Source organism: Blautia sp. Marseille-P2398 (assembly GCF_964240315.1).
In the GTDB taxonomy this organism is placed as follows: Bacteria; Bacillota; Clostridia; order Lachnospirales; family Lachnospiraceae; genus Blautia_A; species Blautia_A wexlerae.
The window spans coordinates 230,686-275,078 of the sequence record NZ_CAXSTD010000004.1; the positions used below are offsets into that span (position 1 = coordinate 230,686).

Annotated in this window: 47 protein-coding genes and 8 pseudogenes (1 of these 55 running past the window's edge); 47 read left to right on the forward strand and 8 right to left on the reverse strand. The window is 43.6% G+C overall.

The annotated features are described in order from the left end of the window. The 11 genes and pseudogenes from clpX to ACESZG_RS06880 form a co-directional block, all read left to right on the forward strand. Window positions 1–878 carry the 3' portion of an ATP-dependent Clp protease ATP-binding subunit ClpX gene (gene clpX / locus ACESZG_RS06830; RefSeq protein ID WP_055058351.1) on the forward strand. The gene continues 439 nt to the left of window position 1, outside the view, so only the last 878 of its 1,317 coding nucleotides appear in the window; its start codon lies off the left edge, out of view; the stop codon is at window positions 876–878. Window positions 879–898: 20 nt separating this feature from the next. After that, entirely contained in the window at window positions 899–3,211 is a 2,313-nt protein-coding gene (gene lon, locus ACESZG_RS06835) for an endopeptidase La (RefSeq protein WP_008705987.1), read from the forward strand. 57 nt (window positions 3,212–3,268) lie between these two features. Next, complete coding sequence (yihA, locus tag ACESZG_RS06840) at window positions 3,269–3,874, forward strand: ribosome biogenesis GTP-binding protein YihA/YsxC (RefSeq protein ID WP_118521322.1); 606 nt, start codon at window positions 3,269–3,271, stop codon at window positions 3,872–3,874. Between the two features lie 87 nt (window positions 3,875–3,961). Further along, window positions 3,962–4,807: an energy-coupling factor transporter ATPase gene (locus ACESZG_RS06845; RefSeq protein ID WP_025580712.1), complete on the forward strand. Its 846-nt coding sequence runs from the start codon at window positions 3,962–3,964 to the stop codon at window positions 4,805–4,807. Beyond that, window positions 4,798–5,643, forward strand: a pseudogene (locus tag ACESZG_RS06850) (energy-coupling factor transporter ATPase); the annotation flags it as partial. The gene ACESZG_RS06845 and the pseudogene ACESZG_RS06850, both read left to right, overlap by 10 nt. Before the next feature lie 227 nt (window positions 5,644–5,870). Continuing rightward, a complete protein-coding gene (locus ACESZG_RS06855; protein WP_008705979.1) occupies window positions 5,871–6,674 on the forward strand; it encodes an energy-coupling factor transporter transmembrane protein EcfT in 804 nt (267 codons plus the stop codon). Window positions 6,675–6,792: 118 nt separating this feature from the next. Continuing rightward, a complete protein-coding gene (truA, locus tag ACESZG_RS06860; protein WP_055058354.1) occupies window positions 6,793–7,533 on the forward strand; it encodes a tRNA pseudouridine(38-40) synthase TruA in 741 nt (246 codons plus the stop codon). Window positions 7,534–7,859: 326 nt separating this feature from the next. After that, window positions 7,860–8,288: a 50S ribosomal protein L13 gene (gene rplM / locus ACESZG_RS06865; RefSeq protein ID WP_008705976.1), complete on the forward strand. Its 429-nt coding sequence runs from the start codon at window positions 7,860–7,862 to the stop codon at window positions 8,286–8,288. A 17-nt stretch (window positions 8,289–8,305) separates the two neighbouring features. Beyond that, window positions 8,306–8,698: a 30S ribosomal protein S9 gene (rpsI, locus tag ACESZG_RS06870; protein ID WP_008705974.1), complete on the forward strand. Its 393-nt coding sequence runs from the start codon at window positions 8,306–8,308 to the stop codon at window positions 8,696–8,698. 221 nt (window positions 8,699–8,919) lie between these two features. Next, window positions 8,920–9,069 (forward strand): annotated as a pseudogene (locus ACESZG_RS06875) (ParA family protein); the annotation flags it as partial. 18 nt (window positions 9,070–9,087) lie between these two features. Further along, window positions 9,088–9,363 (forward strand): CD1845 family protein, encoded by a 276-nt coding sequence (locus tag ACESZG_RS06880; RefSeq protein ID WP_373217836.1) that lies wholly within the window; start codon window positions 9,088–9,090, stop codon window positions 9,361–9,363. Window positions 9,364–9,436: 73 nt separating this feature from the next. Here ACESZG_RS06880 and ACESZG_RS06885 read toward each other — a convergent pair. Together ACESZG_RS06885 and ACESZG_RS06890 are read right to left on the reverse strand one after the other, a co-directional pair. Further along, a pseudogene (locus ACESZG_RS06885) lies at window positions 9,437–9,892 on the reverse strand (ATP-binding protein); the annotation flags it as partial. 195 nt (window positions 9,893–10,087) lie between these two features. After that, the gene (locus ACESZG_RS06890; protein WP_055153203.1) at window positions 10,088–10,444 is read right to left on the reverse strand and encodes a helix-turn-helix domain-containing protein; all 357 of its coding nucleotides are present in this window, start codon (window positions 10,442–10,444) and stop codon (window positions 10,088–10,090) included. A gap of 164 nt (window positions 10,445–10,608) precedes the next feature. On the opposite strand from ACESZG_RS06890, the gene ACESZG_RS06895 reads away from it, so the two are divergent. The 5 genes from ACESZG_RS06895 (at window position 10,609) to ACESZG_RS06915 (ending at window position 15,645) form a co-directional block, all read left to right on the forward strand. Further along, window positions 10,609–10,797 (forward strand): helix-turn-helix domain-containing protein, encoded by a 189-nt coding sequence (locus ACESZG_RS06895; RefSeq protein ID WP_025581218.1) that lies wholly within the window; start codon window positions 10,609–10,611, stop codon window positions 10,795–10,797. Continuing rightward, window positions 10,790–11,476, forward strand: coding sequence for a response regulator transcription factor (locus ACESZG_RS06900; RefSeq protein ID WP_008705965.1), 687 nt, complete (start codon window positions 10,790–10,792; stop codon window positions 11,474–11,476). Before ACESZG_RS06895 ends, ACESZG_RS06900 begins: the two co-directional genes overlap by 8 nt. Before the next feature lie 8 nt (window positions 11,477–11,484). Next, complete coding sequence (locus tag ACESZG_RS06905) at window positions 11,485–12,522, forward strand: sensor histidine kinase (RefSeq protein WP_368200000.1); 1,038 nt, start codon at window positions 11,485–11,487, stop codon at window positions 12,520–12,522. A 109-nt stretch (window positions 12,523–12,631) separates the two neighbouring features. Then, complete coding sequence (locus ACESZG_RS06910; RefSeq protein ID WP_055066049.1) at window positions 12,632–13,315, forward strand: ABC transporter ATP-binding protein; 684 nt, start codon at window positions 12,632–12,634, stop codon at window positions 13,313–13,315. Further along, on the forward strand, window positions 13,312–15,645 hold the full coding sequence (locus ACESZG_RS06915) for an ABC transporter permease (protein WP_144136804.1): 2,334 nt from the start codon (window positions 13,312–13,314) through the stop codon (window positions 15,643–15,645). Before ACESZG_RS06910 ends, ACESZG_RS06915 begins: the two co-directional genes overlap by 4 nt. A gap of 9 nt (window positions 15,646–15,654) precedes the next feature. On the opposite strand, the gene ACESZG_RS06920 is transcribed toward ACESZG_RS06915, so the two are convergent. Beyond that, a complete protein-coding gene (locus ACESZG_RS06920; RefSeq protein ID WP_373217824.1) occupies window positions 15,655–15,876 on the reverse strand; it encodes a hypothetical protein in 222 nt (73 codons plus the stop codon). A gap of 218 nt (window positions 15,877–16,094) precedes the next feature. Here ACESZG_RS06920 and ACESZG_RS06925 point away from each other — a divergent pair. Then, window positions 16,095–16,508: pseudogene (locus ACESZG_RS06925) on the forward strand (sigma-70 family RNA polymerase sigma factor). 439 nt (window positions 16,509–16,947) lie between these two features. On the opposite strand, the pseudogene ACESZG_RS06930 reads toward ACESZG_RS06925, so the two are convergent. Continuing rightward, window positions 16,948–17,121 (reverse strand): annotated as a pseudogene (locus ACESZG_RS06930) (multiprotein-bridging factor 1 family protein); the annotation flags it as partial. A 135-nt stretch (window positions 17,122–17,256) separates the two neighbouring features. Then, window positions 17,257–17,784: a PadR family transcriptional regulator gene (locus tag ACESZG_RS06935; protein ID WP_118633967.1), complete on the reverse strand. Its 528-nt coding sequence runs from the start codon at window positions 17,782–17,784 to the stop codon at window positions 17,257–17,259. 214 nt (window positions 17,785–17,998) lie between these two features. On the opposite strand from ACESZG_RS06935, the gene ACESZG_RS06940 reads away from it, so the two are divergent. The 16 genes and pseudogenes from ACESZG_RS06940 to ACESZG_RS07015 all read left to right on the forward strand — a co-directional run bounded on the left by ACESZG_RS06940 (window position 17,999) and on the right by ACESZG_RS07015 (window position 34,456). Further along, window positions 17,999–19,375, forward strand: a complete 1,377-nt coding sequence (locus ACESZG_RS06940) for an MATE family efflux transporter (RefSeq protein WP_118617630.1) — start codon at window positions 17,999–18,001, stop codon at window positions 19,373–19,375. Window positions 19,376–19,444: 69 nt separating this feature from the next. Then, window positions 19,445–19,969, forward strand: a complete 525-nt coding sequence (locus ACESZG_RS06945) for a PadR family transcriptional regulator (RefSeq protein WP_055201204.1) — start codon at window positions 19,445–19,447, stop codon at window positions 19,967–19,969. Next, window positions 19,966–20,388 (forward strand): YjdF family protein, encoded by a 423-nt coding sequence (locus tag ACESZG_RS06950; protein ID WP_117996885.1) that lies wholly within the window; start codon window positions 19,966–19,968, stop codon window positions 20,386–20,388. The genes ACESZG_RS06945 and ACESZG_RS06950 overlap by 4 nt, the downstream gene beginning before the upstream one ends. A gap of 1 nt (window position 20,389) precedes the next feature. Then, window positions 20,390–20,575 (forward strand): cysteine-rich KTR domain-containing protein, encoded by a 186-nt coding sequence (locus ACESZG_RS06955; RefSeq protein WP_177591996.1) that lies wholly within the window; start codon window positions 20,390–20,392, stop codon window positions 20,573–20,575. 518 nt (window positions 20,576–21,093) lie between these two features. Next, window positions 21,094–21,504 (forward strand): annotated as a pseudogene (locus ACESZG_RS06960) (sigma-70 family RNA polymerase sigma factor); the annotation flags it as partial. A 125-nt stretch (window positions 21,505–21,629) separates the two neighbouring features. Next, complete coding sequence (locus ACESZG_RS06965; protein WP_055201202.1) at window positions 21,630–21,815, forward strand: helix-turn-helix domain-containing protein; 186 nt, start codon at window positions 21,630–21,632, stop codon at window positions 21,813–21,815. Then, entirely contained in the window at window positions 21,812–22,483 is a 672-nt protein-coding gene (locus ACESZG_RS06970) for a response regulator transcription factor (protein ID WP_055201200.1), read from the forward strand. The genes ACESZG_RS06965 and ACESZG_RS06970 overlap by 4 nt, the downstream gene beginning before the upstream one ends. Next, on the forward strand, window positions 22,480–23,493 hold the full coding sequence (locus ACESZG_RS06975; RefSeq protein WP_035393645.1) for a HAMP domain-containing sensor histidine kinase: 1,014 nt from the start codon (window positions 22,480–22,482) through the stop codon (window positions 23,491–23,493). The genes ACESZG_RS06970 and ACESZG_RS06975 overlap by 4 nt, the downstream gene beginning before the upstream one ends. A gap of 101 nt (window positions 23,494–23,594) precedes the next feature. Next, window positions 23,595–24,362, forward strand: coding sequence for an ABC transporter ATP-binding protein (locus ACESZG_RS06980; RefSeq protein ID WP_005930862.1), 768 nt, complete (start codon window positions 23,595–23,597; stop codon window positions 24,360–24,362). Then, window positions 24,349–26,589: an FtsX-like permease family protein gene (locus ACESZG_RS06985; protein ID WP_347048868.1), complete on the forward strand. Its 2,241-nt coding sequence runs from the start codon at window positions 24,349–24,351 to the stop codon at window positions 26,587–26,589. Before ACESZG_RS06980 ends, ACESZG_RS06985 begins: the two co-directional genes overlap by 14 nt. Window positions 26,590–26,716: 127 nt before the next feature. After that, window positions 26,717–27,052, forward strand: coding sequence for a sigma-70 family RNA polymerase sigma factor (locus ACESZG_RS06990; protein WP_082433250.1), 336 nt, complete (start codon window positions 26,717–26,719; stop codon window positions 27,050–27,052). Between the two features lie 286 nt (window positions 27,053–27,338). Beyond that, window positions 27,339–28,031: a response regulator transcription factor gene (locus ACESZG_RS06995; protein ID WP_281218288.1), complete on the forward strand. Its 693-nt coding sequence runs from the start codon at window positions 27,339–27,341 to the stop codon at window positions 28,029–28,031. Further along, complete coding sequence (locus tag ACESZG_RS07000) at window positions 28,028–29,059, forward strand: sensor histidine kinase KdpD (protein ID WP_281218287.1); 1,032 nt, start codon at window positions 28,028–28,030, stop codon at window positions 29,057–29,059. Before ACESZG_RS06995 ends, ACESZG_RS07000 begins: the two co-directional genes overlap by 4 nt. 165 nt (window positions 29,060–29,224) lie before the next feature. Further along, entirely contained in the window at window positions 29,225–31,258 is a 2,034-nt protein-coding gene (locus ACESZG_RS07005; protein WP_055201191.1) for an ABC transporter permease, read from the forward strand. 139 nt (window positions 31,259–31,397) lie between these two features. Further along, window positions 31,398–32,063, forward strand: a complete 666-nt coding sequence (locus ACESZG_RS07010; RefSeq protein WP_055201188.1) for an ABC transporter ATP-binding protein — start codon at window positions 31,398–31,400, stop codon at window positions 32,061–32,063. A gap of 14 nt (window positions 32,064–32,077) precedes the next feature. Then, a complete protein-coding gene (locus tag ACESZG_RS07015; RefSeq protein WP_055201186.1) occupies window positions 32,078–34,456 on the forward strand; it encodes an FtsX-like permease family protein in 2,379 nt (792 codons plus the stop codon). Between the two features lie 388 nt (window positions 34,457–34,844). On the opposite strand, the gene ACESZG_RS07020 is transcribed toward ACESZG_RS07015, so the two are convergent. Then, the gene (locus ACESZG_RS07020; RefSeq protein WP_119246147.1) at window positions 34,845–35,030 is read right to left on the reverse strand and encodes a hypothetical protein; all 186 of its coding nucleotides are present in this window, start codon (window positions 35,028–35,030) and stop codon (window positions 34,845–34,847) included. Between the two features lie 45 nt (window positions 35,031–35,075). On the opposite strand from ACESZG_RS07020, the gene ACESZG_RS07025 reads away from it, so the two are divergent. After that, window positions 35,076–35,489 (forward strand): sigma-70 family RNA polymerase sigma factor, encoded by a 414-nt coding sequence (locus ACESZG_RS07025; RefSeq protein WP_256280568.1) that lies wholly within the window; start codon window positions 35,076–35,078, stop codon window positions 35,487–35,489. 103 nt (window positions 35,490–35,592) lie between these two features. Here the strand turns inward: ACESZG_RS07025 and ACESZG_RS07030 are convergent. Together ACESZG_RS07030 and ACESZG_RS07035 are read right to left on the reverse strand one after the other, a co-directional pair. Beyond that, window positions 35,593–35,700 (reverse strand): annotated as a pseudogene (locus tag ACESZG_RS07030) (ATP-binding cassette domain-containing protein); the annotation flags it as partial. Next, window positions 35,688–35,762, reverse strand: a pseudogene (locus ACESZG_RS07035) (transcriptional regulator); the annotation flags it as partial. The pseudogenes ACESZG_RS07030 and ACESZG_RS07035, both read right to left, overlap by 13 nt. Before the next feature lie 163 nt (window positions 35,763–35,925). Here ACESZG_RS07035 and ACESZG_RS07040 point away from each other — a divergent pair. The 13 genes from ACESZG_RS07040 (at window position 35,926) to ACESZG_RS07100 (ending at window position 44,207) form a co-directional block, all read left to right on the forward strand. Continuing rightward, window positions 35,926–36,303, forward strand: coding sequence for a GntR family transcriptional regulator (locus ACESZG_RS07040; RefSeq protein WP_118595615.1), 378 nt, complete (start codon window positions 35,926–35,928; stop codon window positions 36,301–36,303). 2 nt (window positions 36,304–36,305) lie between these two features. Continuing rightward, window positions 36,306–37,166 (forward strand): ABC transporter ATP-binding protein, encoded by an 861-nt coding sequence (locus ACESZG_RS07045; protein WP_256280569.1) that lies wholly within the window; start codon window positions 36,306–36,308, stop codon window positions 37,164–37,166. Next, on the forward strand, window positions 37,163–37,810 hold the full coding sequence (locus ACESZG_RS07050) for an ABC-2 transporter permease (RefSeq protein ID WP_118633940.1): 648 nt from the start codon (window positions 37,163–37,165) through the stop codon (window positions 37,808–37,810). The genes ACESZG_RS07045 and ACESZG_RS07050 overlap by 4 nt, the downstream gene beginning before the upstream one ends. A 28-nt stretch (window positions 37,811–37,838) precedes the next feature. Further along, complete coding sequence (locus ACESZG_RS07055; RefSeq protein ID WP_172509773.1) at window positions 37,839–38,006, forward strand: DUF6440 family protein; 168 nt, start codon at window positions 37,839–37,841, stop codon at window positions 38,004–38,006. Between the two features lie 24 nt (window positions 38,007–38,030). Further along, a complete protein-coding gene (locus ACESZG_RS07060) occupies window positions 38,031–38,219 on the forward strand; it encodes a cysteine-rich KTR domain-containing protein (protein ID WP_118595612.1) in 189 nt (62 codons plus the stop codon). 193 nt (window positions 38,220–38,412) lie between these two features. Beyond that, complete coding sequence (locus ACESZG_RS07065; protein WP_002596317.1) at window positions 38,413–38,601, forward strand: helix-turn-helix domain-containing protein; 189 nt, start codon at window positions 38,413–38,415, stop codon at window positions 38,599–38,601. After that, window positions 38,594–39,286, forward strand: coding sequence for a response regulator transcription factor (locus ACESZG_RS07070; protein WP_008705950.1), 693 nt, complete (start codon window positions 38,594–38,596; stop codon window positions 39,284–39,286). Before ACESZG_RS07065 ends, ACESZG_RS07070 begins: the two co-directional genes overlap by 8 nt. Window positions 39,287–39,291: 5 nt before the next feature. Next, window positions 39,292–40,209: a sensor histidine kinase KdpD gene (locus ACESZG_RS07075; protein WP_118633939.1), complete on the forward strand. Its 918-nt coding sequence runs from the start codon at window positions 39,292–39,294 to the stop codon at window positions 40,207–40,209. A gap of 134 nt (window positions 40,210–40,343) precedes the next feature. Then, window positions 40,344–41,270, forward strand: coding sequence for an ABC transporter ATP-binding protein (locus ACESZG_RS07080; RefSeq protein WP_055058906.1), 927 nt, complete (start codon window positions 40,344–40,346; stop codon window positions 41,268–41,270). Further along, a complete protein-coding gene (locus tag ACESZG_RS07085; RefSeq protein ID WP_055058907.1) occupies window positions 41,263–42,057 on the forward strand; it encodes an ABC transporter permease in 795 nt (264 codons plus the stop codon). Before ACESZG_RS07080 ends, ACESZG_RS07085 begins: the two co-directional genes overlap by 8 nt. A 12-nt stretch (window positions 42,058–42,069) precedes the next feature. After that, window positions 42,070–42,885 (forward strand): ABC transporter permease, encoded by an 816-nt coding sequence (locus ACESZG_RS07090; protein ID WP_020993466.1) that lies wholly within the window; start codon window positions 42,070–42,072, stop codon window positions 42,883–42,885. Between the two features lie 5 nt (window positions 42,886–42,890). Then, window positions 42,891–43,352 carry a hypothetical protein gene (locus ACESZG_RS07095; protein WP_118633938.1) on the forward strand — a complete coding sequence of 154 codons (462 nt, stop codon included), beginning with the start codon at window positions 42,891–42,893 and terminating at the stop codon, window positions 43,350–43,352. Window positions 43,353–43,793: 441 nt separating this feature from the next. Continuing rightward, on the forward strand, window positions 43,794–44,207 hold the full coding sequence (locus tag ACESZG_RS07100) for a sigma-70 family RNA polymerase sigma factor (protein ID WP_173700196.1): 414 nt from the start codon (window positions 43,794–43,796) through the stop codon (window positions 44,205–44,207). Window positions 44,208–44,393: the final 186 nt, after the last annotated feature.

The following is a 44,393-nucleotide window of genomic DNA, read 5'->3' on the forward strand; positions in this document are numbered from 1 at the left end:
CACTGACAGAAGCCGGATATGTAGGAGAGGATGTTGAGAATATTCTTCTCAAGATCATTCAGGCAGCAGATTATGATATTGAACGTGCACAGTACGGAATTATCTATATTGATGAGATTGATAAGATCACAAGAAAATCTGAGAATCCATCCATAACCCGCGATGTTTCCGGTGAAGGTGTGCAGCAGGCACTTCTGAAGATTCTGGAAGGTACAGTGGCAAGTGTTCCGCCTCAGGGCGGCCGCAAGCATCCTCATCAGGAGTTTCTTCAGATTGATACAACAAATATTCTGTTTATCTGTGGCGGTGCTTTTGACGGAATCGAGAAGATCATTGAGTCCAGACAGGATACCAAGTCCATCGGTTTCGGTGCAGAGGTTTCTGTTAAGGAAGACAGAAATGTGGGTGAGATCCTGAAGGATGTAATGCCGGAAGACTTTATCAAATTCGGTCTGATTCCTGAGTTTATCGGTCGTGTGCCGGTAGTTGTAACTCTGGATGCGCTAGATGAGAATGCGCTGATCAGTATTCTGAAAGAGCCGAAGAACTCACTTACCAAACAGTATCACAGATTATTTGAACTGGATGGTGTTGAACTTGATTTTGAAGATGATGCACTTGAACTGGTCGCAAAGAAATCTCTGGAACGTAAGACAGGAGCCAGAGGTTTGCGTGCGATCATGGAAGGTTCACTGATGGATCTGATGTATAAGATTCCGTCAGATGACACGATCCGCAAGTGTACAATTACCAAAGATGTAGTAGATGGCACCGGTGAGCCGGAGATCGTCCGCGGAGAAGCTTCTGCACAGGCGAAGACAGCCGGAAGCAGAAGAACGTCCCGGACACACAAGAAGGATAAACCGGAAACAGCCTGATGAAAGGGACTGAACAATAAATGACAAATCAGAATATAGTGCTGCCTGCGATCGCTCTCAGGGGGACTACCATCCTTCCCGGGATGATCGTTCATTTTGATGTGAGCAGGGAGCGTTCTGTCAAGGCGATTGAAGCTGCCATGCTTCATGACCAGAAGATTTTTCTGGTTACTCAGATTGATCCTGAGGTGGAATCACCGGATCTGGCAGGTGTATATCATGTAGGAACCATTGCCTATATCAAACAGGTTGTGAAACTTCCGCAGAACCTTTTGCGGGTACTTGTAGAGGGAACGGGAAGAGCCACACTTGTGAAATTTGAGCAGGAGTTTCCGTTTATCAGAAGTGAGATCACACCTGTTGATGAAGAAGAAATGCAGATGCCGGAACCAGTGATGGAAGCCATGCACAGAAGCCTTAAGGAATTATTCCACAGATACTGCATGGAAAATGGAAAAGTCAGCAAAGAGCTGGTAGCACAGATTTTAAATATAGATAATGTTGAGGAACTGGTTGAGCAGATTGCCGTAAATATTCCTTTATCTTATCAGAATAAGCAGAAGATTCTGGAGGCACTTACACTGGAGGAACGTTATGAAGTTCTGGGTGCAATCCTTGGAAATGAGATTGAGATCATGCAGATTGGCAGAGATCTCCAGAAAAAAGTGAAGGCCAGAATTGATAAGAATCAGAGAGAATATATTCTCAGAGAGCAGCTGAAACTGATACGTGAGGAACTGGGTGAGGATAATACTGCGGATGACGCAGAGGAGTTTAAGAAAAAACTCCAGGAACTTCAGGCCGGCGATGAGGTAAAAGAGAAGATCAGCAAAGAAATCGAGAGATTTAAGAATACCAACAGCAATGTATCCGAGAATGCAGTACTGCGTGGTTATATTGAAACCATGCTGGCACTTCCGTGGGAGAAGAAATCCACAGATTCTGATGATCTGAAAGAAGCATGGAAAGTACTTCAGGAAGGTCATTACGGTCTGAAAGATGTGAAGGAGCGTGTGATGGAGTTCCTTTCCGTCCGCAAACTGACACATAAGGGAAAAAGTCCGATCCTTTGTCTGGTAGGACCTCCCGGAACAGGTAAAACCTCCATTGCCCGATCGATTGCAGAAGCAATGCATAAGAAATATGTACGTATCTGTCTGGGCGGTGTGAGAGATGAGGCTGAGATCCGGGGCCACAGAAAGACTTATGTAGGAGCAATGCCGGGAAGGATCACTGCAGCATTACAGCAGGCAGGAGTGAGCAATCCTCTGATGCTTCTGGATGAGATTGACAAGACCAGCAGTGATTATAAAGGAGATACTTCTGCGGCACTTCTTGAGGTGCTTGATCCGGAACAGAACAGCAGATTTATGGATCATTATATAGAGGTTCCACAGGATCTTTCAGAAGTACTGTTTATTGCAACTGCAAACGATGTTCAGGGCATTCCGAGACCACTTCTTGACCGTATGGAACTGATCGAGATCGCAGGTTATACTGAGAATGAGAAGGAACATATTGCAAAGGAACATCTGATTCCGAAGCAGATGGAAGAGAACGGTATCGAGAAAGGTAAACTGACAATCCAGTCAGCGGCTCTTAAGAAGATCATCAACAATTATACAAAAGAAGCCGGAGTTCGAAACCTGGAGAGAACCATCGGACAGATATGCAGAAAAACTGCACGTCTGATCATGGAAGAAGATAAAAAGAAAGTTACAGTGACTTCAAAGAATCTGTCAGATTTTCTTGGAAAAGAGCATTTTAACTATCTTATGGCAAATAAGAAAGATGAGATTGGTATTTCCCGCGGGCTTGCCTGGACACAGGTGGGCGGCGATACACTGCAGATTGAAGTCAATGTAATGCCCGGAAAAGGTGAGCTGATGCTTACCGGACAGTTGGGAGATGTTATGAAAGAGTCTGCACAGGCAGGTATTACTTACATTCGTTCCATTGCTTCTGACTATAAAGTTGAGCCGGAATTTTTCCAGGAAAACGATATTCATGTGCATATTCCGGAAGGGGCAGTACCAAAAGACGGACCATCCGCAGGTATTACCATGGCAACTGCAATTCTTTCCGCAATTATTAAGAAGCCGGTAAGGGCAGACCTTGCAATGACTGGTGAGATCACACTGAGAGGAAGAGTTCTTCCGATCGGCGGTTTGAAAGAAAAACTTCTTGCGGCAAAATATGCTAAGATCAAAGAGGTGTTAGTGCCGGCAGAAAACAAACCGGATATTCAGGAATTAGATAAGGAAATCACAGACGGACTTACCATTACCTTTGTAAGTTCGATGAAGGAAGTGCTTAATAAGGCACTGGTATAAAATAAATGGTCAGTCAGTAAAGATTGACCATTTGTTGTGAAAAAAGAGAGGAAATCAATGGTTATTAAGAATGTATCATTAGATATCGTATGCGGTATTACCAGCAAACTCCCGGACACCAACAGACCGGAGGTTGCATTTGCAGGAAAATCAAATGTGGGAAAATCATCGCTGATCAACGGGCTGATGAACCGGAAATCTCTTGCCAGAACAAGTGCACAGCCGGGAAAAACACAGACCATTAACTTTTATAATATCAATGAAGCCATGTATCTGGTAGACCTCCCTGGTTACGGATACGCAAAGGTTTCACAGTCTGAGAAGGAAAAATGGGGCAAGATGATCGAAAGATATCTTCATACATCCAAAAACCTGAAGGCGGTTTTCCTTCTTATTGATATCCGTCATGATCCGTCTGCAAATGACAAGATGATGTATGACTGGATTCTGAACAATGGCTATGAGCCGATCATTATTGCAACGAAGCTTGACAAGCTCAAACGAAGCCAGATTCAGAAAAATATCAAAGCAATTAAAGAAGGGCTGAAGCTGAGCAAAGATGGCATTATTATTCCTTTCTCTGCTGAGACGAAGCAGGGAAGAGATGAGATCTGGGCTCTGATTGACGAGTTGACCGGACTGGCAGCTACTGAAGAAGCCTGAAAAAATAAATATTCGCTGTTTACTGACGGGATTCTTTTCCTGTGAAAATAAGCAGCAGACAGACAAAATACGAGGACAAAAAATATTATGGGAATTATCAAGGCATTCAAGCTGGGATTTGACTATCTCAAGTATGATGAAGATGGTAACGTGCAGGATACGCAGCGTGCTGTCAATGATGTAAACCTGGACATTGAAGCCGGACAATTCGTGGCTGTTCTGGGACATAATGGTTCCGGAAAATCTACTCTTGCAAAGCACCTGAATGCGCTGTTGCTTCCGACGGAAGGAACTTTGTGGGTAGATGGGATTGACACGTCTAAAGAGCCGGAATTATGGAAAGTCCGACAGAAAGCGGGCATGGTTTTTCAGAATCCTGACAATCAGATCATAGGAACTGTAGTAGAAGAAGACGTAGGATTCGGACCGGAGAATATGGGTGTGCCCACAGAGAAAATCTGGGAGCGTGTAGATGAGAGCCTGAAAAAAACAGGAATGACATCCTATCGTTATCATTCTCCGAATAAACTTTCCGGCGGACAGAAGCAGAGGGTTGCAATTGCCGGTGTCATGGCAATGCGTCCGAAATGCATCATTTTGGATGAGCCAACTGCAATGCTGGATCCGAATGGACGAAAGGAAGTTCTTGAGGCAGTCAGTGACCTTAACAGACGGGAAGGAGTGACAGTCATTCTGATCACCCACTATATGGAAGAAGTTGTTCATGCGGACAAGGTATATGTTATGGACAACGGAGAAGTGGTGATGCAGGGAACACCCAGAGAGATTTTCTCACAGGTGGAAACTCTGAAAGAATACAGACTGGATGTGCCACAGGTAACACTTCTGGCACACGAACTTCATAAAGCCGGAGTGGATGTTCCGGAGGGAATACTGACTACAGAGGAGCTGGTGAATGCCTTATGTCAATAGAATTAAAAAATGTAACTTATACCTACAGTCCGGGAACTGCCTATGAGATCCATGCGCTGAAAGATATCAATCTTTCTATTCCGGACGGACAGTTTATCGGAATTATCGGACATACAGGAAGTGGAAAATCTACACTGATCCAGCATTTCAATGCTCTGATCCGTCCGACTTCCGGTACCATTACTTACAATGGAGAGGATATCTGGGGAGAGAAATATGACCGACGTACCCTGCGAAGCGAGGTAGGACTGGTATTCCAGTATCCGGAGCATCAGCTTTTCGAGAATGATGTACTTTCTGATGTCTGCTTTGGTCCTATGAATCAGGGATTATCCAGGGAAGAGGCAGAGGTAGAAGCGAAGAAAGCACTGCAGCATGTAGGCTTTAAGGAGAAAAATTACAGCAAATCTCCTTTTGAACTTTCGGGCGGACAGAAGAAAAGAGTTGCTATTGCCGGTGTACTGGCAATGAATCCGAAAATTCTGATCTTGGATGAGCCAACTGCCGGCCTGGATCCAAAAGGTCGGGATGACATCCTTGACCAGATCGCAGAGCTTCATAAAGTAAGAGGGATTACCATTATCCTTGTATCTCACAGTATGGAGGATATTGCAAAATATGCAGAGAGACTGATTGTAGTCAATGACGGAGAAATCGCATATGACGATGCTCCCAAAGCAGTATTTGCTCATTACAGAGAGCTGGAAGCCATGGGACTTGCAGCACCGCAGATTACTTATATCATGCATGCGTTGAAGGAAAAAGGCCTGGATGTAGATGTAACTGCTACAACGGTGGATGAGGCAAAAGAGAATATCCTTGCAGTTTTAAGAAAATGTAATCCCGGGAAATTGTCCGGTGACAAACAATCTGTTTCAGACAGTCAGTCGAAAAAAGAAAATGCCAAAGCAGAAACCTTAATTAGTGAGATGGAAGCTGATCTGACTGAGGATGGGACGAAAGAGTCTCATTCAGATGCGCCTGATGAAGATTTAAGCGTTCAGAAGGAAACAATGGATAAAAAGTCTGCAGAACAAGAAGAGAATGAGGGAGGGCAGGAAGTATGATCCGAGACATTACAATAGGACAGTATTATCCTGCAGATTCCGTTCTGCACAAAATGGATCCGAGAGCAAAGCTGGTGGGTACGCTGGTGTTCATCATCTCTGTCTTTGTATTCCATACATTTCCGGGATATGCAGTGGCAACTATATTTCTGGCAGCGATGATCATTCTTTCCAAAGTTCCTGTGAAATTTATGTTCAAGGGACTGAAGGCAATCGTGATGCTTCTTATGATCACAGTGGTATTTAATATATTTCTGACACCCGGAAAGGTTCTCTGGCAGTGGGGAATCCTGCATGTGACAGAGGAGGGCCTGAAGCTGGCCGGAAGAATGGCCATCCGCCTGACGTATCTGGTGATCGGTTCTTCTCTTATGACGCTGACTACCACACCCAATCAACTTACAGATGGTCTGGAACGACTTCTCAGGCCGTTAAATAAACTTCATGTGCCAATCCATGAGATTGCCATGATGATGTCTATTGCGCTGCGTTTTATCCCAATCCTTATGGAGGAAACCGATAAGATCATGAAAGCACAGATTGCACGTGGCGCAGATTTTGAAACCGGAAATATAATTCAGAAGGCAAAAAATATGATTCCGCTTCTGGTTCCGCTGTTTATTTCTGCGTTCAGAAGAGCAAATGATCTGGCCATGGCCATGGAAGCAAGGTGCTATCATGGAGGGGATAACAGAACCCAGATGAAGCCATTGCGTTATGAGTCCAGAGACTACATTTCCTATGTGGTGATGTGGGCTTATCTGGGAATCGCCATTGTTTTCAGAATTGTGGGAATCTGAGAAAGTACTGATATAATTTATAAAGATATTTTATATGCTGTAATCCGGTAGGAAAGGATTACAGCATATTGTTTATTTTGTTATAACAAAAGTTTTCAATTTTTATGGAGGAAAACAGATGAAAAGAATTGGTCTTGTAGTTGCATATGACGGCACAAACTATTGCGGCTGGCAGACACAGCCAAACGGGATTACCGTGCAGGGGGTTTTAAATGAAACACTGTCCGAGCTTCTTGGCGAGAAGATAGAAACGATCGGTGCAAGCCGTACAGACGCAGGGGTTCATGCCATGGGAAATGTGGCAGTATTTGACACCAACACACGCATTCCCGGAGAAAAGATTTCCTATGCACTGAACCAGCGTCTTCCGGAAGATATCCGCATTCAGCTTTCTGAAGAAGTAGAACCGGATTTCCATCCCCGTTACTGCGACAGCGAGAAAACATACGAATACCGCATCCTGAATCGCAAATTTCCGGTTCCGACAGAGCGCTTATACACCTATTTCTACCACTACAAACTGGATGTAGATAAGATGAAAGCAGCAACCTCATACCTGATCGGACAGCATGATTTTGCTTCTTTCTGCGGTGCAAAAGCGCAGGTAAAAACAACTATCCGTACAGTGACAGGAATTGATGTATGGCGTGACGGAGATATCGTAACCATACGTGTAACAGGAACAGGATTCCTCTACAACATGGTACGAATCATCTCCGGAACTCTGATCGAAGTAGGAAACGGACAGTATCCGCCTGAGAGAGTAAAGACAATTCTGGAAGCCTGCAACCGCGAAATGGCAGGCCCGACTGCTCCGGCACAGGGACTGACACTGATGGGGATTGAATTTTTTGATTGATAGTCAGGAGGAGAAAATCATCCGTTTCGATAATTGCCGGTGGGATAACTGATCAACAGTTTTTTTGATGAAAAACAAAAAACGGGGGAGTAACGAAAAAAGTTGAAAAAACGACACAAAACCTATTGACAGAACAGAACCCTTATAATATAATAACCAAATGTGACGTAGTGCGAGATGCTTAAGCCAAATAGCCCAGGCGAAAGTATTTATCAGCGGTTTCGGACATTTCCGCATTTTTAGCACCGGCGTTTCCAATAACTTATATTCGCGGGAAATTCCGCGGTTAATTAAACTATCGTTGATAAATAACAGGAGGTAAAACCATGCAGACTTATATGGCTAATCCAGATAAAATCGAAAGAAAATGGTATGTAGTTGACGCTGATGGATGTACTCTTGGCCGTCTGGCATCCGGAGTAGCAAGCGTTTTAAGAGGAAAAAATAAACCACAGTTTACACCACACGTAGACACAGGTGATTATGTAATCATCGTAAACGCTGACAAGATCAAAGTTACAGGTAAGAAATTAGAGCAGAAAATCTACTACAATCACTCCGATTATGTAGGTGGAATGAGAGAAACCACATTAAAAGAAATGTTAGCAAAGAAACCTGAGAGAGTTATCGAGCTCGCAGTTAAAGGTATGCTTCCAAAAGGACCTTTAGGAAGAAGCATGTACACAAAACTTTTCGTATATGCAGGACCGGAACACAAACATGAAGCTCAGAAACCAGAAGCTTTAACATTTTAATTAGGAGGTAGAAAACATTGGCTAGCGCAAAATTCTACGGAACAGGAAGAAGAAAAAAATCAATCGCAAGAGTTTATCTTGTACCTGGAACCGGTAAGATCACAATCAATAAAAGAGATATCGATGAATATTTTGGATTAGATACACTGAAAGTTATCGTTCGTCAGCCTTTAGCTGCAACAGAAACAGAAGGCAAATTTGACGTATTAGTTAACGTTCATGGCGGTGGATACACAGGACAGGCTGGTGCCATCAGACATGGTGTTGCAAGAGCCCTTCTTCAGGCAGACAACGACTACAGACCAGTTCTGAAAGCTGCTGGATTCTTAACTCGTGACCCACGTATGAAAGAACGTAAGAAATACGGTCTCAAAGCAGCCCGTCGCGCTCCGCAGTTCAGCAAGCGATAATCGACTGCTCAGACTATATCAAAATGGTTCAAAAACCCCGGAAAATCAAGGTTTTCCGGGGTTTTCTTATACCTAAACGGGCTGATATAGTTTGACCTCATTTGACCAAACGAGAGCCGTTTTCACTCAATTTTTAGGTTAAATATAGGACAACCGGCAAAAATGGGGTCAAAAAACGGCCTTAGTGGAAATAGGACAACCAGAAAGGGTGCTATGTGCCAGTGGCACATGTTCAGCACCGACCGGAGCGGGAGCGGAGAAGCGTTGGCAAAACAACAACCTGTGCGAACTTGGGAATAGGTCTGGCACAGGCCGGAAAGAAAGTGCTTTTAATCGACGGGGACCCACAAGGAAGCCTGACAATCAGCTTGGTTTTGAAATGTTTGCTGATGATTGTAACTGCACCGGTCATTTGGGTGTTGACGCTTTTTGTCTGGCTCTGCACGGGGCTGATCTACATATCCGGTCTGGTGCTTGGTCTGCTCAGCACGGTAATTGCTCTGCTTGGCGTGGCTGTGCTGATTACCTATTCCCCGCAGAATGGTGTGATTTTGCTGGTTATGGCATTTTTGATTAGCCCGATGGGGCTGCCGCTGGCTGCGATCTGGTTGCTGGGAAAGGTGCAGAGTTTGAAATTTGCGATCCAGGATTGGATGTATGGGTAAATGATGTGAATATAATCTGGAATGAAAAGAAGCAGGACAATGGGAGATGAGACCCAATGCCCTGCTTCTCTGTTTATTCGGAACGAACTGTAATATATTTTTGATTGCGACTTTTAGGTTTATCGGGAATAGTCATTTCTAATTGCCCGGATTCTAAAAGCGGACTGATATGCTTCAAAGTGAAGTTTCTTAAATCTTTGAAGCCGCAAAATACTGCAAGCTCTTTCTTGGATTTTGGTGTTGTGCAAAAAGCCAAAATCTGTTTGGACACCGTTGATAGTTCAATATCTTGGTGGGTAACTTGGTGGATAACTTGGTGGGTATCACCCTCTAAGTTGTAGTTTACATTTTTCAAGATGACTCTGAAATCTGTTGCTGTTGAGGTAAATTCAGGCTTATATGCCGCTGTATATCCAGGTAGCTTTTCGGTTTCACTGACGATTTTGCGCAGACCACTTCCACGGCGTTCCATGTACTTCATGCGGTGGAACAGGTCAGCAATCACAGGGTTTCGTCGCATGGAACGGATACCGCGCAGCCACAGAATGAAATTCTGTGTTCAAAGGGGCTTGGGGGCGCTGCCCTCAACAAGCAAGCGGAGAGGAAAATCACGGAGGGATTTTCTTCTCTGCGGGCCTGTGTGTATTAACACAGGCATTGCTTGCCTCTTTTCTCCGAAATTGAAAAGAACCAGTGAGAGAATCGTTAAATTTCACTCACTGGCTCAATTCGTTTCAAATTTTTCGGACAACTCTGTCAGTTCTTTCACCGTTTCTTGGGTGTGATGCAACAGGGTGTCACGCATTTCTGGCGGACAGCTGGAATAAAGCATTTTCATCTGATTGACACCCTCATCCTCCAGAGAAACATCTGGATTTATAAGTGTATCTAAAGAGATGTGCAGGACCTTTGCCAATGCTCTTAAAATTAAATAAGAAGGATTCATTTTCCCCTTTTCGATATTGGCGATTTGCTTTACAGAAACATGGCTCAGATCCGCAAGCTCCTGTTGTGTCAGTTCTTTATTCTTTCGGGCTTCCCGCATTTTTTGCCCTAAAGCAGTTAAATCATCAATCGGCATAATCGTTCACCTCAATAATATTGTATCGTTCCGGTTTATGTGATGGAATGACCTTATTATGCCTGAAAAACTGTACGATTATGCCAATTTTATAAAGCTGCGATTGGTGATAAACTTGTATTGTTCGAGACAAAGAACTATAATGTACTCTGTGGAGGTGCAGAATGGATTATATGACACTAAAAGAGGCCGCCGAAAAATGGGGCGTGACACCTCGTAGAGTAAATTACTATTGTGCCGCCGGGCGCATATCTGGAGCTGTAAAGATGGCAACTATCTGGCTAATTCCAAAGGATGCGGAAAAGCCGATTGATGGTCGAACAAAACAAGGAAAGGCAGAAAAGTATGAGTAATATATTACTTCTTGAAGATGATCTAAGCCTGATTAACGGGCTTTCTTTTGCTTTCAAAAAGCAGGGATTTGAATTAAATATCGCCAGAACGCTCAAAGAAGCGGAGGAATTGTGGACAGACGGAAAATATGATTTGTTGGTGTTGGACGTATCTCTGCCAGATGGGTCTGGCTTTGAATTTTGCAAAAGAGTTCGACTTACATCAAAGGTGCCAATTATTTTTCTGACGGCTTCGGATGAGGAAACAAGTATTATTATGGGGCTGGATATTGGAGGTGATGACTATATCACAAAACCGTTCAAACTGGGGGTTCTCGTTTCAAGGATTAACGCCTTACTTCGACGTGCAAATTCTTTTCAAGCAGCAGACACAGAATTGCAGTCGAATGGCATCAAGGTTCTTTTGCTGCAAGGACAGGTTTTCAAAAATGGGGAGCTGTTGGATTTGACTGCCGCGGAATACAAGCTACTGTGCTTGTTTATGAGAAACCCAAGCATGGTGCTGACAAAGGGACAAATTTTAGATAAGCTATGGGATTGCGACGGGAATTATATCGACAGTAGTACCCTTACGGTCTATATGCGTCGGCTTCGTATGAAGATCGAGGATAATCCAAGTGAACCACAAATGCTCCTGACTGTTCGAGGTATGGGATATAAATGGAATATTATCGGGTGAGGTGCAGAATGAAGATACTGGCAAATAAAGAAATCAAAAATCTATTTCATTCGCTTTCACTGGTTTTTGGGGTTACATTTCTCTTAGCCGAGGTTTTTCTATGGCTATCATATCGCCGGCTTTCTCTGTTATTGCTAATCCTTTTTCTATTGGCTGGTGGTGCTGTATGGGCAGTCTGCTTTGTATATTTTAATCGGCAAAATCAGATCATGGAGCAGGCGATATTACAAATCAATGCGTATCTTGATGGTGATCGCAATGCCCGTATTGAATGTGACAATGAGGGCGAATTGTACCGACTGTTTCATTCCATCAATTCTTTAGCGGCAGTGTTAAATGCCCATGCAGATAACGAGTTACGAGAGAAAGAGTTTTTGAAAAATACAATCTCCGACATTTCACACCAACTGAAAACACCGCTGGCAGCACTCAATATTTATAACGGACTCCTTCAAGACGAGGATATAGAAGTGTCCTCCGTGAAAGAATTTGCGTGTTTGTCTGAGCAGGAACTTGACCGTATCGAAACACTGGTGCAAAGTCTGCTCAAGATTACAAGATTGGATGCCGGAGCCATTGTCTTGGAAAAGAACGCAGAAAATGTTGCAGATATGATGCGGGATATTGAACTGCATTTTGCATATAGAGCCAGACAGGAAAAGAAAGAAATCATTCTGTCTGGCTCGGATCATCTTTCTCTTTTTTGTGATCGTGATTGGTTGAATGAGGCAATCGACAATATCGTGAAAAATGCGTTTGACCATACAGAAAGTGGTGCAACAATTCGTGTTGCGTGGAAGGAGTTGCCGTCTGGTGTCCAAATTGTGATAACGGATAATGGATGCGGCATCCACCCAGAGGATATACATCACATCTTCAAGCGGTTTTATCGCAGCCGTTTTTCAAAGGATACACAGGGGATCGGGCTTGGCCTGCCGTTGGCAAAAGCGATTATAGAAGCTCATGGGGGCCTAATAGAAGTGGAAAGTGAATTAGGAATTGGAACGAGTTTTATAATGAACTTCCCAATTCCTACAAAATTGTAGGCTGGTTGTAGGGCTACAGTAATATTAGGGTGCTATTCTTTCAATCGTAGACAGGAAATGAAGTTTACCTGTCTACATCGCAAGAACATAAGAAAGAGGTGTTTGCACTATGAATTTATTAGAGGTCAAGAATATTTGTAAGACCTATGGCAGCGGTGAAACTGCTGTAAAAGCGCTTAGGAATGTTAGCTTTTCTGTTCCTAAGGGAGAATATGTGGCAATCGTCGGAGAATCTGGTTCGGGTAAAAGCACACTGCTGAATATGATCGGTGCGCTGGATATGCCAACTTCGGGAAAGGTGCTGATTGATGGTAAGGACATTTTTTCCATGAATGACCGAAAACTGACGGTATTTCGCCGCAGGAATATCGGCTTTATCTTTCAGGCGTTTAACCTTATCCCGGAGTTGACGGTGGAACAAAATATGATTTTTCCGCTGTTGCTGGATTATCAAAAGCCGGACAAGAGATATTTGGAGGAACTGCTGACGGTTTTGAATTTGAAAGATCGTCGTAATCATTTACCCAGTCAGCTTTCCGGCGGTCAACAGCAGAGAGTGGCGATTGGCCGCGCATTGATTACCCGTCCTTCTCTGATTCTGGCAGACGAGCCAACAGGAAATTTGGACTCACAAAACAGCAGTGAGGTCATAGCATTGCTCAAAGAAACATCGAAAAAATACGAGCAGACCATCATTATGATTACCCACAACCGCAGTATTGCGCAAACGGCAGACCGGGTATTACAGGTATCAGATGGCACTTTGACTGATTTTGGGAGGTGCCGTGAATGAAAAGCTATCTTAGTCTCATTCCCATCTCCGCAAAGGTGCGCAAGCGGCAAAATCGTATGACTGTCTTGTGTATTATCATTTCGGTGTTTCTTGTCACAGCTATTTTCAGTGTTGCTGACATGATGATACGAACAGAAAGCGATTTTATGATAAGTAACCATGGAAACTGGCACATTGCAATAAAAAATATTTCACAGAACAATGCGGATGAAATCAGTAATCGTTCAGATGTTACAGCAGTTGGTGTAGCTTCTCAATTTAATTTTGAAGGAGAACAACCGTACCGAGTCAACGAAAAACGAACTGTTTTGTATGGCACCGATGAAGTCTATATTACTCAGATTTCAAATGGAATTGTAGAAGGAACATTTCCGGCAAATGATGAGGAAGTTATGCTTACACCTAATTCTGTAACTGCTTTAGGAGTACAGCTTGGGGATAGTGTAACCTTACATACCCCTGCTGGAGATCGGACATTTACAATCTCTGGCTTTGGCACAGATGATGAAAGCTATTATAACAATCAGACTTATTTGATAGGCTCTTATCTGACACAAAGTGCATTTACTTCTGTTATGGCACAAAACGGAGTAACAAACAATGAGTTGACTTATTATGTGCAGTTTGAAAGTGCAGCGAAAGCGGCAAATGCAATAACAGAACTACAGACACAGTACCAATTATCCGATGGGAGTATTTCTGAAAATACCGGCGTTATGGGCATGGCTGGGCAAAGCAACAATACAGCGATGCAGAGTATGTACGGATTGGCAGCAATTCTATTTGTTTTAGTGTTGTTGGCAGGAATATTGATGATTTCTGGCAGTATGAATAGCATCATTGCGCAACGAACTCAATTTTTTGGAATGTTGCGTTGCATTGGTGCAAGTCGTCAACAAATTATCCGCTTTGTCCGTTTGGAGGCATTGAACTGGTGTAAAACCGCGGTACCTATTGGAGTGGTTTTTGGAACAATAATTAGTTGGATTATTTGTGCCACACTTCATTATGGAATTGGTGGAGAATTTTCTACAACGCCAGTCTTTCAGATCAGCCCTGTTGGACTTATCAGTGGTGTAGTTGTTGGAGTGGTAACAGTATTTTTAGCAGCACAATCCCCAGCAAAGCGGGCTGCTAAAGTTTCACCCATATCTGCGGTTTCTGGCAATGTAGATAATAAATCTTCTGTTAAACACGCTATCAAGTTTAGCTTAGGAAAAATTGATAATTCACTTGGCATACATCATGCGGTTGAAAAAAAGAAAAACTGGTTTCTGATGACGGCTTCCTTTGCACTGACTATTATGCTGGTTTTTTCTTTTTCTGTAATTTTAGATTTTGCAAAGCAACTTGTTCCATCGTTGAGTGTCACATCAGCCGATATAGCATTATCCAGTTATGTAAATAAAATGGATATTGAGCGCAGCCTGGTCGATGAAATCAAAAAAATAGATGGGGTTGCAAATGCTTATGGAAGTAGCTATGTAGAAAACATTCCTGCAACATCTTCAAGAGCAGGAATAGACCATATCAATATTGTTTCTTATGATGATACACTTCTAGATTACTCAAAAGGTAGTATTGCTCAGGGATCATTAGATACAGTTTACGGGAACAGTAACAAAGTGGCAACCGTATTTAATAGAAACAATTCCTTGCACATCGGTGATACCATCCAGTTTGCAGGCGAAGAAGTTGAGATTACTTGCGCTCTATCACAAGGGTTATTCGGAGATGATTTGATTATTATTTGCTCACAGGAAACATTTGACCGTATCATGGGCGATACAAAGTATGGGCTTATTGGAATTCAGTTAGATTCAAACGCTACTGAAGAAACAATAGCAGAAATTAGAAGTCTTGAAAACGATGATATTATCATTACGGATCAGCGTGAAGGCAATAAACAAAATAATGCTACATATTGGGCTGCACGAATTGTTTGTTATGGCTTCTTAGCTATTATCGGAGTTATTTCGCTGTTTAATATCGTCAATAGTATCTCTATGAGTGTATCTGCACGAATTAAGCAGTATGGTGCAATGCGAGCTGTTGGTATGGATAATAGGCAGCTTAAACGAATGATTTCTGCGGAAGCGTACACCTATGCAATTTCTGGTTTGATAGTTGGATGTGGCATTGGACTCCCGCTTAGTCGATTTTTATATAATCGTCTAATTACACATTATTTTGGAATTGAGTGGAGATTTCCTATCCTGTGGTTTGGAATTGTCGTTGCCTTTATCTTCATATCTGCTATTGTGTCTGTTTATGCTCCTGCAAAGAGAATTCGCAATATGCCAATTACTGCAACCATCAATGAATTATAGTTTCATATGTTAATCTGCCGGACGACGGCAAAAGAAAAAAAGCCGTCGTACAGCAGACATATTTTCACGCGCCTTATGAAACGGCGGCTTTGATTTCAGAGCCGCCGTTTCTTTGCGTTTGTACAAACCTATGACGATTTGCAGGGACACGGTAGCCGATTGGAGGTTATTTTGCCGTGCCCCTTTTACTTTTTCAAAGCTCACATAATCTACATCAGTTAAAAAAAACATTGCTCCTCCTCCGGGCAAGTATAACATTGCATCGGCATTATCGTTCCATGTGATTCAGTATAATAATGGCTGTTCTTGGCGCGCCAGTTTTCCCTCATGGAAATCTGGCGTTTTTTGTTGCCATTTTTTCGGAGATGACCCGGTTGTCTGCCGGTGTCGGTCTCCGCCTCCATTCGATTCACCCGTCAATCACCCGTGAATCGAAATGGAGGTACATAATGAAGAAAATTAACCTTCGGGAACTTTATCCTGATGTTTATACAACAGACTTTTTTGTAGATGTGACAGAGGAAGTAATGGAGACTATTCGGGCAGCTGAACGTGCGGAGGCTGCGTATGAGCGAAAGATGTATCGTTATAAAGCACAGTATTCTCTGAATTGCGAGAATGGCATTGAAAATGCGGTGCTGTTGAAGCCGCAAACACCGGAGATGTTTCTGGAGGAAAAACAGTTTCAGGAGTAGGTCTATGCCGCTGTGATGAAACTGCCAGAGAAACAGGCAAAGCGAATTTATGCCCGATACTATCTGGGAATGAAGGTAAATGAAATTGCCGAAGTAGAAGGTGTAGACCCAAGCCGTGTCCGAGACAGTATCCGCCGTGGATTAAAGCAGCTTGTAAAATATTTTTGATAAAATTTCATTTGATGCGCCTGTTTTTTGCCTTTTTTGTCAGTGTTAATAAGAAGGACAAGTTTTCCTCCTTCATTTGTATATTGACAATCGAATAGACAGCACAACAGGTACATAACCCATGTACGAGCGAATATGAAACGCCGCGAAGATGGAGCAGTCAGGGAGGTGATGAAAGAACTGCTTCGGAGCGATCTACGATTTCATAAAACGGATTGTGGCAGATTCGGCGCGATGACTGCATGGGGGCTTAAAGATACTTCCTCACGGCCCGCCAAAGACTTGGAGGGAACCCTGCGGCGCACGATACGAACGGTGCTGCGGAGTTATGAGAGCTGCGCCAGCGGAGACCTGTTATTATACCGATCAATAGGCTTGATTATGCCGATTTTTGTAAGGGGTTGAAAGGGATGAAAAGTCAGCAGACTTTAATCAACTAGATTATCACAGGCAGGCTGGGAATCGTGCTGTCTTTTTCGATGTTGGCAAGATACCGCCATTCAATCCCAACCAATTCTGCCAATGTTTTTCGTGTCAGACGATTTGCCTCTCGTGCGGCTTTGACATCTGCACCGAAGGTTTCAAAACCGGGACAATCTTCAACTTTCGCCATATAACATCACCCGGTTACATTGTATAATTCATACTTCGCCCGTGGAATGGTACTATATGCAGGTTAGTTGAAGTTTATAATTCATATATAAAAGACCAGCGCCACTCAAAGTTGCTGGTCTTTCCGAATAATGATTTATTGTTGCTTCTTTTTTAATGAAGCAATCCATGCTTGGATTGCTTCCACCAGTACATACTGCTGACGCAAAACAGCCATACCTGTTGCGGGAATACTGGGCTCATTTTCTTTTTTCTGTATATTATGTTCCAGATAGGATTTTAAAGTACTAATATTTTCTTCAATTTCTGCTATGCACGATTTTTGTTTTTCAGGTGGCAAGGAATCCAAATTCACAATAACAGCGTTGAAGTCCAGAAAAATGTTAATAGGTTTTCCAGAAATCTCAAACATGAGCCGTTCAAATTCCGCTTCTCCCGCTTCCGTCAGGGAATAAATCGCTTTCTCTGGCATCTTCCCTTCCTTTACGATTTCGCCTCGGATTAGCCCCTTTTCTTCTAACTGAATGGCTTTTTTATAAATGGATGGAGTGCTGATTTTTACCCATTTGGATATGTTTCTATATTCTACTAACTTTTGAATATCGTAGGCGCTCATTGGCTCCTTTTTCAATATTCCCAACACGATTAAATCTATGGTTGCCATGTGGAATCACACCCTTTCACTATGCTTTCTGCATGAAAGAATACTGTCAAATTTACTATAAATTATAGTATTAGATTTTATACTCTTTGTCAAGATAAAACGCCTGACTTCTCTTGACATATACTATAAATTATAGTAGTATGATTTATACGGTAGTATACTATAATTTATACTACTATAAATTACACTTAAAGAAGCGAAAGGAGTATTAACAATGAATGAACGCAACAACAAACTTGAACTTTTGGGCAGTGCGCCTATCCCCAAAGCTCTGATGGCTCTCGGCATACCGATTATGATTGGGATGTTGATCAATGCACTCTATAATCTGGTGGATGCCTATTTTGTGAGTGGCTTGGGCAAAAGTCAAATGGGTGCTATTTCTGTCGTATTTCCGTTGGGACAAGTCGTGGTTGGTTTAGGTCTTATGTTCGGTAACGGAGCCGCATCTTATCTGTCAAGACTATTGGGACGCGGAGATAAAGATACCGCCGATAAAGTGGCAAGCACCGCATTGTATAGCAGTATTCTGATTGGTGCTATTATCATCCTACTTTCTGCGATTTTCCTTAAACCAATTTTGGTAATGTTGGGCGCGACGGAAACAATTATGCCGTATGCCTTGACATACGCAAGAATTTATGTGCTGTCCTGTGTTTTCAATGTATTTAATGTAACAATGAACAATATTGTAAGTAGCGAGGGTGCAGCAAAAACGACCATGTGTGCCTTGCTATTGGGAGCCGTATTGAACATCGGATTAGACCCTCTTTTCATTTATACTTTGGACATGGGAGTAGAAGGTGCAGCAATCGCCACAGCAATTTCGCAAATGGTATCCACGCTTGTTTATCTTACCTATGTTCTGCGCAAAAAAAGCGTATTTTCGTTCAGCATAAAAGAGTTTTCTCCTACGAGGCAAATGATAACGGAAATTTTGAAAATTGGAGTTCCCACTTTGGTGTTCCAACTGCTAACAAGTCTTTCGATTGCGCTAATTAACCGCGCATCCAGCAATTATGGCGATTCGGTCATTGCAGGCATGGGGGCGGTTACGCGAGTTACTTCTATGGGAACTCTTGTTGTCTTTGGATTTCTGAAAGGGTTCCAGCCTATTGCTGGATTCAGCTATGGGGCAAAGAAGTTTGATCGCCTGCGCGAAGCAATCAAAACCTCAATCATTTGGTCTACAAGTTTCTGCTTAGTCGTAGGCTTGGTGATGGCCGTTTTTTCTATGCAGATTATCTCTCAATTTACTGAGGGAGATAATCAAATGATTTTAGTGGGTCAAAAATCACTGTTTGCAAATGGGATCACATTCATTCTTTTTGGTTTCTACACGGTTTACTCCTCTTTGTTCCTTGCCTTGGGTAAAGGTGCGGCAGGTTTCTTTTTGGGAGCATGTAGACAAGGTGTCTGCTTTGTTCCTGTCATTTTGCTGCTGCCTATGGTATGGGGAATGAACGGAATCCTATATGCCCAACCCATCGCAGATGTAATTTCCGTAGTAATCACTGTATTTATGGCGTTACACCTTCATCGGGAATTGTCTATGGCTGAAAAACAGGCTATGTCCAATTCGGAAATATAAGGTACTTCTCCTTGACTTTTACTATCAACAATAGTACTGTTGATAATAGTAAAAGTTGGAGGTGTAGTTATGTCGTCAATCGATTTAGTCATACTTGGTATTGTATTGGAAAAACCGCAAAGCGCTTATGATATTCAAAAAGATGTGGAGTACCACCATTTTCCACGATGGACAAAAATAAGCGTACCTTCTATTTATCGTAAGGTTCTCCAGTTGAGTGAGAAAGGTTATTTGCATAGCAATATTGTCAAGGGCGATAAGTTTGCAGATAAGGCTATTTATTCTATTACTGACCAGGGCAGAGCATATTTTAAGGAACTGATGGCCGCTTGCGCCGCTGGTCCAGTCCCCCTGCTATTCGATTTCAATGTGGTCATTACCAATCTGAACAAGATGGACAAAGCCGAAGCGTTGGAGCTGGTTTCGACTTTGCGCCGGAGCATACAATCCTCGGTTGAAGCTAACGAGGGCTATGCGCGCGAATTTGCAGACATTCCTTTGGTTGGGAGAACGATTTTTGAGCAGCAGCAGCTTCTCTATCGAGCCCTTATGGAATGGCTGGATCACTTTGAAGGACAGTTCTTAAAAGAATGAGCACGGCCTTCAAAAGTAGTTTGACCATCCTGTTTGAAGCTCCATTTTGGATCGGTCTATATGAAAGAACGGATAGCGGTAAATACGAGGTGTGTAAAATCACTTTTGGTTCAGAACCCAAAGACTATGAGGTCTATGAGTTTCTGCTGAAGAATTGGCATAAGTTGAAATTCAGTCCCCCAATCCAGGCTGAAGTATTCATAGAGCGAAAACTCAATCCCAAACGAATGCAGCGCGAAATTCAAAGTCAACTGCAAGATAAAGGCGTTGGCACAAAGGCACAGCAGGCGTTGAAACTCCAGCATGAGCAATGTAAGCTGGAACGTAAAGCCAAGAGCCGTGAACAGAAAGAGGCAGAGAAAGACCGTCAGTTTGCCATACGGCAGGAAAAGAAGAAAGCCAAGCACAGAGGAAGATAACATGAAGATAGAATGGATTTTATGCCCCTTTTGCGGCAGAAAAACGCGATTAAAAATTCGCTATGATACAGTATTGGAAAACTTTCCGTTATATTGTCCTAAATGCAAACATGAAACCCTGATTACAGTAAGAAAACTAAATTTATCCATCGTCCAAGAGCCAGACGCACAGACGCAGAGCCGATAATACGCAAGGTAAATTCACTTGTGATTATCGGTTCTTTTTTATTTCAATATACGATGAGAGCCTGCCCCGCCCAATGGGGAAAGAAAAAAACCGTAGCTGGGCAGGTTGATTTTGTGCGCTTACTCTACATACTCTGGCGGCGGTTTTGAGAAATCAGAGCCGCCGTTTCTTTTCACCTATCCTAAACCAACGACGATCTAACACCGTGTAAATCCACGGCGGCATATAGGAGGATTGCCGCCGTGTCTATTTTTGCCTATTTTCACAGCATCCATGACCTGCACCAGCTAAAAAAAGCCTTGCCCCTCCTCCGGGAAGGTATGACTTCCTATCGGTATTATCGTTCCGCCTAAATCAGCAGAATGGTAGGTGTTTTTGTCGCGCCAGTTTCCCATTGCGGGGAGCTGGCGTTTTTTATTGTCGATTTTTCAGGAAAGCTCCTGAAGTATGTCGCTGCCGATCCCCGCCTCCTTTCGATTCACTCGTCAATCGCCCGTGAATTGAAATGGAGGTACATAATGAAGAAAGTCAATCTTAGGGACTTATATCCCGATGTTTATAAAAATGATTACTTTGTAGAAGTAACAGAAGATGTGCTGGAGACGATCCGAGCCGCTGAGCGTGCGGAAGCTGCTTATGACCGGAGGATGTATCGCTATAAGGCGTACTACTCCCTGGACTGCGACAACGGCATTGAAAATGCGATCCTGATGAAGCCCCAGACACCGGAAATGCTTTTGGAGGAAAAGCAGCTGCGGGAGCAGCTCTATGCTGCTGTGATGGCTCTGCCAGAGAAGCAGGCCAAGCGGATCTATGCCCGGTATTATCTGGGTATGCGTGTGAGTGAGATCGCCACAGCGGAGGGCGTAGACCAAAGCCGTGTCCGTGATAGTATCCGGCGTGGTCTGAAGCAACTGGCAAAGTATTTTAGGATAGAACTACAAATGGGGCGCAAGGTCTCAAAATGCTTCTGGCACAGGGCCTTGCGCCCCATTTGCACGCTTGTATTCTTCGAGCAAAGGAAATATAATAAACCATATTGGAGGGAAACTATATGGATTATATGACGCTGAAAGAAGCAAGTGAAAAATGGGGTGTTACCCCAAGGCAGATCAATTATCTGTGTGCCAGTGGGCGTATCCCCGGCGCTGTGAAGATGGCTGGTGTTTGGCTGATCCCTAAAACTGCGGAGAAGCCAGTTGATGGCCGGACAAAACAAGGAAAGGTGCAGAAAGCATGAAACTATCTAAAATTATGATAATTGAAGATGATCCTGTGATACAGGGAGAATTACAAACTTTATTGAATGGAAATGGATATACAACGCTTGGAGTAAGGAATTTTTCTACTGTGACAGAACAGATTCAGGATGAAAAGCCACATCTGATTTTGTTGGACATTAAGTTACCCGGAGAGAATGGTTTTGCTTTATGCTCTAAAATTCGTACCTTTTCCGAAGTGCCGATCATTTTTGTGACAAGCTGCAACACGGATATGGACGAGCTGAATAGCATTATGTTGGGTGGAGACGCTTTTATCACGAAGCCCTATAACACAGCAATCCTGCTTGCGAAAATTGCTTCTCTGCTAAAGAAAACCTATCCCGCACAACAACAGGAGAAGATCGTCTATGGAGATGCGGTGCTGCATCTGGAATCCAGCAGTTTGGACTATAATGGACGGAGCGTAGAACTTACTAAGAACGAATTGAAAATTCTCTATTATTTGTTCAAGAACGGTGGAAAAATCTGTTCTCGCGGAGATATGATTGAGTATTTGTGGGACAATCAGCTATATGTGGATGACAATGCTTTGAGCGTCAATATCAACCGCATCCGGGAAAAACTGGCGGGCATCGGTCTGACGGATTTTATCAAGACAAAGCACCGACAGGGGTACACGATATGAACAGCAGACGATATTGGAAAAACAGGCTACCATTTCTGCTGACGAACCTTGTTTGTATGGCTGCACTCACTGTATTTTTGCTGGTGTGCGGCAATTCGGTTTCCGCAGTAGTATTGATCCTGATTGTATGGGCATTGATTTTGCTGACGGGACTTGTCCTCACTTACTGGAAACGGAAGCGGCAGATGAAAAAACTTCTGGATATGGCGGAGCAGCTTTCCGAAAGATACCTCATTTCCGAAGTGATGGAGCTGCCGGAACAGGCCGAGGATCAGGTTTACTATCAGCTTTTGAAAATGGCTGGAAAATCCATGTTGGAACAGATTGGAGAAGTCGAGCGGGAACGCCTGGAGTACAAAGAATACATTGAGCAATGGATTCACGAAATCAAAACGCCCATTACTGCCATGAAACTCCTATGTGAAAACCACCGGACGGACTGGACAAAGGAACTTCTGCTGGAACTGGAAAAGACCAACCGCTTTACCGAACAAGCTCTTTATTACGCCCGCAGTGAACATACAGAGAAAGATTATTCTGTCCGGGAAATGGCACTGTCCCAAGTGGTGCATCAGGCGATTGCAGATAATAAATATCTGCTGCTCCAAGGTGGTATGCGTCTGGAAGTGGAGGAAATGCAGGACACGGTTTATTCAGATGAAAAGTGGGTGCGCTTTATTCTGAACCAACTGATTGCCAATGCGGTCAAGTATCGTACGGAACAACCGGTTCTCCGCATTTCTACTCATAAACGGCAAGATCAGGTTGTTCTTGTCGTGGAGGACAATGGAATCGGGATTGCTGCGTCCGATCTGCCCCGTATCTTTGAAAAGGGATTTACCGGTCAGAATGGTCGTATGGTTCAGCAGTCCACAGGCATTGGCCTGTACCTATGCAAACGGCTCTGTGAAAAGCTGGGCATTGGCATTGCGGCAGAATCATCGGAACAAGGAACCGCCATTTCCCTGGCGTTTCACATCAACTGTCTGATCCATGAAGTGCAGGGCTGATTGCGTTCCTGCACTTCTTACATTTTTGTTAGAACTTTGTAAGAAAACTTGATACAAACGAAGCCACTCTTATTCTACAATAGAGATCAGAGGTGATAACAATGAAAGAAATTTTGAAACTGGATCATATCCAAAAATATTACGGAAATGGCGGGAATGTTACAAAAGCAATTCAGGACATCAGCTTTTCCGTTCAGGAGGGGGAATTTGTAGGAATCATGGGAGCATCCGGTTCCGGCAAGACTACCCTGCTCAACTGTATTTCCACCATTGATACCGTCAGTGCGGGACATATCTATCTGGACGGAACCGATGTGACGGAAATCAACGAAAAACAGATTGCCCGGTTTCGTCGGGAGAATCTTGGATTTGTATTTCAGGATTTTAACCTGCTGGACACTCTGACAATCTCGGAAAACATTGCCTTGGCACTGACTATCAACAAGGTTCCTGCAGGTGAGATTGATGGGCGGGTGCGGGAAATGGCCGGAAAGCTGAATATCACGGATATTCTGGATAAATATCCCTATCAGGTGTCCGGCGGTCAAAAACAGCGGTGTGCCTGTGCCAGAGCTATTATCAACCAGCCAAAGTTGATCCTGGCGGACGAACCTACCGGCGCGTTAGATAGTCACTCGTCACAAGCCTTGCTCTCCACAATCCAGAGTATTAACGAAAGCCTTGACGCCACAATCCTGATGGTAACACACGACGCTTTTTCGGCAAGCTATGCCAATCGTATTCTCTTTTTAAGAGATGGTGCGATCTTCGCGGAAATTCTCAAAGGCAGTGATTCTCGTAGGGTTTTCTTTGAAAAAATTTTGGATGTCCTCACCATGATGGGAGGGGGTGTGAATGATGTACACTAAACTCATTTTCAAAAATGCAAAGCGGTCAGGAAAGGACTATTTGATTTATATTGTGACCATGACACTCTGTGTCACATTGTTCTATGCGTTTTTGTCTATCAGCAGCACCCATTATCATCCGACCATTGGTGCGGAATATAATATTTCCCTGCTGGCTGGAGGTATGAAACTGGCGATTTGCGGGATTAGTCTGCTTCTGTTGTTTCTGATCCACTATGTCAATCGTTTCATGCTGAGAAAAAAACAATCGGAGTTTGCAGTTGAGGCAACCCTGGGAATGGAGCAAAAAACCATAGGACTGCTCTTTTTTGGAGAGACTTTTTTCCTGCTCATATTCTCTGTGTCGGTGGGAATCCTTCTGGGGATGGTCGTTTCTCAGGTCATTACGGCTATGCTGCTTGCTTCTTTTGGGGAACCCTACGCTTTTTCTTGGTCTTTTTTTCCAGATACCGTGCTGCTGACCGTGGGCTTCTTTGTTGTTTGCCAGATTCTGGTTGGAGTCGGGAATGTCAGAATTCTCAACAAAAGCAGGATTATTGAGCTTATGACGGCAAACCGTCAGAATGAAAAACCGCTTCATAAAAGCAGATGGATGCCGATGATCTGTATTTTCTATGGCATTATGCTGCTGTGGATGCTGGAGGTAGGTGCTGTAAAATATCATTTTTACTTCGACCCCAGATATCCACTTCCTGTAAAGCTCATGTATTGGGGGAATGTCCTTTTCCCTGCCGTGACGCTGCTTTGGGCAATTGCAGTTTCTTTTTTACACAGAAAAATAGGATTTTCCCCATATCTTTGCGGGCTTCTGGCTGGTGCTGTATTGACCGCTATTCCGATTTTTTCCATCGCAGAACTGGAAAAAGCCTACTTCCTTGGATTTGACGCCCCAACTCTGAATCAATATTTGCTGTTTGGGGTTGCGGATATTTTGTTTATCATTTCCGCAGTCATGTATTTATCGAATGCGGCGCTCCTATACTGGAAGGAGTCTAAAGTGTCCCGCAAATATCACAATACGAGTTTATTTCTGTTTGGACAGCTTTCCTCTAAGCTGGCTACCAATACGAAAACGATGACGATCATTTGTGTGACCCTGACTTTTTCTATCTGCTTGTTTGTCATTGCGCCAGTTTTGACAGGATGGAGTCTGGGCTATTTGGATAGTCGGGCAGTCTATGATATTCAAATTTCAAGCCGCTACAACGATGTTTATGAAGTGGAAAATCTTCCGGATACAGACTATGAGGAAATTACTGCGTTCATAGAACAAAACAACATAGAGATAAAGGACGATTTGACTTTTTCGGAATATCTTCCTCAAAAAAGCGACTTTCACCAGCGGGTAAAGTACGATTTTCCTCCCTTGGCGATTGCACTGAAGGATTATAACGCTGTTCGGAAAATGTTGGGATATGAACCTATTATTTTAAAAACGGATGAATTTGCTACCCACTGGCATAGTGCGGCAGAGGACAAGGATATTGAAAACTACATCGCTGAGCATACTTTACTGGAAACGGACGCAGGCACTCTGAAACTCAGTGAGAATGCAGTGTTTCAGGAACCTGTGGGGGAATCCATCTATAATCTATATACAGATGTGGTGTATATCATACCGGACGAGATAGCGCAAGTCCTGCTTCCGGTACAGAGCAACCGATTTGTGATGACCCAATATCCGCTTCCCTTCAAAACGGCAGAAATGCTGGAACAGCTTCTTGGGCGTTCTTATCCAGAAGATCCTGATAAAGACAATCTGGCAGGATACAGTACAACTGTCCGTACTACGGAAGTGAACCGTATAATCGCCCTTAACTTTATCCTAAAAGCGTCCTTGATCTATGGTGCAATTGTGCTGATGGTGATGTGTCTTACCGTGCTGGCTCTTCAGCAGCTCCTAGATGCAGAAAAAAACAACTACAGATTCTCGGTTCTGCGAAAAATGGGAGTGGAAGAGAAGGACCTGCATACTTTGGTTCTAAAACAGCTTGGTGTTTGGTTTGGGATGCCGATCACAGCGGCAATCGTTGTAGCAATGATTGTGATTGGCTATTTTCTTCAAAGTGTTTCTGCTGAAATCTCAGCTTATATTGGCTGCGGAGCCTTGATGCGGCAAATAGGTATCATTGTCGGGATTTTCGCTTTGCTGCTGAGCTGCTACTTTCTCAGTACATGGCTGCTGTTCCAGCGTTCGATTCGCAGCAACTCCGATAGCGTAAGGTGATGGGAGGAAGATATGTACTGGAAGTTAGCAATTCAAAATATCCGCAGAAGCCTGCGAGATTATATCATTTACTTTGTGACACTTTGTTTATACAACAGACTTTTTTGTAGATGTGACAGAGGAAGTAATGGAGACTATTCGAGCAGCTGAACGTGCGGAGGCTGCGTATGAGCGAAAGATGTATCGTTATAAGGCCCAGTATTCTCTGGATTGCGAGAATGGCATTGAAAATGCGGTGCTATTGAAGCCGCAAACACCGGAGATGCTTCTGGAGGAAAAACAGTTTCAGGAGCAGGTCTATGCCGCTGTGATGAAGCTGCCGGAGAAACAGGCAAAGCGAATTTATGCCCGATACTATCTGGGAATGACGGTAAATGAAATTGCCGAAGTAGAAGGTGTAGACCCAAGCCGTGTCCGTGACAGCATCCGGCGTGGTCTGAAGCAGCTGGCAAAGTATTTTTAGGGTAGAATAACAGAGGGCGCAAGGTCTCAAAGTGCTTCTGCATAAGACTTTTCGTCCTACCTATTGTAGTAGCCTTAGAGGTGTATTTTGTAAAGCTATCTTTGAGTGAAAAAAGCAGGAATCTTTTTCTATTTAATTAGCTGTAAATATTGAATGCCATCCTTGTAGCACTAACTGGATCAAATTATAATATAGATGGAAAGTTTTTTGAAAAAATCCGTCCGCTGTAACATTTCGCGGACATTTGCCTGTTATACTATCTATAAAAAGCAAAGGAAGTGAGGATATGAAGCAGATTTTAATTGTCGAGGACGACAGTTTTTTGAATAAGATGTTAGACTATAACCTGACCGCAGACGGCTACGGCGTGACTTCTGCCCTAAATGCCAGAACCGCAGCCGACGCCATCCGCCACCGGGAATTTGATTTAGTGCTGCTGGACATCAACCTGCCGGATGGAAATGGTTTTGAGCTGTGCAAGCTGATAAAGCCCCAGCACCCGGACACCATTGTAATTTTCCTGACCGCCAACGATCAGGAGAGCGACCAGATACGGGGCTATGAGGCGGGCGCGGTGGACTACATCACAAAGCCCTTTGTGATCGGGGCCTTGCAGCGGAAAATCAAAGCCATGTTCGCCATGCTGGAACACCACAAACCGGCTAAGGACATTTACGACGACGGGCGGCTGTTTCTGGACTTCTCGGAGCAGACGGCTTCCCTAAACGGCAAGCCCCTGACCCTATCCCCGATGGAGTACAAAATGCTGAACCTGTTCCGCAAAAATCCCCGGCAAGTGCTGACCCGTGGGCAGCTTTTGGAAAGGCTGTGGGATATAGACGAGCGGTTTGTAGACGAACACACCCTGACAACCTCCATCAGCCGGATTCGCAGCAAGATTGAATCCGACGGCGGCGCGCCCTACATCAAGACCGTTTACGGCATGGGCTATCAATGGACGGGAGGTGAGGCAAAATGAAGTTTCAAAATCTCTCGGTAAAGCGGCTGTTTAGCCGGGTGGCAATGGGGCTTGCCTTCTCCATGTCCGGGATCACCATAGCCCTGTTTCTTGTGACAAAACAGATTGCGGTGCTGCTGACGGGCGGGGCGCTGCTGCTGTGCGCCCTTGTGGGGATTTTTGTACTGACGCAGGCGTTTGGAACGCGGCTGTCGCAGTTTACCGCTGACCTGTGCCAGACCTTAGACCACATGATCGCCGGGAATGAAGCGCCCCAGCGGCCAGAGGACAGCGAAACCCAGCTTGCCAGAATCGGACACCGGCTGGCAAGGCTTTACCAGATCATGCAGGAGAACCGCCGCCGGGTGGACGAGGAACGGCAGGAGTTACAGACCCTTGTATCGGATATTTCCCATCAGGTGAAAACGCCGGTAAGCAATCTGAAAATGGCGACGGACACCCTGCTGGAAAAGCCCATGACCGAGGCGGAGCGCACCGACTTTATCCGGGGAATCCGCAGCCAGACGGATAAGCTGGACTTTCTCTTTCAGGCCCTTGTGAAAACCTCACGGCTGGAAACGGGCGTGATCCAGTTGGATAAGAAACCGGGTCGCCTCTTTGATACCGTGGCGCAGGCCATGAGTGGGATTGTGTATGCAGCGGAGAAAAAGGAAATCGCTGTGTCCGTGGACTGCCCGGAGAATTTGACTTTTTCCCATGATAGCAAGTGGACATCCGAAGCCCTCTTTAACTTGCTGGACAATGCGGTGAAGTACACCCCGGCAGGCGGGAAAATCGCTGTGTCGGTGGTACTGTGGGAAATGTATGTGGAAATCAAAGTAGTCGACACCGGCAAGGGCATTTCCGAAAGCAATCAGGCTGCCATCTTTCGGCGCTTCTATCGTGAGGAAGAAGTACACGAACAGCAGGGCGTGGGCATTGGACTGTATCTGGCCCGCGAGATTGTAACGCGGCAGGGCGGCTATATCAAAGTGGTTTCGGAGCCGGGCAAGGGTTCGGAATTTTCTATTATGCTGCCTACAAAATAAAACGCGGCGGACGGCCATTTCCGGCTGCCCGCCGTAAATTTTTTTGAAATGTCCGAGCGTTGTAACATTTCACCTCGATTTTCAATGAAATTTTTTGGCCGCTGTAACATTTCGCGGACATTTAGGTTTTACAATACCCTTATCAAATATGGAGGTGATACAACTATGACATGGCCTTTTGAAAATGACACCAGCGCCATTACAAAGAAGCTGGCGCAAAGAAGCTTCAAAGCCAACAAATTACGAAATATTGTTGCTGTAATAGCAATCGTTTTAACATCAATGCTTTTTACTTCTGTAACGACTTTATGTGTTGGAGCGATCCAGTCTATACAGACAACTATTTTGCAAATTAGGGGAACCAGCCCGTCCACTGGTACATCTGTAAATTGGATTGCCATAATAGCAGCCCTGTTTTTTATTATGATTTTTGTAATAACGGGCTATTTGCTCATTCGCAATATTTTTGAGATTTCTGTTGTTCAAGAAATAAAGAAATATGGCTTATTAAGAACAATCGGAACAACGGAGAAGCAAATCAAGCGAATTGTTTATAAGCAAGCATTTTGGCTGTCTATAATTGGTATATCTATTGGGTTGATTTTAGGATATATAGTAGGAATACTTATGCTTCCGTGGATTCTTAATTTTATGAAAGGCGAGTATCACAATCTTTCTGTGAACTTGAGTTTTAATCCTATTATTTTTGTCGTTGCCGGGATATTTAGTGCGATTACTGTTTGGGTGAGCATAAAGAAACCATTCAAAATTGCAGCTACGATTTCGCCCATTGAGGCAACTAGATACTATGAAAAAGACAATTATCATAGTGCCAACAAGAATCGTCTTTCGTTTAAGAATAGAATAACAGAAATGGCATGGAGAAATTTAAGAAGAAATTCAAAGCGTACCATATTTATCGTCTTATCCATGATACTCTGCATTATTCTCCTAAACAGTGCAATCGCAATCGGAAATAGTGTTGATGTTAAAAAATATGTATCTTCTGTTACCTCATTTGATTTTGTTGTGGCAAGCCCAAACACATTTTCTAATGTGCAAGGTTTTCGATTTAAAGATGATTCTGTTAGTAATGAAATCATATCTGATATTGAAAATAATATTCCTGTGCTGAACGGAAGTCGAATTTATAAAAACACTTTGGATGATGTCAGTGTTACTTATGATTATGGTAGTTTGGTCACGGAAGTATTAGACGAATACACAGAAGATAATCACCTTATACGAAGTGGTATGGTTGATGGCAGAACTTATCCAGTAAAACTCGGTGTTGATTATCGACCTCTTTGCAATATTTACGGGGTAGAAAAATCAATACTTCCTAAATTGAATTTCATTGAGGGAGAAACAGATATACAGCAACTAACCTCATATTTGGAAAGTGGAAACTATGTTATAGAAATTTCAGCGATCAACCCAAATGAATCTCCTGAATTTCTTTGTCCGCTCAATCAGGAAGTTACCATTTACAAAGATGGATTGCCTTATAAAACGGTTTCGGTAATTGCGCGTGCAGTGGTTGATTTTTCATTGGTAGAATCTCCGGGTAAGAATGTTGGCTACACTGATGTTGGCGGCGATTGTCCTATTTTCTATATGAGTAATGAGATGTTTGTGGAATTGTATAACAATCCAGCCATAATGAGTTATGTGTTTGATGTGGAAAAAGAACACTTTTTGCCAGCGACCGAGTACATCAATTCTTTGCCTACCGTTGAATACGCATCGTCTGAAACATTGGCACAAACTATGAATGGATTAAAACAAACTATTTTTATCATAGGTGGCCTTATTGGGTTTCTATTAGGAAGTATCGGGCTTGTGAATTTTTCCAACATCATTATAACGGGCATTATAAACCGGCAACGGGAATTTGCTACATTAGAGAGCATCGGAATGACGAAAAAACAAATTAACAAATTGACCGTATTGGAGGGATTGTTTTACGCATTTCTGATTTGTGTAATGGGTTTACCTCTCTCTCTTATTGTTGCAAATACAATTCTTCCTACTTTCTTTAATCAACCTGACTTATGGCTGTTTACAATACAGCCTACGATTTTCCCGTTGATATTAGAGGGAATTGTTATTTGCGTTGTGGCGATTATAGTTCCTCATGTTTCGTTTCGCTATTTTAGAAAAACAAGTATTGTAGCTCGATTAAGGGTAGTTGAATAATAATTTTGAAATGTCCGAGCGTTGTAACATTTCACCCCGATTTTCGATGAAATTTTTTGGCCGCTGTAACATTTCGCGGACATTTGGGTTTTACAATGACCTTATCAACAGGCAGAAAGCCTTGAAAGGAGTTTTGAGTATGAGCGTTTTGCAGACGATTGATCTGAAAAAGTATTACGGCACAAAGCCGAATATCACCCGCGCCCTTGACGGCGTGAACTTCTCTGTAAATGACGGCGAATTTGTGGCCGTTGTGGGAACCTCCGGCAGCGGCAAGTCCACCCTGCTTCACATGATGGGCGGGCTGGACACCCCTACTTCCGGCAATGTGATTGTCCGGGACAAAGAGCTGTCGAAAATGAACGACGAACAGCTTACCATCTTCCGCCGCCGCAACATCGGCTTTATCTTCCAGAACTATAACCTTGTTCCTATCCTGAATGTGTATGAGAACATCGTCCTGCCGGTGGAGCTGGACGGGGACACGGTGGATCAGAAGTTTTTGGACGAGATCGTTCACCTGCTGGGGCTGGAAGATAAACTGAAAAATATGCCGAACAATCTTTCCGGCGGCCAGCAGCAGCGTGTGGCTATCGCACGCGCCCTGATTACCAAACCGGCTATTGTGCTGGCCGACGAGCCGACCGGCAACCTTGACAGCAAGACCAGCGCCGAGGTGCTGGGGCTTATCAAGCGCACCAGTGCAGAGTTCCGGCAAACTGTTGTGATGATTACCCACAATGACGACATAGCCCGTCTTGCAGATCGGATTGTCCGCATTGAGGACGGCAAGATTGTGGAGTAAGGAGGTGGCAGGCTATGACATGGCCTTTTGAGAATGATACCAGCGCCATTACAAAGAAGCTGGCAAAGAAAAGTTTGCAAAGCGAGAAGCGCCGGAATCTGATGGTGGTGATTGCCGTTGCGCTGGCGGCATTTCTGATCTGCTTTACGGGAATTGTGTCTACCTCCCTGACACAAATGCAGCGCAATCAGGTTGTCGATACTTATGAGGCGGTCTGGCTGGGCGTAGAGGAAAACGACATTGAAACCCTGAAAGGACTGCCGGAGTTTGAGCGCGTAGGCGGCTACTATATGCTGGGTGAGGAGCTTTCAGAACAGGGCTATCATGCGTCTTATGTGTATTGCGACGCGCAAATGATGGAGATTACCAAGGCGCAGATGGAGTTGTTAGAGGGCCGGGTTCCTGAAAAAGCAAATGAAGTTGTTGTAAGCGAATACTTTCTTTCCACCTATGGAAACAATGCCAAGATCGGGGACACTGTGACCTTAGATACAGAGAGTTTTCATGGTGATTATGTCGTTACCGGCATTATGGACAGCGTAAATGAAAAAGAAGCGAATACCTGCGCTATCATTCTTTCCAACGCTGCCCTGACAGGATGGAAAGGGTTTGACCCGACTGGCTATCGCGCCTATGTCCATTTCAAAAACAGCGACCAGTTGGGCGAAGAACTGATGACCTCTTATTGCAGGGAGATTGCGGAGGAATATCAGCTTCCTATGCCCAAAATGAACAGCAAGTATTTTGCCTATGCTTCTAAATCCTTTGATTTTGCACTGATGGCTGGCGTGATTGCCATTGTTCTGATCGGCGGCTATATTGTGATCCAGAGTATCTTCCGTATCTCCATCAATGACAAAATCAAGAGCTACGGGCAGCTTCGGACGATTGGTGCAACGCCAAAGCAAATCAAGCGGATTGTAAAGCGGGAGGGGCGTAAACTCGGCAGTATCGGGATTTTGATTGGTACAGTGCTGGGTGTATGCGGCGGTTTTCTTTTGTTTCCCAAGGGATTTAATGCTGTTTCCTATGTGGCAACGATTATTTTGACACTCATAAGCAGTTGGATCATGGTATCTGTTTCCATCCGTAAGCCGATAAAAATTGCGGCAGGGATTTCCCCGATTGAAGCCGTCCGTTTTACCCCGGCACAAAAGGACATCCGAAGCCGAAAAAAGAATATCAAGCTCAATCCTGTTTCAATGGGAATTGCGAATTTTAAGCGTGACCGAAAAAAGACCGTTGCTATTGTAGCCTCATTGAGTTTGGGCGGAATTATTCTGCTTGTGGTATCCTCCATTGTTTTGCTGCGTTCTCCAGAGGCGCTTGCAAGACGGTTTTTCCCGGACGGCGACTATAAAATTTATTTGGATTCTGAAATGACAGAAGAAAAGGTTATGGCAGCGGGAAATCCGTTGAATGAAGAATTAAAACAGGAAATCTTATCTATTGATGGTGTTACAGATATAATTCCAAGCAGACAATCTCTCTATGCAACCCTTAAGACGGACATTTACCAAAGCGGTGGTATGTGTGATATGCTGACCGACCAGAATTATGCAACAGTTGAAGCGGCTCTGACAGCAGGAACGATGCCAAAAGATTCCCGTAGTATTGTAATTGACTATAATGTGCTAAAGCAGAATGAGGATATGGGTGTTGGTTCAACAGTTGACTTTTATTTTGGAGAGGGGCAACCGCCTGTTTCCGTCACTGTATCAGGATTGTTTGATTCCAACAAGACGCCTTCCGGGCATGGAAAACTGGCCCTCGATGGAGTACTCTTTTTCGCACCAGAAGCATTGTTCCATGAACTGCACCCGGAAATCGCTTCTTTCGACTATTCATGGAGCATTGTAAACGATCCGAAAAAAACGGACTATGTGGGAGCTGAATTGAAAAATATTGTTGCCAGCCATAGTAATATTGCCTTAGATGAAATCAATACAGTGATTGAATATGAAGAAATGACAAATTCTTTTGCGTTTGGCAGTATGGAGATACTTTCATGGTTGGTATTTCTCTTTGGCGTTATCAACCTTATCAATACGACACTCTCTAACCAGATAGCCCGAAAGCAGGAAAACAGTATTCTGCGTTCTATCGGCCTAACACAAAAACAGCTATGTGAAATGAACATCTGTGAGGGGCTGTGCTATGCGCTCTTTGCAACATTGGCGACGCTGATCGTTGGGCTTCCGGCTTCCATCTTTGCTTGCAGAAAAATGAGTATAGGAGCTTTTGCCGGAAATGTAGTGCCTTACAAATTCCCGGTTTTGGAAATGGGACTGTTCATTCTGGTATTGTTCGGAATGGAACTGATCTTGTCTGTATGGACAATCCGCAGACAGAAAAAGCAATCCCTGATCGAACAAATGCGGGCGATGGAATAACCGTATGGGATCGGCGGGGCGGCGTGTGCTGCCCCGCTTTTTTCGCCATTTCTCAAAAAATTTTTGAAATGTCCGAGCTTTGTAACAATTCAGCCTGTTTTTTTGTCGAAATCAAAGGCACCTCGGACATTTGTGTAACATTTGTAGTTTATGCTTGTGGTAAATCAATAAGAAACATCTGCCTCCACAGCGGGGAAAAGAAAAAAACCGCTGACGGGCAGATCATTTCCCATGCAAACCCACATAGCTGATACGGCGGTTTTGAGTAGATCAAGGCCGCTGTTTCTTTTTGCTTTTCCAACGATGCTCATGCAATCAAGAGGGCGGTATATAGGAGGATACCGCCATGTCAATTTTTGTCATTCATATCACCCATGAGCTGCACCAATTAAAAAAAGCCTTGCCCCTCCTCTGGGGAGATATGATTATCTATCGGCATTATCATTCCAATTAAAACAGAAGAATTATGGTTATTTTTGTTGCGCCAGTTTCCCATTGTGTGGAGCTGGCGCTTTTTTCTGTCGATTTTTCGGGAAAGCTCCCGAAGTATGTCGCTGCCGATCTCCGCCTCCATTCGATTCACCCGTCAATCACCCGTGAATCGAAATGGAGGTACATAATGAAGAAAATTAACCTTCGGGAACTTTATCCTGATGTTTATACAACAGACTTTTTTGTAGATGTGACAGAGGAAGTAATGGAGACTATTCGAGCAGCTGAACGTGCGGAGGCTGCGTATGAGCGAAAGATGTATCGTTATAAAGCACAGTATTCTCTGGATTGCGAGAATGGCATTGAAAATGCAGTGCTGTTGAAGCCGCAAACACCGGAGATGCTTCTGGAGGAAAAACAGTTTCAGGAGCAGGTCTATGCCGCTGTGATGAAGCTGCCGGAGAAACAGGCAAAGCGAATTTATGCCCGATACTATTTGGGAATGACGGTAAATGAAATTGCCGAAGTAGAAGGTGTAGATCCAAGCCGTGTCCGTGACAGCATCCGGCGTGGTCTGAAGCAGCTGGCAAAGTATTTTTAGGGTAGAATAACAGAGGGCGCAAGGTCTCAAAGTGCTTCTGCATAAGACCTTGCGCCCTACCTATTGTAGTAGCCTTAGAGGTGTATTTTGTAAAGCTATCTTTGAGTGAAGAAACATGATCTTTATCAAGAAAATTTGTCGGCTCATCTAATAGCAATACATCTGGTTTTTCAAGCAGTAGCTTTGCCAAAATCACGTTTCCTCTCTGGCCTGTTTCAAAGCGAGCCCGAGCCCATGAAAGTCAAACCTTCTTTCATCTTGGTTCATTCTCATATCACCCTATATCATTGTACATTTCGGGTTGAATTATGGGAATGTAATGAAATTTGATGTTAGGTAGTATTTCATTTCCTCAACCAGTATATTGACAAATTAAACATACAAGACTATAATGTACTTGTACTATAAGTACACTATAAGACAAAGGAGGGGCGTTGTGGAAATAATCATAAGCAGCAATACGAGCAAGCCAATTTATGAGCAGATAACTTCGCAGATAAAAGCAATGATTATGAGTGGCGAGTTAAAAACCGGCGAGCCCATTCCCTCTATGCGGGCGCTGGCAAAGTCCATTCATGTGAGTGTTATTACCGTTCAGAAAGCGTATGAAGATTTACAACGGGATGGTTTTATCGAAACGACGGTAGGCCGAGGAAGTTTTGTATCGGCACAGAACAAAGACTTTTATCAGGAAGAACAGCAGAGATTGGCCGAAGAACATTTGCAAGAGGCCGCCGACATTGGGCGGACAAGTGGAATATCGTTGGAAAAGCTGATTGAATTACTGACGATGTTTTATCAAGAGGAGGATTAACTATGGACGCTATTTTGCGGGTTGATAACTTGACAAAGCAATACGCCGATTTCAAGTTAGACCATGTTTCTTTTTCGGTACCAAAAGGAACGATCATGGGATTGATTGGCGAAAATGGAGCTGGAAAAAGCACAACCATCAATGCCATTCTTGACCTGATCCGTAAGGACGATGGTACTGTCACTTTTTGGGGGCAAGAATTGTCGTCCTCTAAACAGCTCAAAGAGGACATTGGCGTTGTCTTTGACGGTATCAATTTCTATGAAACTCTTACACCGGCCAAAGTGGGAAAAATTGCTGGTGCTGCCTACAAACAATGGGACGCGCATTTGTTTCAAGACTATCTGAAACGCTTTCAGCTTCCTACGGATAAAGAGATTAAATCTTTGTCCAAGGGAATGAAAATGAAGCTGTGCATTGCCGTTGCCCTTTCCCATAAGCCTAAACTGCTGATTTTGGATGAAGCGACAAGTGGCCTCGATCCTGTGATGCGGGATGATATTCTTGATGTATTTCTTGACTTTGTTCAAGATGAAAACCATTCTATTTTGATGTCCTCGCATATCACAACGGATCTGGAAAAAGTAGCAGACTATATTACTTTTATTCATCAGGGCAAAGTTCTTTTTTGCAAAACAAAAGATGAACTTCGTTACCGTTATGGTATTGTCCGTTGCGGTGCTGTCTTGTTCGACCAGCTCGACAAAGAAGAAGTTTTGACCTACCGTAAGGACGACTATCAATGGAATGTGCTGGTGGCGGACAAGGAAAAGGTCAGAAAAAAATATAAAAATGCCGTAGTGGATGATGCCACCATTGATGATATTCTGCTGTTGTATGTGAAAGGAGATCAAGCAAAATGAAAAGCCTTGTTCTAAAAGATTTATTTAATATCGGCCACAATGCGAAATCTATGCTTTTCATCCTTGTGGTTTTTGCCGTTGCACTTATTCCATTTTCCGGCGTAGAGGGTTATATCTTTGTATGTGCGATTTTGTGCAGCATGATGATTGTAACAACCTTTTCTTTTGATGACAGTTCCAAATGGACACGGTATGCTATGATAATGCCGGTTTCAAAGAAAGAACTGGTGGCCGGGAAATTTATGGTGCTGGCTATCTTCTGTGCCATTGGCAGCCTTTTGGGGCTGATTATTGGTTTTATCGGTGGCCTAATCACACATAAAATCGCGCTTGACGTAGCAGGAATTGGAGAACTTCTGTTTTTGACACTCGTTGCATGGGTGATCTCCCTTATTTTTGGAAGTATGTCAATCCCTCTTGTGTTTAAGTTTGGTGCGGAAAAAGGCCGTGTTCTGCTATTAGTATCATTCCTCATTCCGGTAGGGATTTGTTTTGGAATATATCAGCTTCTTACTATGCTGGGAGTTGCATTGACAGACCAGATTGTATTTACTCTTCTCTGCTGCTCGCCACTTCTGGCGTTGGCATGGTGCTATGTGATGTATCAAATCAGTTATCGTATTTTTGCAAAGCAAGAACTTTGATCTTCTTGAATGGTTAGGAGGTATCTATATGGAAAATAAGAGATTTGAAATTACGGAAACCGCTGGTAGTGTAAAGGGGTTTTATGTGGTAGTAGATAAAGAAACCGGTGTCAATTATCTTGTTGCGAAGTTTGGCGCAGGCGCTGGCATTTGCCCTTTAATTGATAAGGATGGAAAACCCATTGTTACAAAGTAATTATCTATGGAAAAGAGGTGTGCCATGCAGCATGAACATTGGGTGCTGTGTCCAATATGCGGGAGCAAAACTCGGACGAAAATCAGATCAGATTCGGTTTTAGAGAATTTTCCATTGTTTTGTCCAAAATGCAAAAAAGAGTTTCTTGTAAATATTAAATGCTTAGAAGTTACTGTTATCAAAGAGCCAGACGCACAGACGCAGAGCCGATAATACACAAGGTAAATTCACTTGTGGTTATCGGTCCTTTTTTATTTCAATATTGTATCGTTCCGGTTTATATGATGGAATGACCTTATTATGCCTGACAAACTGTACGATTATGCCGATTATATAAAGCTGCGGTTGGTGATAAACTTGTATTGTTCGAGACAAAGAACTATAATGTACTCTGTGGAGGTGCATAATGGATTATATGACACTAAAAGAGGCCGCCGAAAAATGGGGCGTGACACCTCGTAGAGTAAATTACTATTGCGCTGCTGGGCGTATCCCCGGCGCTGTAAAGATGGCTGGTGTTTGGCTGATCCCAAAGAACGCAGAAAAGCCGATTGATGGAAGGACAAAACAAGGGAAGGGGTTGCACCATGAATAAAATCCTGATTATAGATGATGACAGAGAACTGTGCGCTTTGATTAAACGTAGCGTACAAGCAGAAAACATAGAAGCTGATTTTTGTAATACCGGAAAAGAGGGCTTACAAAAATTAAGAGAGCAAGAGTATCAGCTTGTGGTGCTGGATGTGATGATGCCTGGTATGGATGGCTTTGAAACGCTGGAAGAAATCCGCAAAGAGAACAGTCTGCCGATTTTGATGTTCACATCTAAAAATGACAGCATTTCTAAAGTACGGGGCTTACGGGCCGGAGCGGACGATTATCTTACAAAACCGTTTGATATGGATGAACTGATTGCCCGTATTGCGTCTCTTATTCGCCGCTACACTCGCTTTAATCAGCAAGCTGGAGCCATACAAAAGCTAAATTTTGACGGATTGCAGATTGACCTTGAAAATCGTTCTGTTACTACATCAAACGGCACTTTTGAACTGCCCCCAAAGGAATTTGATTTGCTCCTGTACTGTGCAAAACATCAAGGGAAAATTTTGACCAAACAGCAGATTTATGAGGAAGTATGGGGCGAAGAATATTTCTATGATGACAGTAACATTATGGCGATTATCAGCCGACTTCGTAAAAAATTAGAAGTCAATCCTTCAAGCCCAAAGTATATACAAACGGTCAAAGGGATTGGCTACCGGTTTAATAAGGAGGTGTAGTCAGCATGGAAATTATCGTATTCTTGTCCATTGTGATTGCTGTTGGGGCTGTATTGACTTCCATCGTTCTCGTTCGGCGTGTAAAAAAACAAATAGCAGAAATGACCGATGTGCTGGTTGATGTGAAAAACGGAAATGGCAACCGGCGTATTCTATCTGCAACAAATGAACTGACAGCACCTCTTGCCTATGAAATCAATGAGATCGTTGTGGCCTATGAAAGCAGACTTTCAACTGTACGGCAGACAGAAGAAACCAACCGCCAGCTTATGACGAGCCTTTCCCATGACGTGCGAACGCCCCTTACTACTCTGCTTGGGTATCTTGACGCTGCACACAAAGGACTGGTCACAGGAAAAGACCGGGATGATTATATTGAAACCGCCCGTCGGAAAGCCCATGATCTGAAAGAATATATTGATGTACTCTTTGACTGGTTCAAGTTAAATTCCAACGAGTTTGCTTTGGAGATCCAGAGTGTTGAGGCCGCAGAGCTGACAAGAAATATCCTCATTGACTGGATACCGATTTTTGAGGATAAACAGGTTGAGTATGACATTGATATTCCCGAACATCCTGTCCGGGTAAGATTGGATATGGACAGCTATATGAGGATTGTCAATAATCTCATTCAAAATGTAATCGCTCACAGCCATGCAGACAAAATTAAAATTTCCCTGTCGAAGAAGGAAAACAGCATGGAGTTGTTGCTGGCGGATAATGGAGTAGGAATTGAGAAGGAAGATTTGAAACACATTTTTGAACGGCTCTATAAGTGTGACAAAGGACGGTCTGAAAAAGGAAGCGGTCTTGGTCTTTCTATTGTCCATCAGCTTGTAGAAAAGATGGGTGGGAGTATAACAGTTGAAAGTTTGCCGGGAAAAGGAACTGAATTTATGTTGCTTTTTCCTTTGGAGAGTTAAGCGGGTTCCCGTCTTTATGGCGGGAGCCTTTGTCATTTTACTGGATTTCAAATTGCAAGGTTAATGCAAGGTTGCGGCAAGGTTAATGCAAGGTTGGCATGATAGAATACCTTACAGAACAGGAGGTTTTGAATATGGATACAAATTATATCATTGAAACAAAAAATCTGACAAAGCAATACGGCTCACAAAAGAGTGTGGCTGACTTAAATATCCATGTCAAGCGTGGGAGAATTTATGGTCTGTTGGGTAGAAACGGAGCCGGAAAAACCACTACCATGAAAATGCTGTTGGGCTTAACGAAGCCGACTTCCGGGGAGGTCAAAATCTGGGGAAAGTCTTTGCAAGGGAATGAAAAGAAGCTGTTGCCCCGTATCGGAAGCCTGATTGAGTCCCCCGGTTTTTATCCCAATCTGACCGGCACAGAGAACCTGCGTATCTTTGCTACTCTGCGGGGCGTACCAAACAATCATGCTATCAAAGATGCTCTGAATCTGGTAGGACTGCCCTACAAAGATAAAAAGCTCTTTTCACAGTATTCTCTTGGTATGAAGCAGCGGCTTGCCATCGCCCTTGCCGTTATGCACGATCCGGAGCTTTTGATTTTGGATGAGCCGATCAACGGCCTCGATCCCATCGGTATTGCAGAAGTACGCTCCTTTATTCGGGAGCTTTGCGACGCAAGAGGAAAAACTATTTTGATTTCCAGTCACATTCTTTCGGAGATTTCTTTGCTGGCTGACGATATTGGAATTATCGACCACGGCGCGTTGCTGGAAGAAGAAAGCCTTGCTGAGCTGGAGCAAAAAAGCAGTAAGCATATCCGTTTTACGCTCTCTGATACTGCACAGGCGGCAAGAATTTTGGAACGCAATTTCCATGAAAACCATTTCTCCATACAGGACGACCACAATCTGCGCCTGCACAACCTGGATCTGCCTGTGGGGAAAATTGTAACTGCCTTTGTAGAAAACGGATTGGAGGTATCGGAGGTGCATACTTGTGAAGAAAGTCTTGAAGATTACTTCAAGCGTGTGACAGGGGGAGAAGGAATTGCTTAAACTAATCAAATGCGAATTTTTGAAATTAAAACGGAAGCCATTGGTATTTATTTCCCTACTGCTTTCTGTTTTCATGCCATTGGCTTATGCTTTCTTTCTGGCAGATGTAAACACTGATGTGGATGCTGTAAATGGAGTGATGTCCAGCCTATTCCAGCTTAGTGCATATTTGCTTTTGATGCCGCTTCTTGTGATACTGGCTTCGAATCTGTTGTTTGAGGAACTTGATAATGACACACTGAAAAACCTTGTTACCGTACCGGTAAATAGAACCAAGCTGGTGTTGTCCAAGATGCTGGTTTTACTGTTGTTTGCCGTTGGCTTTATGGCAGTTGGAGGATTGGTAAATCTTGCGGTTTTGTTGTTTCAGGGTTGGGAACCGGTTGGGTTTTGGACCTTGTTTGGCGTTGGAATTGAAGAAGGGCTGATTATGTGGGTGGGCGCACTTCCCTGTATTCTGCTCGTTGTTCTTCTTAATAAAAACTATATCGTGTCTGTCGTGATTACCTTTTTCTATACGATTGCGAATTATATCCTTTCCATGAACGATATGTTTCTCACACAGCCTTTTGGTTTGAACATAGGAACCCTGTTTCCGGGGCCGCTGGCCTTCCGCTGGACATTCCAATTTTATGACCAAAGCCAGACCAGTGCGGAGTTAGCAGATTTGTTGGAACGGGTCAGTCCGTATTTTCTGAATGGTGTTCAGGTATTCGGTGTGATTATTGTGGAAGCCATTGTATTTCTTGCGCTGATTGCATTTGTTTACCGGCGACAGGAAATTTAAGGGGGTGTGACTATGTGGAACTTATTAAAATCGGAATTACTGAAACTGCGCCGGTGCCAGATTCTTTTGGTAGGGCTGGTGGCGCTTGCACTCTGTCCTTTGGTTCAGTATGGAAGTCAGTTGATTGTGGAGGCAGAGTACCGAAATCCAAATTATGATTTTTCTGCACTATTTGAAAATGTTGTTTGGGGAAACACTCAGATATTCCTTCCAATTTCACTGGTAATGATCGGAGGATGGCTTATAGACAGAGAATCCACTCATGATACACTGAAAAACATCATGACAATTCCTGTTTCTATGCCGAAAATGTTGGGAGCTAAGTTACTTTTAGTCGGTATGCTTGCAGTTCTGCTGGGAATATACAGCGTTGGCATTACCTTGATTACTGGATTGACGGTTGGATTATCGGGACTGACAGAGGAAGTGTTTTTTCATGGAGGTACGCAGATCGTGTTAGCGGCTCTGACGACCTATTTGGTCTGTATGCCGCTGATCCTGATTTTTGGGCAGATCCGAGGGGCATATCTGGGCGGTTCCATTCTGGCGTTCTTTCTTGGATACAGCATGTTGTTTTTCAAAAGTGGTATCCTTGCCAGCATCTATCCGTTCTCTGCTGCGCTGATTTTAGTGGGATTTGACATGAGTGAATATGCCGGAACAACCACATCCTCAACCCCTTTGTTGGCGGTCATTGGGGTTGGCATCATGGTTCTCTGGGCGGTGCTGTTGTTACTGATGTCCAGTAACAAAAAAGAAATGAAATCCCGTAAACAGGCAAATGCCAAGGGAAAAGGAAAGTGTGCTGTACGCAGGAAAGGAAGGTGATAGCTGTGAAGAAAATAGTTTTATCATTATGCCTGATACTATTGGGTGCTTCTGTGCTTTCAGGTTGTACAAAAGACGAATTTCTCGATCAGTATAACAATATTGTTCAGTCTGCTGGTTCCATAGCGCTTACCGGAAATTCATCCTTACAAGGTACGAAAGAAAAAGGAATTGATGATTATACAGGAAGCTATACAGCCAACTATGAGGATTTTTCAGATACAGAGTATTTGTTCGGCGGAACTTCCATAAAGCGTGAAGCTGGTAAGGATCTGTCTATTGACTGCGCGCTGGAGGTTACGGAGGGAACTGCAAAAGTATTTTGGATTTCTGGAGCTGATGAAGCAGTCACTTTGTTTGAAACAACCGGAACATATAGTGATACAATTACACTCCCTGGAGGTGGAAACTATATCGGTATTGAATGTGAGAATTTCACTGGAAACATTGAATTAAATATTGAATAATACTCTGCCGGACGACGGCAAAAGAAAAAAAGCCGTCGTAGAGCAGACATATTTTCATGCCCATTTGAAACGGCGGCTTTGATTTTCAGAGCCGCCGTTTCTTTGTGCCTACACACAAACCAATGACGACTTGCAGGGACACGGTAGCCGATTGGAGGTTATTTTGCCGTGCCCCTTTTACTTTTTCAAAGCTCACATGATCTACATCAGTTAAAAAAAGCATTGCTCCTCCTCCGGGCAAGTTTAGCATTGTATCGGCATTATCGTTCCATGTAATTAAGTACAATCGTGGCTGTTCTTGGCGCGCCAGTTTTCCATCACGGAAATCTGGCGTTTTTTGTTGCCTTTTTTTCGGAGATGATCCGGTTGTCTGCCGGTGTCGGTCCCCGCCTCCATTCGATTCACCCGTCAATCACCCGTGAATCGAAATGGAGGTACATAATGAAGAAAATTAACCTTCGGGAACTTTATCCTGATGTTTATCCAACAGACTTTTTTATAGATGTGACAGAGGAAGTAATGGAAACTATTCGAGCAGCTGAACGTGCGGAGACTGCGTATGAGCGAAAGATGTATCGTTATAAAGCACAGTATTCTCTGGATTGCGAGAATGGCATTGAAAATGCGGTGCTGTTGAAGCCGCAAACACCGGAGATGCTTCTGGAGGAAAAACAGTTTCAGGAGCAGGTCTATGCCGCTGTGATGAAGCTGCCGGAGAAACAGGCAAAGCGAATTTATGCCCGATACTATCTGGGAATGACGGTAAATGAAATTGCCGAAGTAGAAGGTGTAGATCCAAGCCGTGTCCGAGACAGTATCCGCCGTGGATTAAAGCAGCTTGTAAAATATTTTTGATAAAATTTCATTTGATGCGCCTGTTTTTTGCCTTTTTTGTCAGTGTTAATAAGAAGGACAAGTTTTCCTCCTTCATCAGTACATTGCTACGAAAATAAAACTCGTAGCCAAAAACTGAACCTTGACAACAAATGTTTTCAACAATTATGAAAGCATCACTATAAAGCAGTCACAGTATTGGCTGCC

What these genes read in the sequence shown, in the direction of transcription:
- lon (WP_008705987.1), top strand. Translation starts at nt 899, where the DNA reads ATGACAAATCAGAATATAGTGCTGCCTGCGATCGCTCTCAGGGGGACT.
- yihA (WP_118521322.1), top strand. Translation starts at nt 3,269, where the DNA reads ATGGTTATTAAGAATGTATCATTAGATATCGTATGCGGTATTACCAGC.
- ACESZG_RS06845 (WP_025580712.1), top strand. Translation starts at nt 3,962, where the DNA reads ATGGGAATTATCAAGGCATTCAAGCTGGGATTTGACTATCTCAAGTAT.
- ACESZG_RS06855 (WP_008705979.1), top strand. Translation starts at nt 5,871, where the DNA reads ATGATCCGAGACATTACAATAGGACAGTATTATCCTGCAGATTCCGTT.
- truA (WP_055058354.1), top strand. Translation starts at nt 6,793, where the DNA reads ATGAAAAGAATTGGTCTTGTAGTTGCATATGACGGCACAAACTATTGC.
- rplM (WP_008705976.1), top strand. Translation starts at nt 7,860, where the DNA reads ATGCAGACTTATATGGCTAATCCAGATAAAATCGAAAGAAAATGGTAT.
- ACESZG_RS06880 (WP_373217836.1), top strand. Translation starts at nt 9,088, where the DNA reads ATGATTGTAACTGCACCGGTCATTTGGGTGTTGACGCTTTTTGTCTGG.
- ACESZG_RS06890 (WP_055153203.1), bottom strand. Translation starts at nt 10,444, where the DNA reads ATGCCGATTGATGATTTAACTGCTTTAGGGCAAAAAATGCGGGAAGCC.
- ACESZG_RS06895 (WP_025581218.1), top strand. Translation starts at nt 10,609, where the DNA reads ATGGATTATATGACACTAAAAGAGGCCGCCGAAAAATGGGGCGTGACA.
- ACESZG_RS06900 (WP_008705965.1), top strand. Translation starts at nt 10,790, where the DNA reads ATGAGTAATATATTACTTCTTGAAGATGATCTAAGCCTGATTAACGGG.
- ACESZG_RS06905 (WP_368200000.1), top strand. Translation starts at nt 11,485, where the DNA reads ATGAAGATACTGGCAAATAAAGAAATCAAAAATCTATTTCATTCGCTT.
- ACESZG_RS06910 (WP_055066049.1), top strand. Translation starts at nt 12,632, where the DNA reads ATGAATTTATTAGAGGTCAAGAATATTTGTAAGACCTATGGCAGCGGT.
- ACESZG_RS06915 (WP_144136804.1), top strand. Translation starts at nt 13,312, where the DNA reads ATGAAAAGCTATCTTAGTCTCATTCCCATCTCCGCAAAGGTGCGCAAG.
- ACESZG_RS06920 (WP_373217824.1), bottom strand. Translation starts at nt 15,876, where the DNA reads ATGTTTTTTTTAACTGATGTAGATTATGTGAGCTTTGAAAAAGTAAAA.
- ACESZG_RS06935 (WP_118633967.1), bottom strand. Translation starts at nt 17,784, where the DNA reads ATGGCAACCATAGATTTAATCGTGTTGGGAATATTGAAAAAGGAGCCA.
- ACESZG_RS06940 (WP_118617630.1), top strand. Translation starts at nt 17,999, where the DNA reads ATGAATGAACGCAACAACAAACTTGAACTTTTGGGCAGTGCGCCTATC.
- ACESZG_RS06945 (WP_055201204.1), top strand. Translation starts at nt 19,445, where the DNA reads ATGTCGTCAATCGATTTAGTCATACTTGGTATTGTATTGGAAAAACCG.
- ACESZG_RS06950 (WP_117996885.1), top strand. Translation starts at nt 19,966, where the DNA reads ATGAGCACGGCCTTCAAAAGTAGTTTGACCATCCTGTTTGAAGCTCCA.
- ACESZG_RS06955 (WP_177591996.1), top strand. Translation starts at nt 20,390, where the DNA reads ATGAAGATAGAATGGATTTTATGCCCCTTTTGCGGCAGAAAAACGCGA.
- ACESZG_RS06965 (WP_055201202.1), top strand. Translation starts at nt 21,630, where the DNA reads ATGGATTATATGACGCTGAAAGAAGCAAGTGAAAAATGGGGTGTTACC.
- ACESZG_RS06970 (WP_055201200.1), top strand. Translation starts at nt 21,812, where the DNA reads ATGAAACTATCTAAAATTATGATAATTGAAGATGATCCTGTGATACAG.
- ACESZG_RS06975 (WP_035393645.1), top strand. Translation starts at nt 22,480, where the DNA reads ATGAACAGCAGACGATATTGGAAAAACAGGCTACCATTTCTGCTGACG.
- ACESZG_RS06980 (WP_005930862.1), top strand. Translation starts at nt 23,595, where the DNA reads ATGAAAGAAATTTTGAAACTGGATCATATCCAAAAATATTACGGAAAT.
- ACESZG_RS06985 (WP_347048868.1), top strand. Translation starts at nt 24,349, where the DNA reads ATGATGTACACTAAACTCATTTTCAAAAATGCAAAGCGGTCAGGAAAG.
- ACESZG_RS06990 (WP_082433250.1), top strand. Translation starts at nt 26,717, where the DNA reads ATGGAGACTATTCGAGCAGCTGAACGTGCGGAGGCTGCGTATGAGCGA.
- ACESZG_RS06995 (WP_281218288.1), top strand. Translation starts at nt 27,339, where the DNA reads ATGAAGCAGATTTTAATTGTCGAGGACGACAGTTTTTTGAATAAGATG.
- ACESZG_RS07000 (WP_281218287.1), top strand. Translation starts at nt 28,028, where the DNA reads ATGAAGTTTCAAAATCTCTCGGTAAAGCGGCTGTTTAGCCGGGTGGCA.
- ACESZG_RS07005 (WP_055201191.1), top strand. Translation starts at nt 29,225, where the DNA reads ATGACATGGCCTTTTGAAAATGACACCAGCGCCATTACAAAGAAGCTG.
- ACESZG_RS07010 (WP_055201188.1), top strand. Translation starts at nt 31,398, where the DNA reads ATGAGCGTTTTGCAGACGATTGATCTGAAAAAGTATTACGGCACAAAG.
- ACESZG_RS07015 (WP_055201186.1), top strand. Translation starts at nt 32,078, where the DNA reads ATGACATGGCCTTTTGAGAATGATACCAGCGCCATTACAAAGAAGCTG.
- ACESZG_RS07020 (WP_119246147.1), bottom strand. Translation starts at nt 35,030, where the DNA reads ATGGAGGCGGAGATCGGCAGCGACATACTTCGGGAGCTTTCCCGAAAA.
- ACESZG_RS07025 (WP_256280568.1), top strand. Translation starts at nt 35,076, where the DNA reads ATGAAGAAAATTAACCTTCGGGAACTTTATCCTGATGTTTATACAACA.
- ACESZG_RS07045 (WP_256280569.1), top strand. Translation starts at nt 36,306, where the DNA reads ATGGACGCTATTTTGCGGGTTGATAACTTGACAAAGCAATACGCCGAT.
- ACESZG_RS07050 (WP_118633940.1), top strand. Translation starts at nt 37,163, where the DNA reads ATGAAAAGCCTTGTTCTAAAAGATTTATTTAATATCGGCCACAATGCG.
- ACESZG_RS07055 (WP_172509773.1), top strand. Translation starts at nt 37,839, where the DNA reads ATGGAAAATAAGAGATTTGAAATTACGGAAACCGCTGGTAGTGTAAAG.
- ACESZG_RS07060 (WP_118595612.1), top strand. Translation starts at nt 38,031, where the DNA reads ATGCAGCATGAACATTGGGTGCTGTGTCCAATATGCGGGAGCAAAACT.
- ACESZG_RS07065 (WP_002596317.1), top strand. Translation starts at nt 38,413, where the DNA reads ATGGATTATATGACACTAAAAGAGGCCGCCGAAAAATGGGGCGTGACA.
- ACESZG_RS07070 (WP_008705950.1), top strand. Translation starts at nt 38,594, where the DNA reads ATGAATAAAATCCTGATTATAGATGATGACAGAGAACTGTGCGCTTTG.
- ACESZG_RS07075 (WP_118633939.1), top strand. Translation starts at nt 39,292, where the DNA reads ATGGAAATTATCGTATTCTTGTCCATTGTGATTGCTGTTGGGGCTGTA.
- ACESZG_RS07080 (WP_055058906.1), top strand. Translation starts at nt 40,344, where the DNA reads ATGGATACAAATTATATCATTGAAACAAAAAATCTGACAAAGCAATAC.
- ACESZG_RS07090 (WP_020993466.1), top strand. Translation starts at nt 42,070, where the DNA reads ATGTGGAACTTATTAAAATCGGAATTACTGAAACTGCGCCGGTGCCAG.
- ACESZG_RS07100 (WP_173700196.1), top strand. Translation starts at nt 43,794, where the DNA reads ATGAAGAAAATTAACCTTCGGGAACTTTATCCTGATGTTTATCCAACA.